We start from the raw sequence: 56,083 nt of genomic DNA on the forward strand, positions 1-56,083 counted from the left end.
GGCTCGTCCGCCAGCTCAACCGGTATTTGGTCCCATAGAGCCATGGCCCAAGGATGGCAAGCAGGGCGAGCGCCCCCATATAGGCCACGAGGCGCGCGAATGTGCCGCGACATTCGTCGGCAAAACTGGTCAGCGCCGGATGAATTTTGGCCGGATCACAGGGGAGGGCAGCGGGGCCCCAAAACGACCGCATCCAACGCCCAAAGTACAGCTCTCAACATTGTATTAAGGGCGTTTCTCGCATAGAAGCGCTGCTCCTTTCCTTATCCGCCTACGGCGGGGGAACGGCATTTTTCTTCGGAGAGTGAACGATGGGTTACAAGATCGCGGTGGTCGGAGCGACCGGCAATGTCGGGCGGGAAATGCTCAACATCCTGGACGAGCGCAAATTCCCGGCGGACGAGGTGGTGGCGCTGGCGTCACGCCGCAGCATGGGCGTCGAAGTGTCCTATGGCGATCGCACCCTGAAGGTCAAAGCGCTCGAGCATTACGATTTCTCCGACGTCGATATCTGCCTGATGTCGGCGGGCGGCGCGGTGTCGAAGGAATGGTCGCCGAAAATCGGCGCCGCCGGCGCGATCGTGATCGACAACTCCTCCGCCTGGCGGATGGATCCCGACGTGCCGCTGATCGTGCCCGAGGTCAACGCCGATGCCGTTTCGGGCTTCAGCAAGAAGAACATCATCGCCAACCCGAACTGCTCGACCGCGCAACTCGTGGTGGCTTTGAAGCCGCTGCACGACAAGGCGGTGATCAAGCGCGTCGTGGTTGCGACCTATCAATCGGTCTCCGGCGCCGGCAAGGACGCCATGGACGAATTGTTTACCCAGACCAAGGCGGTCTACACCAACAGCGAACTCGTCAACAAGAAATTCCCCAAGCGGATCGCCTTCAACGTCATTCCCGAGATCGACGTGTTCATGGAGGACGGCTACACCAAGGAAGAGTGGAAGATGATGATGGAGACCAAGAAGATTCTTGATCCCAAAATCAGGCTTACTGCTACGTGCGTACGCGTGCCGGTGTTCGTCGGCCATTCCGAAGCCGTCAACATCGAGTTCGAAAATCCGATTTCAGCCGATGAAGCGCGCGACATCCTGCGCAACGCGCCAGGCTGCCTCGTGATCGACAAGCACGAGCCCGGCGGCTATGTCACGCCCTACGAAGCGGCGGGCGAGGACGCCACCTATATCAGCCGCATCCGCGAGGATGCGACGGTTGAGAACGGCTTGGTGCTGTGGTGCGTCTCGGATAATCTACGCAAAGGCGCGGCGCTGAACGCGATCCAGATCGCCGAATGCCTGATCAACCGCAAATTGATCAGCGCTAAGAAGAAGGCGGCCTGATCAGGAATAGCGGAGCCGGGGAATTGCGATGAGCGAGCCGCCGGCCCCCTATCGGCCCAACCCTGTGTTGAAACCGGTCGAGCGCGTCATCGAGGCAATATTGTTCAACAGCCGCTGGCTGATGGCGCCGTTTTATATCGGCCTCGTCGTCAGCCTTTTTGTGCTGCTGCTGAAATTCCTGATGATCCTGTGGGAGTTCATCCTGCATGCGCCCGGCGCCAAGGAGACCGACATCATCCTCGGCGTGTTGTCGTTGATCGACGTCTCGCTGGTCGGCAATCTGATCGTGATCGTGGTGTTTTCGGGTTACGAGAATTTCGTCTCGCGGATCGATGCCGGCGGCCATCCGGACTGGCCGGACTGGATGACCAAGGTCGATTTCGCCGGGCTGAAGCAAAAGCTGCTGGCGTCCATCGTGGCGATATCGGCGATCCAGGTCTTGAAGGCGTTCATGAACATCGACGCCGCCTTCGACGCCACCAAGATGATCTGGCTGGTCGGCGTGCATCTGGTGTTCGTGATCTCGGCGCTATTGCTGGCGCTGTCGGATCGTTGGGGTGCCGAGAAAAGCGGCGGTGACAGCGCGGTGCCGTAGGGTAACCCTCATGGTGAGGAGCGCGGCTTCGCGCGTCTCGAACCATGAGGCCCGGACTCGTGCCGGTGGCCATCCTTCGAGACGCGGCCAAGTGGCCGCTCCTCAGGATGAGGTCTGTGCCTCCGTAACGCTCTTGAATTCCTTCGCCGCCGGATCGAGCACGAACAGCGAGCCTTCGGCGACGCCGAAATAGGCGCCGTGCAGCTCGAGCTCGCCGCGCTCGACCAGGGTGCGGACGAAGGGAAACGTCATCAGGTTTTCCAGCGAGCGGAACACCGCGGCCTTCTCGATCCGGACCGTGAAATCGGCCATCGTCTCATGCCCGCGCTGGGAGACGGTCTCGCCCGGCTTGATGAACATCGACATCCACCGGCCGATGAAGTCGCCGGGCGACAGCGGCTCGATATTGTCGATGAAGGCGCGGATGCCGCCGCATTGCGCATGGCCGAGCACCACGATGTGTTTGACCCGCAGCGCCCGCACCGCATATTCCAGCGCCGCCGAGACACCGTGCGCGCCGCCGTCCGGCTGATAGACCGGCACCAGATTCGCGACATTGCGGACCACGAACAATTCTCCGGGGCCGGCATCGAAGATCACCTCCGGCGACACCCGGGAATCGCAGCAGCCGATCACCATCACCGCGGGCGCCTGTCCGCGCTCGGCGAGTTCGCGATAGCGGGTCTGCTCGGTCGGCAGCCGCTGCGAGGTGAACGTCCGATAGCCGTCGAGCAGATGTTGCGGGAATACTGACATGCGTCTTGCTAACCATAGGCCGATTGCGGGAACAAGACTTTCGGGCCTTGGGCAGAAATGATAGAGCATGATGGGGAAAAATGGGCCCGCTTTTCCGAGAAAGATCATGCTCAAACAATGAGCTGGCGATAAATCCAATTCGACCACGCCGGACCGGATTTATCGCGTGGGTGCGCAAATTCCAGGGAACAAAACCATGATCCGTCCGCGCCGCAGCCTGTTGTTCATGCCCGGGTCGAATGCGCGGGCGCTGGAAAAGGCCCGTATTCTCCCCGCCGACGGCATCATCCTCGACCTCGAGGATTCGGTCGCCCCCGATGCCAAAGCCACCGCGCGCGACCAGATCGCGCAGGCGCTGGCTGCCGGCGGTTTCGGCAAGCGCGAGGTGTTGGTACGCGTCAACAGCCTGGACTCGCCGTGGTGGAAGGATGACATCGCGATGGCCGGCAAGGCGCGGCCGGACGGCATTCTGGTGCCAAAGATCTTCGGCGTGGAGGATTTTGTCACGGTCGGCCGTTCCTTGCGGGATGTCGGCGCTGATCCGTCGATCAAGGTCTGGGCGATGATCGAGACCGCGCGCTCGGTGCTGCATGCCGACGAACTCGCGGCCGCCTCGCCCGATCTCGACATGCGGCTCGCCGGATTCGTGTTCGGGCCCAACGACATTTCGCGGGAGACCCGGATCCGCATGCTGCCGGGCCGTGCGGCGATGATCCCGATGATCACGCATTGCATTCTCGCGACCCGCGCGCACGGGCTCGAAATCCTCGACGGGCCCTATAGCGATTTTAGCAATGTCGATGGCTTTGCGCTGGAATGCGCGCAGGCGCGCGATCTCGGTTTTGACGGCAAGACGCTGATCCATCCCGGCCAGATCGTGGCTTGCAACGCGATCTTCACCCCGCGCGAGGAAGAGGTTGCGCGAGCCCGCAAGATCATCGCGGCGTTCGAGCGGCCCGAAAACGCCGCGCGCGGCGCGATCCAGCTCGATGGCCAGATGGTGGAGCGCCTGCACGCCGAAATGGCCGCCCGCACCATCGCCATCGCCACCGCGATCGCCGCGATGGGGAGTTAGTTCACGTCGTCCCGGCCTTGAGCCGGGACCCATAACCACAACCGTCAGTAATTGCGCCAAAGCCGTCGTACAGCCTTTTTTAAAATGAGAAGCCGCGGCGTATGGGTCCCGGCTCAAGGCCGGGACGACAACGGGAACGAGGGTCAGCGGAACTTCTCTGCCGCCCACGCGTACAAACTGCCGGCAACGGGCGGCTGATGGCCACGCCCCTTCGGCGAAATGTGCAGCCCGATGATGTCGGGATCGCTGATTAGTTTCGAAAAATCCGACCGCTCGAAAAAGCGCTTGGGGTCGGCATGCACCGCATAAAACGATTTTTGCGGCAGCGCGCGGTGCAACTCGCCGGTGCGGCGGGCGAGCGCGGTCAGCGAGGCCGGGCCGTAGATCGCGATGCGAATGTCGGACAGGCGGTTCGATCCGCCGCGCAACTGACGCAGCGCGAAGGTCAGGCGATGCCGCAGCGCCAGCCAGTCCGGCGTCAGTTCCTCCTGTTCCATCAGCTCTTCGAACGCCAGCACGATCGGGTGGCCGGCGGGCAGATACAGCACCGAATTGCCGAGCTGACGCGGCCGCTCCCAGGCGAAAAACGGCTTTGCCGGGTCGATCTCGATCGGTTTTAACAACAACACATCGGCGTCGAGCCACAGGCCGGCACGAAGCGCCATCAGCCGCATCCGGAAAAAATCGGAGAATTGCAAAATGGTCCAGTCGCGCCAGGAGCCGTCCGGCTGCGCCGGACGCAATTTTTCCGAGAACGAATGCGGCAAGATCGCTTCGGCCTCGGCGTTGCCGACGCCATCGGGCAATTGTGGAAGCGGCTCGAAGCTGTAGACGGTGACCTTATGGCCGGCCGCCACCTGCGATCGCAGGCAGGTCAGCCGCAGCGGATCGAGCGGTCCGCGCCAGAAGGTGACGACGTCGGGTAGCGGCGCACTCATACTATCCCCGTCATCCTGAGAGTCTGACTGAAAATGCGGCCAAATGGAATCGGTGGTTTAGTGAAACTCGTCATGCCCGGGCTTGTCCCGGGCATCCACGTCTTTCCGGCAGAGAAGCAAGAAAGACGTGGATGGCCGGGACAAGCCCGGCCATGACGTGGTTAGAAAGTGTCCGAATGAGCCGGCCGCATTTTCAGTCGGACTCTGAGGAAGCCGCAGCGCGGCCGTCTCGAAGGACGACGGCCCGGGTGGCTCATCCTTCGAGGCTCGCCCAGCGGTGCAAGTGCACCGCAAGGCTCGCACGTCCAGCGACAACGAAGCCGTTGCGCGGGGATGACGGATTTGCCATGAGTGTGCAGCGTCAGATCAGGCCCAGGCGCGCTCGGTTTTCGCCTTCGCTTCATAGGCGTCGATCGAGGTCTTCTTCTCCATGGTCAGCCCGATGTCGTCCAGCCCGTTGATCAGGCAATGCTTGCGGAACGGGTCGATCTCGAATTTCACCTTGCCGCCGTCGGGGCCGCGGATCTCCTGATTGGCGAGATCGATGGTCAGCGTCGCATTGGCGCCGCGCTCGGCGTCGTCGAACAATTTGTCGAGGTCGTCCTGGCTGACGCGGATCGGCAGGATGCCGTTCTTGAAGCAGTTGTTGTAGAAAATATCGCCGAACGAGGTCGAGATCACGCAGCGGATGCCGAAATCGAGAAGCGCCCATGGCGCGTGCTCGCGGCTGGAACCGCAGCCGAAATTGTCGCCGGCGACCAGCACCCTGGCGTTGCGGTAGGCCGGCTTGTTGAGGATGAAGTCCGCATTCTCGCTGCCGTCATCGTTGTAGCGTTGTTCCGAGAAAAGCCCCTTGCCGAGCCCGGTGCGCTTGATGGTCTTCAGGTACTGCTTCGGGATGATCATGTCGGTGTCGACATTGATGATCTTCAACGGCGCCGCGACGCCTTCCAGCGTGGTGAATTTTTCCATGGGTCGCACTTCTCGGTTCGAGACTGGGAAAAGCGTGCGTGTTTATCGCGAATACGGCCCGTATCAAAGGGCAAATTTGCCTAGCGCGTATTCCGCAAAAGTGACTTCGGTTTTGCGAATAGAATACGCGCCAAAAAGAGACTCTAGCCTTGCGCCTCGATCGCCTCCATGTCGGCATCCGAGAGCCCAAAATGATGGCCTATCTCGTGGATCAGCACATGGCGGACGATACGGCCGAGGGTCTCGTCATGCTCGGCCCAATAATCCAGGATCGGGCGCCGATACAGCCAGATCATGTTGGGCAATCGCGCAATATCGTCATTGCTGCGAAACGGCAGGCCGACGCCATGGAACAGGCCGAGCAGGTCGAATTCGCTCTCGGCATCCATCTCGTCCAGGACTTCTTCGGTCGGAAAATCGTCGACGCGGATGATCAGGCCCTCGCACAGATCGCGAAAACCCTTCGGCAGGCGCTCGAAAATGGCGTGCGCCATGGTCTCCATTTCGGCCAATGAGGGGGCTTTGGCTGAGGTCCACATCTCGCCTGTTTAGCGCGGCTTCGGCCGAACTGCATGCCGGATTTGCGATCGGTTCCTGCCGCGCAGTTGACCTTGGCGCCGCAATCGGGGACGTTGCGGGCGCTGAAACAGGTTTTGGGTGGACGTAATGATACCGATCAGGACAGCGGCAATCTTGGTTGGCCTGGCAGGCGCCATTTCGTTGCCGGCGACAGGAGCCGGCGCGCAATCCGCGCCGCAGGGCCAGCTTGTGGCGCAGGCCTCGCAGCCCGAATTTACGGAGCCGCCCGCCCCGGTCCGTAGACGCCCCCAGCCACGGTTGCGGGTCTATCCGAGTTACGACGGCGTCATTCCCCGGTACAATCCCGGCCCGAACGCCGTGCGCGAATGCAACGCCACCTATGTGCAGGAATACCGGCCCAGCGGCACCGTGATCGTGCCGCGCATGAGCTGTTATTGGCGGCCGGGCTAGGAACCTAGTGCCAGCGCCGGCGCGCCGCGCCGATCAGTCCGGCGCCAACCACCAGCGCGGAGGTTCCATAGACCAGAATCGCCATGGCCAGTTGGGTGAAATTGCTGGCCGAGCCCGGGCCGCCGCCGGGGCCCTGCGAGGCGAAAGCCGCTGAGGTTTCGAGCAAGGCGAGTGTTGATGCAGCGGCGAACGCGAGTTGCGATATTCGATCCCGTATTCGAGACGATGGCATGACAATCTCCTTCCAGTCGTCGTCCCCGCGAACGCGCGCGAACGCGGGGACCCATAACCGCCGGCGTTCGCGATTACTCCCAGATCGCAGCTCCAGCCTTCGTAAAAACAAACGCCTGTGGTTATAGGTCTCGGCTCAAGGCCGGGACGACAGCGACAGATACGGACGACAGCCTATGCCGGTTTTAAAAATATCGCGCGCGCTTGATCAAGTCAGGGTTGCTAATGCACGGAGGAGTGTTGCATGACAAAATGGATCGGCGCGGTCATCCTGGTGCTCCCCCTGATATTCGCGGGCTCGGCGGCGATCCATCCGGCCGCCGCGGAGCCATCGCCGGCCGCGCTGCAAAAGCCGCAAGCGCTGAAAGCAACCGACGTCAGCGCGCGGCGCCGTTATCGGCATCACCTGCTTTTTGTCGATCGCGCATATCCCGGGCCCTATTTTCCTTCTTATTACGACCGGCCCCATTACTACGCACCGGCGCCGTTCGTGCCGTTCAACTTCGGCTATCCGCTATTGCCGCCACCGTGGTGGTAGGGCTGGCTTTACAAAGGCGCTCATATTTCCGTCATGGCCGGGCTTGTCCCGGCCATCCACGTCTTTCTTTTACATTGTAGGCAAAGACGTGGATGCCCGGCACAAGGCCGGGCATGACGAACTCAAAATCTCCTCGTCAGCAGCACGACGCCCTGCGTCGCAGGCTTCGCAGTCTCTAGCCAGCTGCCTCCGTCCATCATTGCCACGGGCGCATTCACGGCGCGTTCACCTCGCTATCTCCAATTTAATGTAGGGAGCGAATCGCAAATGAAGGTCCGAAGTCAGGCCATTTCCTGCCCCGCTCTTCGTCGTCCATAAAAAGGGGAGGGTGTTGCGCATGACGAAGATACGGGATTCCGGGCGCGCCGTTGTCCGTCGCGTCGTCAGTTGCTTTGGCCTGATGACTGCCGTGATGCTGGCGCTCCCGGCGGTGAGCCAGCGCGCGGAGGCGCTGTCGCTGATCAATCCGACCGCGGTGCCATCAGCGAAACATGCCGACGACGGGCTCGTGACCGAGGTACACGGTGGACATGGTGGCGGCCATGGCGGCGGCGGTTTCCACGGCGGCGGCGGTGGTGGCTTCCATGGCGGGGGCTTCCACGGCGGTGGCGGCTTCCATGGTGGCGCCGCCGTGTTTCACGGAGGCGGCGGCGCCGCCGTATTCCATGGCGGTGGCTATCGCGCCGCAGGCCCGGTCTTCCACGGCGGCGGCTATCGCTACGGCGGATATCATTACGGTGGCATGCGTTACGGCGGCGTTCGGTTCGCGCACCATCACCACTTCCATCGGCACTTCTTTTACGGCTACGGGCCGTCCTATTATTATGATGATTACCCGTATTACGACTATCCGCATTACTATCATCCGCACCGCCGCTGCCCGGTGGTCTGGACCCATTACGGCCCGCGCCGCGTCTGTCACCTCCACCGGTGGCATCACCACTGGCGCCATCACCACCGGCATCACTGGTATTGATGAACTGACGAACGGTTGAGATGGGTGATTGAAATGGATCAGGCGCCGCTTGGGCGCCTGATCTTGATCTGCAGGAAAATTTCTGCCGTCCTCAATCCCAGTTCTTGAATTTCCAGGATCTGATCTTCCACGGCGTCAGCGTTTCCATCCGCCACTGCTGCCAGCGATCCGGCGGCCAGTTGCTGAGCCTGGACCGCTCCTTCTCCTCAGCCTCGACGACGCGCGGCATGACCCGGCGCCTTGCCTGGCGCGTGGCCTCGCTGATCATATCGACGAATTCAGACTTATCGGCCACGGCTCGCGCTCCCAAGCTTGAGAGCCAGTCTGCTCCCAACTGCTTAACGAGTTACTTCGAGGATGGCTCGAGGTTGAGCGAGGTTAGCGCCACTCCCTGATATCGACAAAATGCCCGGCAATCGCCGCCGCCGCCGCCATCGCCGGCGACACCAGATGGGTGCGGCCTTTAAAGCCCTGGCGACCCTCAAAGTTGCGGTTCGAGGTCGAGGCGCAACGCTCCTCGGGCTTGAGCTTGTCGGGGTTCATGGCGAGGCACATCGAGCAGCCCGGCTCGCGCCATTCGAAGCCGGCCTTGATGAAGATCTTGTCGAGCCCTTCAGCTTCGGCCTGCTCTTTCACCATGCCCGAGCCCGGCACGATCATCGCGTTGACATTGGCGTTGACGGTCTTGCCCTCGGCGACCTTCGCCGCCGCGCGCAGATCCTCGATCCGGCCATTGGTGCAGGAGCCGATGAAGACGCGGTCAAGCTTGATGTCGGTGATTTTGATGCCCGGCTTCAAGCCCATATAATTCAGCGCGCGATGTTTTGAGAGCCGCTTGGCCTCGTCCGCGATCTTGTCCGGATCAGGCACCATGCCGGTGATCGAGACGACGTCCTCAGGCGAGGTGCCCCAGGTCACGATCGGCGGCAGCTTTGCCGCGTCCAGCCTGATCTCATGATCGAAATGCGCACCCTCGTCGCTGCGCAGCGTTTCCCAGTAGCGCATCGCAGCGTCCCAGGCCTCGCCCTTCGGCGATTTCGGACGTCCTTTCAGGAACGCAAACGCTTTTTCGTCCGGAGCGACCAGACCGGCGCGGGCGCCGCCCTCGATCGACATGTTGCAGACGGTCATGCGGCCTTCCATCGATAGCGCACGGATCGCCTCGCCGGCATATTCCAGCACGTAGCCGGTGCCGCCGGCGGTGCCGATCTCGCCGATGATCGCCAGGATGATGTCCTTGCCGGTGACGCCGTCGGGCAATTTGCCGTCGACGACCGCCCGCATGTTCTTTGCTTTTTTCTGGATCAGGGTTTGGGTCGCCAGCACATGCTCGACTTCAGAGGTCCCGATGCCATGCGCGAGCGCCCCGAACGCGCCGTGCGTCGAGGTGTGGCTGTCACCGCAGACGATGGTGGTGCCGGGCAAGGTAAAACCCTGCTCGGGGCCGATGACGTGGACGATGCCCTGGCGCTTGTCGAATTCGTTGAAATATTCGATGCCGAATTCCTTGGCGTTCTCCGCCATTACGCGAATCTGCTCGGCGGATTCCGGGTCCGGATTGGGTTTTGAGCGGTCGGTGGTCGGAACATTGTGGTCCACCACGGCCAGCGTCTTCTCCGGCGCGCGAACTTTGCGCCCCGTCGTGCGCAGGCCCTCAAAAGCCTGCGGCGAGGTCACCTCGTGGACCAGATGGCGATCGATATAGAGCAGGCAGGTGCCATCCTCGGCTTCGTGAACCAGATGGTCGTTCCAGATTTTGTCGTACAGCGTGGTCGGTTTGGACATGGTGTCAGGCCTTGAATCGGAATTGAAATTGGAAGAAGCAACTGCGCGCGGCGAATGCGGCGCGGGGCGCGTCAAGCCGCAAGCGCCGCCGTCGTCAACCGACCGAAGAAGCGCCAGGGCAAACGGCTACGATCGTCGAGAACGACGCGAGACGCGATGGTTTGGCGATCTCTGAACATGCTGGCCTTATAGCACACGAGGTATGAAGCGCGATATGCGATTGCAACCACCGTCATTGCGAGGCGCACTTGCGACGAAGCAATCCAGCTTGTTGCAGCAGCTAAGGCATGGATTGCTTCGTCGCAAGTGCTCCTCGCGATGACGACAAAGACAACAAAAAAGCGCGGGGACGCCCGCGCTTTTTCCTCAAATCCGATGCGGGCCGCGATTTACTCGCCGACGGCGGTGGCCTGCGTGCGCTCGGTCTTCTCAACGATGCGGGCCGACTTGCCGCGCAGGTTGCGCAGGTAATAAAGCTTGGCCCGGCGCACCTTGCCGCGGCGCACCACCTTGATCGAGTCGATCATCGGCGACATCACCGGGAAGACGCGCTCCACGCCTTCGCCGTAGGAGATCTTGCGAACCGTGAAGCTCTCGTTGAGGCCCGAACCGGAGCGGCCGATGCAGACACCTTCATAGGCCTGCACGCGCGAGCGGTCGCCCTCGACCACCTTGACGTTGACGATCACGGTATCGCCGGGTCCGAAATCCGGAATCGCCTTGCCGGCCGATAATTTGTCGAATTGCTCTTTTTCGAGCTGTTGAATGAGGTTCATTGGAAAATCTCCATCGGCGGCGCGCCCAGCGCGGGCGGCGCGAGTGTTTCGTTATCCTGCAGCGCGTATTCCGCAAAAGTGGGCACCGGTTTTGCGGAAAGAATACGCGCCCTTCAATTAAATCGAGCATTTTCTCGCGGCAAACCGGAATGCCACTTTGCCGGAAAATGCTCGGTGCGCGGATTTGGCGCTCATATACGGCAAAGCCCGGCGCTTGTCACCCATCCGTCGTGTTTTTTGGGCGTTTTTGGCTGGCCTTCCTCGCCGCCCAAAGATCAGGCCGCCGCGCCCGGGTCAGGGCCTCCGCCTCGGCCTGCCGCCAGGCTGCGATCTTGGCGTGGTCACCGGACAACAGGATTTCCGGGATCGGCCGGCCCTCGAACGCCTGCGGGCGGGTATATTGCGGGTATTCCAGTAGCCCGTCGGAAAAGCTCTCATCGAGCCCGGAATCGGGCTTTCCCATCACGCCGGGCAACAGCCGCACGCAGGCGTCAATTAGCGCCATGGCGGCTATTTCGCCCCCTGAGAGCACATAATCCCCCAAAGACACTTCCTCGAGCCCGCGCGCCTCGATCACCCGCTGGTCGATGCCCTCAAACCGGCCACAGACGATCAGGGGGCCGGATCCCCCGGCCAGTTCCACAACCCGGGACTGGGTCAATGGCCGACCCCGCGGGCTCATCAACAGGCGCGGGCGCCCGGGAGCGATTTCCGCCCCATCGATCGCTGCCGCCAGCACATCGGCCCGCAGCACCATGCCCGGGCCGCCGCCGGCCGGGGTATCATCGACGCTGCGGTGGCGGTCGGTGGCGGAGTCGCGGATATCCTGCGCCTCCAACTCCCATAGGCCGGTCGCCAGCGCCTTGCCCGCGAGGCTGGCGCCGAGCGGACCCGGGAACATCTCGGGAAACAGGGTGAGCACGGTCGCGCGCCATATGGTCGCTGTCACGGTCATGGCGCTACGGCACCACCGCGGTGAGATCGAGGCCCTGCATCAAGGCCGCCGCGTCGACCGCCTGCTTGAAGTCGGCGAGCTTGAATGTCGTCACGATGATCTTGCGGAGGTCGAGCAGGCCTTCGGCGGCGAGCGCCGCGAGCTGGCCGGGCGCGGTACGGTCATACATGAACTGGCCAACCACCTCCCAGTCATTCGCCAGCATTTCGCGGAATGAAAGCTCCAGCGGCACCTCGGCGCTGCCCATCAGCACCAGCCGCCCGCCGCGCTTCAGGCTACGCAAACTCGAAAGCGTGGTCGAGGTGGTTTTGGCGTTGCCGAGCAGATCCAGCCCGACATCGGCGCCCCCGCCGGCGGCGTGGCGGATGATGGCGACATCTTTGGCCGCATCGCCGCTCACTACAGCCGGAATGACGCGCGGACCAAACGCGTCGCGCAGCGCTTCAAGCGCCGCCTGCTTTCGTCCGACCGCAACCACGCGCGCCGCGCCCATTGCCACCGCCAGCATGACGGCGCCGGAACCGAAATAGCCGGTCGCGCCGTTGATGAGGATGGTGTCGCCGCCGCGGAGGCCCGAGCGCTGCAGCCCGCCGAACGGCACGATCAGTTTTGTAAGTCCGATCAGCTCCGTCGCTGGTCTGTCGTCGAGGCCAACGAGCGGCGTCACACAGGCGGCCGGCCAATGGGCGATTTCGGCGAACACGCCGTCGCGCCAGCGCGCTTGCAGCGCCAGCGCAGCCGGCGTCGTCGCCATCGCGGTGAGCCCGATCAGGATTTGCGGCGGCTCGGAGTCCGGCACATCGCCGCGCAAATGCGGGCTCAGGAACACCCGGTCGCCGCCACGGACATGGCTGACATTGTCGCCGGCCGCGATCACCCGCGCGATCGCATTGGTGCCGGGCACGAACGGCATCGGCGGCAGGCTGTAGGGCACCGAGCCCGACAGCACCTTGCCCGTGTAGGACAACACCATGCCGGCCTCGATCCTGACGACGACACCGTCGGGCGCGGGCTTCGGCGTCTCGACCTCGTCAAACCGCAGATCGTTATGCGCATGCAGCCGCCAGGCTTTGTGGGTGTTTGCCATTGCCGTCATTCCCTAATTCGCAACCGTTTGCTTAGGCGGCAGTTGGATCGTCGCCCTCGATCTCCGCGGGCAGTTCGATCACCACGCGTCCGCCCGCAAGATCGACGGATGGTACCACGGCGTTTGTAAACGGCAGCAGCATGGTTGCACCCTGCGGCGGGGCTATCTCGATGATGTCGCCGGCGCCGAAATTATGGATCGCAACGACGCGGCCGAGCGGCTCGTTCGCCGTAGTCACTGCTGCAAGCCCGATCAGATCGGCGTGGTAATACTCGTCCTCGTCGGTCTCGGGGAGCTTTTCGCGCGCGATGTAGAGCTCGAGGCCGTTCAGCCGTTCGGCCTCCTCGCGCGTGGCGATGCCTTTCAGCGTCGCCACCAGATGTCCCTTGGCTTCGCGCGCGGTCGCAACTTCGAACTGCCGCGCGCCGTCTTTTGTCAGCAGCGGCCCATAGCGCTTCACCGCCAGCGGGTCTTCGGTAAACGTCCAAAGCTTTACCGCGCCGCGCACACCATGCGCGGCGCCGATCCGGGCGACGCAGATCTGGGCCGACATCAGCGGGCCTCGTCCTTCGAGACGCCGCTTCGCGGCTCCTCAGGATGAGGGGATAGTTCCTCATGCTGAGGAGCACGGCGAAAGCCGTGCGTCTCGAAGCACGAGGCCACGGTCATCGAAAACTCACGCCGTCTTGGCGGCGGCTTCGGCCTGTGCCTTGCGCTCCTTGCGCGGCACGGCTTTTTCCGGATTGCTGCGCGCGGCGCGCTTGACGACGCCGGCGGCATCGAGGAAGCGCGTCACGCGGTCCGAGGGCTGCGCGCCCTTGGCGAGCCAGGCCTTCACCTTGTCCATGTCGAGTTTTAGGCGCGCCTCATTGTCCTTCGGCAGCAGCGGATTGAAATGGCCGAGCCGCTCGATGAAGCGGCCGTCGCGGGGAAACCGCGAGTCGGCGACGACGACGTGATAGACCGGACGCTTCTTGGTGCCTGCGCGCGCGAGGCGGATAACGACTGACATTTGGTTCTCCTGATAAGTGTCTGTTCGAATGTTGGTGGGATTGATCGCGATTATTTCTTTTTGCCGAGGCCAGGAAAGCCGCCGAGGCCCGGCAAGGTCGGCTTGCCGCTCAAGCCCGTAAGCCCCGGCAGATTCGGCAAGCCCTGCCGCAAGCCCGCGGGAATATCCTTCGGCAGCGCGGGCATGCCGTCCGGCGCGGCGCCGCCCGGCATCTTTTCCGCCAGGGCCTTCATCTGGTCGGGCGAGGGCATGCCGCCGCCAAAACCCATCGCCTGCGCGATGCCGGCCATCGGGCCGCGCTTGCCGGAACCCATGGCCTTCATCATGTCGGCCATGTTCCGGTGCATTTTGAGGAGCTTGTTGAGCTCCTCGACCTTGCTGCCGGCGCCCGCGGCGATGCGCTTTTTGCGGCTGGCTTTGAGGATATCGGGGTTTTTGCGCTCCTGCCGCGTCATCGAATCGATCAGGGCTACCTGACGCTTCAGGATTTTGTCGTCGAGCCCGGCATTGGCGATCTGGTTTTTCATCTTCGCAATGCCGGGCATCATGCCCATCAATCCCGAGAGGCCGCCCATATTCGCCATCTGCAACAATTGCTCGCGCATGTCGGCAAGGTCGAACTGGCCCTTGCGCATCTTCTCGGCGACGCGCGCGGCCTTTTCCGCATCGATATTGGCGGCGGCCTTTTCCACCAGCGACACCACGTCGCCCATGCCGAGAATGCGCCCCGCAATCCGGCTCGGATGGAAATCCTCCAGCGCGTCGGTCTTCTCCCCGGTGCCGATCAGTTTTATCGGTTTCCCCGTGACCGCGCGCATCGACAGCGCCGCGCCGCCGCGGCCATCGCCGTCCACGCGCGTCAGCACGATGCCGGTGAGGCCGACGCGCTCATCGAAGGCGCGCGCCAGATTGACCGCGTCCTGGCCGGTCAGCGAATCCGCGACCAGCAACACTTCATGCGGATTAGCGGTAGCTTTGATCTCGGCCGCTTCCGTCATCATCTCTTCGTCGAGCGTGGTACGGCCGGCGGTGTCGAGCAGCACCACGTCGTAGCCGCCGAGCTTTCCCGCCTCCAGCGCGCGTTTTGCGATCTGCGCCGGCTTCTGGCCGGCGACGATCGGCAAGGTCGGGATATCGAGGTCGCGCCCGAGCACGGCGAGCTGCTCCATCGCCGCCGGGCGATAGATATCGAGCGACGCCATCAAGACCTTGCGCTTGTCGCGCTGGGTCAGGCGGCGGGCGAGTTTTGCCGTGGTCGTGGTTTTGCCTGAGCCTTGCAAGCCGACCATCATGATCGCGACCGGCGGCACGGCGTTGAGGTCGATGGCCTGGCCCTCGGAACCAAGGGTCGCGATCAGCTCGTCATGGACGATCTTCACCACCATCTGGCCGGGGGTGACCGACTTGACCACGGTGGCGCCGACCGCCTGCTCGCGGACCTTTTCGGTAAAACTCCGGACCACGTCGAGCGAGACGTCGGCTTCCAATAGCGCGCGGCGCACCTCGCGCATCGCCGCATCGACGTCGGCCTCCGTCAGCGACCCGCGCCGCGTCAGCCGATCGAGAATGCCGCCAAGCTTTTCCGACAGATTGTCGAACACTTTTGTCTTCCTGCTTCCTCACCCTGAGGAGCAGGCGCTAGCCTGCGTCTCGAAGGGTGGTTGCTCTGCCGTAGCCCATCCTTCGAGACGCCGCTTCGCGGCTCCTCAGGATGAGGTCTTTTCGTGACTGCCGTCATCACCCGCCTTCGCGGGTGATGACGACCTATGTGCCTCGACGCAAAACGCCAAGACGATCGTCCAAACACTTTCGCGCCCGAGGGCGCATCGCGCTGTCGGGCGTTGACCTCCGGCCTCAAGGGCCGGGCGGCGGGTCGAAAAGAAGCTCTTTCCGAGAATGGCGCGGATTTACAGGGGATAGGGGATGTAAGTCAAGCAAAGTTCTCGTCAGCGCGGCCGCCTGATTTCCAGCTAACTCACTAAAAAACCATCAGAATTTCTCATCGCCCCGGTGCCTGATGGAATCGGGAAAGTCCCGGTACAGCGCGAATTGCACGTTCGCGACCAGTGAATTGACCCCGAAATGCACGCCCTCGATCGGCTCGCGGCGGCTGCCGACCCGGTTGAACGCGGAATCGAGCTGGGCGAGGTCCGAAAATTCCATCATCAGGTGAAATTCGCCGACCGGTGCTGCGCTTAAGCCCAGCTTGCGCCGCATCAGCCGCCAGCCCTGCATCAACCCGTCGTTTTTCAGATGGTCCATGTAAGTTTTGAGCCGGTCAGCGAATTCGACGTCGGATACGCCCGCTTTCAGATCGAACCACGCGTTGTAAATATCCATGACCGGTCTCGTGTTATGGCTGAACACATCCATATACGACGGAGGCGTCCGCTCTCCCACCCGATTTGCGATCTCCCCAATTGTCCCTCACCCGCCGCCGGCTTTTTACCGCTCTCGCTAGCCTCGTAGCGGTGTCGGGACTGTCGGCCATCTGGGCTTCCCGCATGCGCACCTATAACGGTCCTGTCTCCGATCATTTCGACGGATTGCATTTCTTCGATCCCGACGGCTCGCCGCCGAAATCGCTCGGCGAAGTCCTGCGCTGGCAGTTCGGCTCGGGGCGGGAGCGCGCGGCATGGCCGGACTGGGCGCCCAGCCCGCATGCCGACACGCCGCCGGCGCGGGTGACGGGCGAGAAGGTGCGGCTGTCGTTCGTCGGTCACGCCAGCTGGCTGATCCAAACAGCGGGCTTGAACATCCTGATCGATCCGGTCTGGTCGGAGCGCGTCTCACCGATCGCCTGGGCCGGCCCGAAACGTCATAACGATCCTGGTATTGCCTTCGATGCGCTGCCGCCGGTCGATACCGTGCTGGTCTCGCACGGCCATTACGATCACCTCGACATCCCGACGCTGTCAAAACTCGCCGCAAAATTCTCTCCGCGCGTGATCACCCCGCTCGGCAACGACACCACCATGCGCGGCGCCGACGCGGCGATCCGCGCGGAGGCGTTCGACTGGCGCGACCGTGTCGAGCTCGGCAACAATGTCGCGGTGACGCTGGTGCCGACAAGGCATTGGTCGGCGCGCGGATTGTTCGATCGCAACAAGGCACTATGGGCGAGCTTTGTGCTGGAGACTGCCGTGGGCAAGATCTACATCGTCTGCGATTCCGGCTATGGCGAGGGCACGCATTTCCGCAGCGTGGCAAAGGCCCACGGTCCGTTGCGGCTCGCGATCCTGCCGATCGGTGCCTACGAGCCGCGCTGGTTCATGAAGGACCAGCATATGAATCCGTCCGATGCGGTAAAGGCGCTGGCCGATTGCGGCGCGGCGCAGGCGCTGGCGCATCACCACGGCACGTTTCAATTGACCGATGAGGCGATCGACGCGCCTGTGACGGCGTTGCAGGCAGCACTCGATGACGCCAAGATTCCGCGCGAGAAATTTGTCGCGCTCAAGCCGGGGCAGGTGTTCGAGATTTAACCTCGCCCCGCTTGCGGGGAGAGGTCGGCGCGCAGCGCCGGGTGAGGGGGACTATCCGCGCATTCGGTATTCGTGGAGGCAGCCCCTCACCCCAACCCTCTCCCCGCGAAGAGCGGGGCGAGGGAGAAGGATTACTGCCCGGCCTGCTTGATTGCCCAGGATACGCTCACCGTCACCTGCAGCGTCTCTTCGCCTTGCGCGACCGGCGCTGTCGTGGCCATGCCCATCGGCATCTTCGCGCGAAACAACGGGCCGGGTGAACTTGCCTCGGAAATGCTGATCGGTGCGCCGAGCGTGACGCCTGCGGCTTTTGCATAGATCTCGGCCTTGCGGCGGCCATCGGCGATCGCCTGTTCGCGGGCGTCATCGAGCAGTTTTGAGGCGTTGGACACGGCAAAATTGATGCCGCCGATGTCGTTAGCGCCGGCGGCGACCATCGTATCGATCACATTGGCAACCTTGCCGACGTCGTGCAGCCGAACCGTGACATGGTTGCTGGCGCGGTAGCCGACGATTGTCGGGGCCCCGGGCCCGGTGCGGTTCGGCGCGCTCTCCGGCTGCAGCGACAGTCGCGACGTTTGCAGATCCTTCTCATCGATGCCGGCGCCCTTCAGTGCCAACAGCAACTTGCCCATCGCCGTGTTGTTGGCGTCGGATGCCTCGCGCGCGGTCTTGGCCTCCGAGGTGACGCCGCCGTCGATCTGCGCCAGATCGGGCGGCACTGAGACGGTGGCCTCGCCGGAGACGGTAATCATCGCCGGCAGCGCGGTCTGTGCCCATGCCGGCGCGGCAAGCAGTGTCCCCGCCGCGATCGCGGCGGCAAGTGCGATCCGATGTTTCATGGACGTTACTTCAGCGGCACGTAGACGTTGATCACCAGCTTGTCCTCCGCCGTCTTCAGGGGATCGGTGATGTATTCCTCGATAAAAGTGTCTTTGGCTTCCAGCTTCTTGTCGTCGAGGTGATTGGTGATCGCCTCATAGGTGTTGTCCATATTGTCGTAGGAACCGCGATGGACGAATTTCAACGCCTTGCCGTCGGGCGATTTGCCCATGCTCATGGCCTTGGTCAGGTTCTTCGGGTCCTGCTCGACCGGGATTTCGGCGAGGTAGGTGAAGCCGGTGTCGTCGGTGGAGGTATAGACGATCATCCCATTGCCTGACGGCTTGATGCCCTGCTTCTCCAGCAGCGCCGACAGTGACTTGAAGGAATCGATCAGGGTATCGAACGCCGAATCCCAGTTGGCATTGCCTTTGGCGATGACGACCGTCTTCGGTTCCAGGGTGATCTGCTCGCCGAACGGGTCGGCGGTCTGCACCGGTGCCGGGGGCGGTGTCGCCGGAGCCTGCGCGGCTGAGGGAACATCGGCCGGCGATTTGGTCTCGGCCGGCGGCGGGGCAGGGGTCGCGGATGGCGCAGGCGCCGGGCTCGCCGGCGTGCTCGCCGCCGGAGGCGTTGAGGCCGGTGGAGATTGTGCCAGCGCGTTGCCAAAGCTCAGCGAAATCGCGGCTATCGGAACCAGCGCGACCACGGCAAGGCGGAAAGGGCTGACAGATTTCATCCGGTATTCTCCTTGGGACCCCGGTCCGGGCGCCCTGCCTGCATGTCCCGGCTTGCATCGGCGGCGCGCGGCGAACCTTACGGATGCTAACACGCAAGGCCGGCTTTCGTCCCATGACAGATATTTCATGGGCCTCCCCGCTTCGGCCAGGCCCGGCCGACACAGATTTGCCGCACTGGCCAATCCGCCATCATTGGCCATATAAAGCGTGCCGAGAGGCGGGATATCCATGGGCGCGCTGGCCAACCAAAGCTTTGCCAAGATGAACGGCATCGGCAACGAGATTGTCGTGGTCGACCTGCGCGCGTCCTCCATCCCGGTTACCCCCGAGGAAGCGCGCGCGGTGGCCTCGCCGGCGGGCGTGCATTTCGACCAGCTGATGGTGCTGCAGAAGCCGCGCTTGAAGGGCACCGAGGCCTTTATCCGCATCTACAACAATGACGGCTCGGAGGCGGCCGCCTGCGGCAATGGCATGCGCTGCGTGGTGCGGCAGTTGTTCGAGGCGACCGGACAGACGGCGGTCACCTTCGAGACCAAGGCCGGACTATTGAATTGCTGGCAGGGTCCCGCCAGCGATCTCTACACCGTCGACATGGGAGCGCCAAAGTTCGGCTGGCAGGATATTCCGCTCGCCGAGGAATTTCGCGACACCCGCTCCATCGAATTGCAGATCGGCCCGATCGACGCGCCGGTGCTGCATACGCCCTCCGCTGTCTCGATGGGCAATCCGCACGCGATCTTCTGGGTCGACGACGTCAACGCCTACGATCTCGGCCGCTTCGGGCCGCTCCTGGAAAATCACCCGATTTTTCCCGAGCGCGCCAATATCACGCTCGCCCATATCGTCGATCGCGACCACATCACCATCCGCACCTGGGAGCGCGGCGCCGGACTGACAAAAGCCTGCGGCTCGGCGGCCTGCGCCACGGCGGTCGCCGCGGCGCGGCTGAAGCGCGCCAATCGCATCGTCAACATCACACTGCCCGGCGGCGAGCTCGCGATCGAATGGCGCGAGGGTGACGACCATGTGCTGATGACGGGGACGGCGACATTCGAATATGAAGGCCGCTTCGATCCCGCGCTGTTTTCCTCCGTCGCCTGACCGATGAGCGTCGAAATCATCACGTTCGGCTGCCGCCTCAACGCCTTCGAATCCGAGGTGATCGCGCGAGAGGCGGAGGATGCGGGCCTTTCGGACACCATTGTCATCAATAGCTGCGCGGTCACCAATGAAGCGGTGGCGCAGGCGCGGCAGTCGATCCGGCGGCTGAAGCGCGAGCGGCCGGGGCTGCGCATCGTCGTCACCGGCTGCGCGGCGCAAACCCAGCCCGAGATGTTCGCCGGCATGGCCGAAGTCGACCGTGTCGTCGGCAATGACGACAAGATGCGCGCTGACACCTGGCGCGACGCGCGCGCGGCGTTCGATGCGGCGCCGGGATTCAGCATTGCTGAAAGCGAAAAGATCGCGGTCGCCGACATCATGGCGGTCAAGGAGATGGCGCCACATCTGCTCGAAGGATTTCAGCGCGGCCTGCCGCGGGCGTTCGTGCAGGTGCAAAACGGCTGCGATCACCGCTGCACCTTCTGCATCATCCCTTATGGCCGCGGCAATTCGCGCTCGGTGCCGATGGGAGGGGTCGTCGAGCAGGTCCGCGCCCTGATCGAGCGCGGCCACGCCGAAATCGTGCTGACCGGCGTCGATCTGACGAGCTACGGTGCCGACCTGCCGGGCACGCCAAAGCTGGGGATGTTGACGAAACAGATTCTGCGCCATGTGCCGGAGCTAAAACGCTTGCGGATCTCGTCCGTCGATCAAATCGAGGTCGATCGCGATCTGCTCGACGTGATCGCCGATGATGAACGGTTGATGCCGCATCTGCATCTGTCGCTGCAGTCCGGCGACGATCTGATTCTGAAGCGGATGAAGCGGCGGCATGCGCGTCAAGACGCGATCGATTTCTGCGCGCAGGTGCGCTCGCTTCGGCCTGACATCGCGCTCGGCGCCGACATCATCGCGGGCTTTCCAACCGAAACTGACGAGATGTTCGAGCGCTCAATGGATTTGGTGGAGGAATGCGGACTAACATTTCTCCATGTATTTCCCTATTCGCCCCGCCCAGGCACGCCGGCGGCGCGGATGCCGCAGGTGAAGGGCGGTGCGATCAGGGAACGCGCGAAGCGATTGCGCGCGACAGGCGAGGCGGCATTGCAGAAGCGGCTGGCGTCGGAGTTGGGTCACACCCGACATGTGCTGATCGAGAGCGCGACGCAGGGCCGCACGGAGCATTTTTTGCCGGTGGCGATCAGTGGCGAGACGCCGGGCGCGGTGCGGGCGCTTGTGATCACCGGGAATGATGGCGCGCGGCTAATCTCAGACTGTCATCGCCCGGCTTGACCGGGCGACCCAGTACGCCGCGGCGCTAGTGATTTGTCACGAACTGCTCTGGAATACTGGATCGCCCGGTCAAGCCGGGCGACGACAGTGGTGATTGTTGCGAAAGCCCCGCGCTCTCGCGACCCTACTCCCTATTCCACCCGCACGCCCGGAGCCGCTCCTGCAAATGTGCCGGCGCCGGCGCCACCACGCGCACCGGGTCCTTGTTCCTCGAAATCGGGATCACGATCTCGCGGGAATGCAGATGCAGCCGCGGCTCGCCGAAACGGGGACCGTTGCCATAAATATTATCGCCGACAATGGGCCAGCCCATCGCGGCAGCGTGCACGCGCAACTGATGGGTCCGCCCGGTGACCGGTTCGAGCGCGAGCCAGGAAAAACCGTCACCGCGGCCCAGCACTTTCCAGTTGGTGACCGCCGATTGCCCTTCGGGATCGGGCTTCTGCCACCAGCCGCGCTCGGCGTTGAGGCGGCCGATCGGCATGTCGATGGTGCCTTCGTCCTCAGTAGGTCCGCCTTCGACCACCGCCCAATAGGTTTTTGAAATCCTGCCATGCTTGAACAAAAGTCCGAGCGACGCCGTTGCCTTGCGATGGCGTCCGAGCACCAGGCAGCCGGAGGAGTCGCGGTCGAGCCGGTGGGCCAGCACCGGCGGCCGCGGCAGACCGTACCTTAGCGCGTCGAAGGAAGATTCCAGATTGGCGCCGCCCTTGGGGCCGCGATGCACCGGCAGGCCCGCCGGCTTGTCGATCACCAGCATCAGCCCGTCACGATGGAGCACGCGGGCCTGGATTTGCTCCGCGGTCAATTCGGGAACTTCGATCCCTCGGTCAAGGCTTTCACTCATGGCGCGAAACCGCTAACACACCCCCGGCATGAACGACACTCCGGAAAAGACAAAACTGAGCTGGTGGCGGCGGCTGTCCTCTGGGCTGAAGCGCACCTCGAGTTCGCTCGGGACGGCGGTGGCCGATCTTGTCACCAAGCGCAAGCTCGACCGTGCGATGCTCGAGGATATCGAGGACGTGCTGCTGCGCGCCGATTTGGGGACCGAGGTCGCGGCGCGGATTTCGGCCGCGGTAGGCCACGGCCGTTACGACAAGGCGATATCAGCGGATGACGTGAAGTCGGTGGTTGCGACCGAAGTCGAAACGGTGCTTGCCCCGGTGGCAAAGCCGCTCGAGATCGATGGAGCGCAAAAGCCGTTCGTCATTCTCGTGGTCGGCGTCAATGGAAGCGGCAAGACCACCACCATCGGCAAGCTCGCCGCCAAATTTTCCGGCGAAGGCCGCAAGGTGATGCTGGCCGCCGGCGATACGTTCCGCGCCGCCGCGATCGAGCAATTGAAGATCTGGGGCGAGCGCACCAAATCGCCTGTCATCGCGGGCGCGCAAGGCTCGGATTCGGCAAGCCTTGCCTTCAACGCGATCACGGCCGCGCGCGAGCAAAAGCTCGATGTGCTGCTGATCGACACCGCCGGCCGTCTGCAGAACAAGGCCGAACTGATGAACGAGCTTGAAAAGGTCGTCCGCGTCATCAAGAAGGTCGACGCCTCGGCGCCGCATGCGGTGCTGTTGGTGCTGGATGCGACCGTCGGGCAAAATGCACTGTCGCAGGTCGAGGCCTTTCATCGCACCGCGGGCGTCACGGGCTTGGTCATGACAAAACTCGACGGCACCGCGCGCGGCGGCATCCTGGTGGCGCTGGCCGAGAAGCACAAATTACCGGTGCATTTTATCGGCGTCGGCGAAGGTATCGACGATCTCGCGCCGTTTACGGCGCTGGATTTTGCAAAAGCGATCGCAGGGATTGAGTAATGGACAAGACCACGCCGCATCCGTTGTTCAAGCTTGCGACCGAGCTCGGGCCGCTGGTGGTCTTCTTTGTCGCCAACGCCAAATTCCATCTGTTCGTGGCGACCGGCGCCTTCATGGTGGCGATCGTGGCGGCAATGATCGCGTCTTATATGGTGACGCGGCACGTGCCGATCATGACCATCGTCACCGGCGCGATCGTCATCGTGTTCGGCACGTTGACGTTGGTGCTGCACGATGAGACCTTTATCAAGGTCAAGCCGACCATCATCTACGGCCTTTTCGCCGCCACCCTTGGCGGCGGATTGTTGTTCGGCCGCTCCTTCATCGCCATCATGTTCGACCAGATGTTCAATCTGACGCCGCAGGGCTGGCGCATCCTCACCTTTCGCTGGGCGCTGTTTTTCTTCGCGATGGCGATCTTGAACGAGATTGTCTGGCGTACGCAATCGACCGACTTCTGGGTCGCCTTCAAGGCCTTCGGCGTGATCCCGCTGACCATGGTCTTTGCGATCGCGCAGATGCCGCTGACAAAACGCTATCATCTGGAGCCGGTCTCGCTGGAAGCCAGCGATGCGGCCGAGGGCGATGTGAGCAAGAGGTGAGCAGTGCCTCTTCTCCCTCTCCCGCTTGCGGGGGAGGGTCGGGGTGGGGGTGTCTCCGCATAACGCGCTCGTCGAGTGGAGAGACCTTCCCCCGCCCGCCGCGCTTGCGCGCGTCGACCTCCCCCGCAAGCGCGGGAGAGGTGAAGCTCAACTTCCCGCCTTCAGCGCCTTGTCGATCTCGGGTTTGAGCACGCTATCGATATTGTCCGCCGTCACCGGGCCGACCATCTTGTAGACGATGGTGCCTTCGCGGCCGACCACGAACGTCTCCGGCACGCCATAGACGCCCCATTCGATCGCGGCGCGGCCGTTGCCGTCGACGCCGACAATGCCGAACGGATTGCCGTAGCGGCCGAGGAAGCGCCGCGCGTTGTCGGGCGTGTCCTTGTAGTTGATGCCGATCATCTGCAGGCGCTTGTCCTTGCCGAGCTCAGTGAACAGCGGCGCCTCGTCGTGGCAGGGCACGCACCACGAGGCCCAGACATTGACGACGCTGACCTTGCCCTTGAAGGTCGCGGGATCGAGCCCGGGCACCTGGGCGCCGCCTTTGACAAGGTCTTGGAGCGGCGGCAGCGCGGTTTGCGGCGCCGGATGGCCAATCAGCGCGGAGGGGATGCGCGACGGATCGCCACCGCCCAGCCGAAACCAGAAGATCGCGGCTAGGCACGCGAAGGCGACCAGCGGCAGTGCCATCAGCCAATTGCGGCGCTGCGACGGCGCGCCTGACGATGTCGAGGGTTCGCTCATCCGATGTCCACCGCGCTTCGACCGGAACGCCGGCTGACACCGGACGCGTCGAGCTCATGCAATCGTTGCTTCTGGCGCCAATAGTCGATCTCGATCCAGGCAATCAAAATCAGCACCACCACCGTTACCAGTAGATAGGATGTCACAATAAACGACGCGTAGGGGCCAAGCGACATCGCGTTCACGCCGAACGCCGGCCGGCTTGCGCCACCTGCATCATCTGCAAGGCGCGCACCCGGCGGCGCAGGATCTCGTTGCGCATCGCAGCCAACAGCAGCGTGACGAACAATAGCGTAAACGCCACCGCCATCACCAGCAGCGGAATCAGGAAGGCGCGGTCGAGCGTCGGCCCGCCCATCCGGAATACCGAGGCCGGCTGATGCAGCGTATTCCACCAGTCCACCGAGAATTTGATGATCGGCAAATTGATGGCGCCGACCAGGGTGAGGACCGCGGCGGCGCGCGCCGCGCGCGAGGGATCCTCGACCGCCCGCCACAGCGCCATCAGGCCGAGATACATCAGGAACAAAATCAACACCGAGGTCAGCCGCGCATCCCATTCCCAATAGGTGCCCCACATCGGCCGTCCCCACAGCGAGCCCGTCACCAGCGCCAGAAACGTAAAGGCAGCCCCGATCGGGGCGGCGGCCTTGGCGGCGACGTCGGCCAGCGGATGCCGCCACACCAGCGTGCCCAGCGCGGCCACGCTCATCACGCCCCAGACCAGCATCGATAGCCACGCATTCGGCACGTGAATGAACATGATTTTTACAGTCGCGCCCTGCTGGTAGTCGTCAGGCGCGACGGCCGATTGATAGAGCCCGATCGCGAGCAGGATCGCGGTTGCACCCGCAAGCCAGGGCAGGATGCGCGCGGTCAGCGTGAGGAATCTTGTGGGGTTGGCGAGATCGATCAGCGTCATGGCGTCCCTGTTAATGGTCGCGACCGTAGCAGGCAATCTTCATAAAATGCTCTCCGCGAGAGTTGATCGGGGTCAATCCAGCCCGTGCCGCAGGCTTGCGGCTGCGGCAAACGGACCAATGACAAAACTGACCAGCGACAGCGCGCACAGGATCGAAAACGGGGTTCCGAACGGCAGCGGCCCTGATATTGCGGCCTCCGAGGCGGCGACGCCGAATATCAGGACCGGGATCGACAGCGGCAGTACCAGCACCGCCAGCAAGAGGCCGCCGCGATGCAGGGTCACGGCAAGCGCTGCGCCGATCATGCCGGTAAATGTCAGTGCCGGCGTGCCCGCCAGCAGCGTCAACGCGACCGCCGAGGTCGAGGTCGCATCGAGATTCAACAACAGTCCCAATACCGGCGTGGCAATGATCAGCGGCAGCCCGGCGGCGAGCCAATGCGCCAGCGCCTTGGCGGCGCAGGCGAGTTCCAGCGGCGTGCGGCCCATCACGATCAGGTCGAGCGAGCCGTCCTCATGGTCGGCCATGAACAGCCGGTCGAGCGTCAACAGGCTCGCCAAGAGCGCGCCGAGCCAGAGGATGGCAGGCCCAAGCCGGGTCAATAGTTTTAGATCGGGCCCAACCGCGAACGGCATCAACACCACCACAGTGAGGAAGAACAAGACGCCGATCAGCGCCCCGCCGCCGACGCGGAGTGCGATTTTGATGTCTCTCTGAATCAATGCGGCGAGGGCGCTCATGCGGCGCGTCTCCACATCCTAAAGCGTGTGGTGCGATGACCCGACCGCAAGTCCGCATCGCTCCCTCCCCCCTTGCGGGGGAGGGTGGGGGAGAGGGGTGGCCCAGCAAAAGGTGTTCGACGGGATCGCTCTCTCGATAGAAAAGAGTCCATCTTGTTGCCAAACAATAACCAGCACGCCGTGTGGCACCCCTCTCCCTGACCCTCCCCCGCAAGGGGGGAGGGAACGGATGGCGCAGTCGCAAACGGCTTGTCATCGCGCAAAGTCATGACCGTCTCCGATCCGCAATTCCCTGGCTTGCACGCCAAGTGGCGCATGAGTGGCGGCAACGATCAGGCCGCCCCGCGCGAGATGATCGCTCATAAATCCCGCAAACAGGCTTTGCCCGGCGGCATCGAGCGCGTTGGCCGGTTCGTCCAGCAGCCAGATCGGCCGCCGCACGGCGAGCAGCCGGGCGATCGAGAGGCGCCGCCGCTGGCCGGCCGACAGATACGCCGCCGGCAGCTGCGCGGCATGATCGAGCCCCACTTTGGCGAGGTCTTGCATCGCGTCGGACGCTTCGCCGCCGAGATAATTCCGCCAGAAAGAGAGATTTTCCAAGACGCTCAGCGCGGGTTTCAGCGCGTCGCGGTGGCCGAGATAATGGGCCTGTTCCGGAAGCGTCAGTTCGGCCTCGCCGCCCTCGAGCTTGATCGATCCGGCGGCCGGCATCAAAAGTCCCGCGATCAGCCGCAGCAGCGAGGTCTTGCCCGATCCATTCGGGCCGGTGACGGCCAGCGCCTCGCCCGAGGCGATCTCGAAATCGAGCCCGGAAAACACCTCCCGGCCGCCCCGCACACATCCGACACCGCGTCCCGAGAGCCGCATTTTGCCCCTTCACAGCCCTCTAGAAATGTATGGCTACCGCAGCAGAATTTTTGGCTGCCGCAATGCTGCGGCACGATTGTCGGTGTGGCGGTGCCATTGGAAAGATTCTATAAGCCGAAACTTGATGCAGCACACAATCCGCCGCTGCAAGTCATCTGGCCAAGCCTCTCTGATGGATTTGGACGGTGTTCTGATACCCTTGCCGGGTATAACGATAAAAATTGGGATTTCCTCACATGACCTCGCTCGACAGCTTCAAAAGCCAGAAGACCCTCAAGGTCGGCGGCAAGACCTATGTCTATTACAGCCTGCCCGCCGCGGAGAAAAACGGTCTGAAGGGAATCTCCAAGCTGCCTTATTCGATGAAGGTGCTGCTGGAAAACCTGTTGCGCAATGAAGACGGCCGCACCGTGAAGAAGGATGACATCGTAGCCGTCTCCAAATGGTTGAAGAAACGCATGCTCGAACATGAGATCGCGTTTCGCCCGGCGCGCGTGCTGATGCAGGATTTCACCGGCGTGCCGGCGGTGGTCGATCTCGCCGCGATGCGCAATGCGATGCAGAAGCTCGGCGGCGACGCGGAGAAGATCAACCCGCTGGTGCCGGTCGATCTCGTGATCGATCATTCGGTGATCGTGAACTTCTTCGGCGACAACAAGGCCTTCGCCAAGAACGTGGTCGAGGAATACAAGCAAAATCAGGAGCGCTACGAGTTCCTGAAATGGGGCCAGAAGGCGTTCTCGAATTTCTCGGTGGTGCCGCCCGGCACCGGCATCTGCCACCAGGTCAATCTCGAATATCTCGCGCAGACGGTGTGGACCCGCAAGGAGAAGATGACCGTCGGCAAGAAGACCGGCACGTTTGAGGTCGCCTATCCGGATACGCTTGTAGGCACCGACTCTCACACCACCATGGTCAACGGCCTCTCCGTGCTCGGCTGGGGCGTCGGCGGCATCGAGGCGGAAGCCTGCATGCTCGGCCAGCCATTGTCGATGCTGCTGCCCGAAGTGATCGGCTTCAAGCTCAAGGGAGCGCTCAAGGAAGGCGTTACCGCGACCGACCTGGTGCTGACGGTGACCCAGATGCTGCGCAAGCTGGGCGTGGTCGGAAAATTCGTCGAATTCTTCGGCCCCGGGCTCGATTATCTCTCGGTCGCCGACAAGGCGACCATCGGCAACATGGCGCCGGAATATGGCGCCACCTGCGGCTTCTTCCCGGTTGATTCCGAGACCATCGATTATCTGAAAACCTCGGGCCGCAAGTCCGACCGCGTCGCGCTGGTGACCGCCTATGCCAAGGCGCAAGGCCTGTTCCGTACCGCCAAGTCGCCCGATCCGGTGTTCACGGAGACGCTAACGCTCGATCTCGGCGACGTCGTGCCGTCGATGGCCGGACCGAAGCGCCCCGAGGGCCGCGTCGCACTGCCCGCGGTCGCCGATGGTTTTGCCGCGGCGATGGCGACCGAATACAAGAAGGCCGTCGACGCGTCGAAGCGCTATTCGGTCGAGAACCGCAATTTCGATCTGGGCCATGGCGACGTCGTGATCGCGGCGATCACCTCCTGCACCAACACCTCCAATCCCAGCGTCCTGATCGGCGCGGGACTGTTGGCGCGCAACGCCGCCGCCAAGGGCCTGACCGCAAAGCCCTGGGTAAAAACCTCGCTGGCGCCGGGCAGCCAGGTGGTCGCGGAATATCTCTCCAATTCCGGGCTGCAGCTCGATCTGGATAAAGTCGGCTTCAACCTGGTCGGCTTCGGCTGCACCACCTGCATCGGCAATTCCGGCCCCTTGCCGGAGGAGATTTCGAAGTCGATCAACGACAACGGCATCATCGCCGCCGCGGTGCTGTCGGGTAACCGCAATTTCGAAGGCCGCGTCAGCCCGGACGTGCAGGCCAATTATCTGGCCTCGCCGCCGCTGGTCGTGTCCTATGCGCTGGCGGGAACGGTGACGAAGAATCTCGCGGTCGAGCCGCTCGGCACCGGCAAGGACGGCAAGCCGGTCTATTTGAAGGACATCTGGCCGACGACGAAGGAGATCAATTCCTTCATGAAGAAGTACGTGACGTCCTCGATCTTCAAGAAGCGTTACGCCGACGTGTTCAAGGGCGACACCAACTGGCGCAAGATCAAGACCGTGGAGAGCGAAACCTATCGCTGGAACATGAGCTCGACCTACGTGCAGAACCCGCCTTATTTCGAAGGCATGAAGAAAGAGCCGGAACCGATCGTCGATGTCGTCGACGCGCGTATCCTCGCGATGTTCGGCGACAAGATCACCACCGATCACATCTCGCCGGCCGGCGCGATCAAACTGACCTCGCCTGCCGGAAAATATCTGTCCGAGCACCAGGTGCGCCCCGCGGACTTCAATCAATACGGCACGCGGCGCGGCAACCACGAAGTCATGATGCGCGGCACGTTTGCCAACATCCGCATCAAGAATTTCATGCTGAAGGGCGCCGACGGCAATATTCCGGAGGGTGGCCTGACCAAACACTGGCCCGACGGCGAGCAGATGTCGATCTACGATGCCGCGATGAAGTATCAGGCCGAGCACGTGCCGCTGGTGGTGTTCGCCGGCGCCGAATACGGCAACGGCTCGTCGCGCGACTGGGCCGCGAAGGGAACCCGGCTGCTCGGCGTCCGCGCCGTGATCTGCCAGAGCTTTGAGCGCATCCATCGCTCCAATCTCGTCGGCATGGGCGTACTGCCGCTGACTTTCGAGGATGGCCAATCCTGGCAGTCGATCGGGCTGAAGGGCGACGAGACCGTAACCATACGGGGATTGCAGGGCGACTTGAAACCGCGGCAAAAGCTGACGGCGGAGATCGTGTCCGGCGATGGCATGGTGCAGCGCATCTCGCTGTTGTGCCGGATCGATACGCTGGACGAACTCGATTATTATCGGAACGGCGGCATCCTGCACTACGTGCTGCGCAAGCTCGCGGCGTGATGCGAATTGTGAACGGTGGCTCACTGCGAAGTGAGTAGCGAGCAAGGGGGAGGCGGCCTAAGAAGGGCCGCCTTCTTGGCGTTCGGAGGCCGGCGCGATTCAAGCGCCGCAAAGTTAACGACGATGCGGGTGGTCTTGTGAGGTGTTTTTCGATGGGCGTTTCCCGGTTCTCAGTATGACAGCGATGATGGCCTATCATTCGATTTCGCGGTGGTCGGGTGCGCTTGGCGTCTGCGCGATTGTCGCGATCATCCGTCCGGCCCATGCCGATCCGCGCGCGGTGGTGGAGCTGTTCACGTCGCAGGGATGCTCTTCCTGTCCGCCCGCCGACAAGATCCTGGGCGAGCTCGCCAAGGATCCGTCGATCATCGCGCTGAGTATGCCGATCGATTACTGGGACTATCTCGGCTGGAAGGATACGCTGGCGGATTCGCGCTTCAGTGCGCGGCAGAAAGCCTATTCCCAGATGCGTGGCGATCGCGAGGTCTACACCCCGCAAGTCGTCATCAATGGATCCGCGCATGTGGTCGGCAGCGACCGCGCCGGGATCGAAAGCGCGATCGGCGCTACCCGAAAGGCCGACGGCGTGATGTCGGTGCCGGTGTCGATGACGCAATTGGGCAAGCAGATCACCGTATCGGTCGCAGCTTCCGCCAAGGGTCCCGCCGCGATGCACGGCGAGGTCTGGATCTGCTCGATCTCGAAGTCGATACCGATTTCAATCGGCCGTGGCGAGAATAGCGGTCACGAAGTCACCTACCACAATGTGGTGCGCAACCTGCTCAAGCTGGGCGACTGGACCGGCAGTCCCGGCAGTTGGACCGTGCCGCTGGAAAACATCTCGCGTGACGGCGTCGACGGCGCGGTGGTCTATGTCCAGGACGGCAGTCACGACAGACCGGGCCCGATGCTCGGCGCGGCCTACACGACACTGCACTGAAATAATTCTGTTCCCTCTCACTCGTCATTCCGGGGCGCGCGTTAGCGCGAGCCCGGAATCTCGCACCGACAATTTCTAGATTCCGGGTTCGCGCTTCGCGCGCCCCGGAATGACGATTTCAAAAGAAAAAGCACCCCCCAAAAAGAAAAAGGACCAACTCTCGTTGGCCCAGTGCGGGGATAGACTATCCTGCGGAACAGGCCCGATCCCCACGGCCCCGGGGGGCTGGGGGCTGAGGAATCCGGAACCGAAAGGACCGGGCCAACGCAGGATTATCTTTTCGCAGCGCAGGAGGGCAGGCGCTTGGCGGAAGTGGGGCGGTATTATGATTCCGCTAACGTTCCCGTGACGGCCCAAATCATGATCCGAAATTGGATCGCGATCTCATCTCCTTGTTTGAGCGTGATGTTTTGGAAAAACCGGTCCCGTGCTTCGGATCATGGTTCCAAATCGTGCAAATGCACATCAGGGCTTTTGGCTCGATCGGGCGCAACAAGTACGTCAAGTACGTCGCGGGTTGATTCGGTCGCAGCCGCCCTCTTGCAGCCGCGTGCAGTTGGCGCAATCATGTAGGTTCGATGACCAGGAGTTGCGCCATGAGTTTGATCTCGGAGGAAGCCGATCCAAGCGAGAACCGCGCAGCGGCGCGCACGGCCGCTGCGGGTACCTTGCCAAATCGGGTGACGTTTAATCGTTTCGAACTCAATCGCATTTTGAATCTGTACGGCCGCATGGTGGCCGATGGCGAATGGCGCGACTATGCTATCGATTTCCTCCGGGATCGCGCGGTGTTCTCGGTGTTCCGCCGCGCCTCCGAAGTTCCGATCTACCGGATCGAGAAAGACCCGCGGCTGGCGCGCAAGCAGGGCATCTACAGCGTGATCTCAGCAACCGGCCTGATCCTGCGCCGCGGCCACGAACTCGATCGTGTGCTCTTGGTGATCGACCGCAAATTGGCGGTGGTGTAGCGCGAACTAGCTCCGTCATTCCGGACCAGCGCGCAGCGCTGGATCCGGAATCCCGGGATTGGTGAGCAATTTGCGGCGCGAGATTCCGGGTTCGCGCCAAGGCGCGCCCCGGAATGACGGCAAACAACTAGCGCTGCGCCTGTGCTGAATCGTCCGCCGGCAATGTCGCCGCACCTTCTCCCAGCGCGCGCTGCATCATCACGGTGTCGAGCCAGCGGCCGAATTTGAAGCCGACATCGGGATGGGTCCCGATCATCTGAAATCCGCATTTCGTATGCACGCCGATCGATCCGGCATTGGCGGAATCGCCGATGACGGCGATCATCTGCCGATAGCCGCGCGCCTCTGACTCCGTGATCAGCCGTCGCATCAGTTGCAGCCCGATGCCTCGCCTGTGGATCGCGGGCTCGAGATAGACCGAATTCTCCACCGTGAAGCGATAGGCCGGTCGCGGCCGGTAAGCGCCCGCGTAGGCATATCCGACCACGCGGCCTTCGAGGGCTGCGACGAAATAGGGAAAGCCTCCGTCCATCAGTGTGGCGAAACGCCTTGTCATCTCGGCAAGATCCGGCGGGATCAGTTCGAATGTCGCCGTGCCGTAAAGCACCGCGTGCTCGTAGATCGCGGTAATGGCGGGAAGGTCGGCCGCGAGCGTCGGCCTGATTTCAAGCGGGGACATGGCCAGAGATTATTTTTGCCCGCGGCAAAAGAAAAGCCCCGGCGCTAAGGCCGGGGCTTCAATTCGTCCGTTTTTGGCTTAAGCGATCAGTCGCGCTGGCCGAGCAGCTGCAAGAGCAGCGTGAACAGGTTGATGAAGTTCAAGTAGAGCGACAGCGCGCCGGTGATCGCCGCCCGCTCCGCAATGTCACCGCCCTGCGAGGCATAGCCGTAGATGTAGTCGTTCTTCAGCCGCTGGGTGTCGTAGGCGGTGAGGCCCGCGAACACCAGCACGCCAACCACCGAGACGATGAACTGCAGCATCGAGCTCGCCAGGAACAGATTGACCAGGCTCGCGATGATGATGCCGATCAGGCCCATGAAGAGGAACGACCCCATCGCGGTCATGTCACGCTTGGTGGTGTAGCCGTAGAGGCTGAGCGCACCGAAGGTCGCCGCGGTGATGAAGAACACCCGCACGATCGAGGTATGGGTATACACCAGGAAGATCGACGACAGCGAAATGCCCATCAGCGCCGAGAACACCCAGAACAGCATCTGGGCGGTCGCCGGCTTGAGCCGGTTGATGCCGGCCGAAATCGCGAACACCATGGCGAGCGGCGCCAGGATGAACAGCCATTTCAGCGGGCTCACGAACATCGCGTAGCCGAACGGCGTCAGGAAGGCGTTGCCAATCTTGGCGGCGGCGCCCGACGGATCGCTGGTCACCGCCGCCATGTAAACGCCGAGCGCGGCAAGGCCGGTGATGGCAAGGCCGATGCTCATGTAATTGTAGATGCGCAGCATGTAGGCGCGCAGACCGGCGTCGACGGTCGCGGCGTCAATGCGCCCGGCGGCCCGGCCGAAAGGAGAAGCGTAGTTGCGGTCTAGGTCCGACATGGTCGAATTCCCATTTGTTGGTCCGGCGGAGCGCAAGGGGGTTTGCGACGCCGGTTAGTCAAGAAATCTACCCCAGATAGCGCCGTTTGCTGACATTAATTTTGCGTTATGCAATTTGTGTCGGGCAAGCGGCATCTGAGCCTGGAATGGTATGTGGGAAACTAGCACAGTCACGGCAAGCTTCCATGCGCGGCTGAATGTCGCTCCGTGCCGTTATAGGGCGATAAGGGCGCCGGTCGGTGTCACAAAAACGGGCATTCCTGACGCCCAGCGGTATGCCATTTCCCCGACATAAGCCCGGTGCTTCAATTTGTCATAAATTCCGCAACACCGTGGCGGGTTTCTGGTTGAGGGCCAATAGCGTGCCTGCGAGCCCGAGCCCGACCGTGACGACCAGCGCCGCCGCGACCACGCCGGCGGCGCTGCCGGCCTGCCAGACGAAGCTCAGCGTCATCAGCCGGGTCACGATCAGCCAGGCCGCGACCGACCCCGCGATCACGCCGAAAACCGCGGTCGCAAAGCCGATCATCAGATATTCCAGCGCATAGGCGCCGAGCAGCCGTGCCCTTGTGGCGCCGAGCGTCTTCAGGATCACCGCGTCATAGACCCGGTGGCGATGCCCGGCGGCGAGCGCCCCGCCCAGCACCAGGATGGCCGAGATCAAGGTCACCGCGCTGGCGCCGCGGATCGCCAGCACCAGATTGGCGACGACGCTTCCGATGGTCTCCAGCGCCTCGCGGACCCGCACGCTCGTCACCATCGGGAACGCATCGGCGACCGATTTGATGATCTTGGCGTCGCCGGCCGAATCCGGATGGGTTTCGGTCAGCGTCGCGATATGGGTATGCGGCGCGCCCTTGAACGCATTGGGAGAGAACACCAGGACAAAATTGATGCCGAGGCTCTGCCAGTCGACGTTGCGCATATTGCCGATCGTGGCGTGGATGTCGCGGCCGAGCACGTTGACGACGATCTCGTCGCCGATTTTCAAGGAAAGTCCGTCGGCGATTTTCTTCTCGATCGAGATCAGTGGCGGCCCGTTATAGTCAGGGCCCCACCATTCGCCTTCGACGATCTTGGAGCCCTTCGGGATTTCGCCGGTATAGGTCAGGCCGCGGTCGCTTTGCAGCACCCATTCGGAATCGGTCGAAGCTTTCAGGTCCTCCGCCTTGACGCCGCGGGCGGAGACGATGCGCCCGCGCAGCATCGGCACGTCCTCCACCGTCGATCCCGGCGCGGTGGTTTTGAGGAATTCGCCGAAGCGGCCGGCTTCCGTGGTCGGAATATCGATGAAGTAGAACGACGGCGCGCGATCCGGCAGCGCCGCCAAGAATTGCCGCCGCAGATTGCCGTCGATCTGCGTGATGGTGACCAGCACGGCAAGCCCCAGGCCGAGCGACATCACGACCGACGGGGTGAGCGCGCCCGGCCGGTAGATATTGGAGATCGCCAGCCGCAGCATCGGGGAGCGGGTCCGCGGCAGCCGGCGCGCCAGCGCCATCAATCCGGCCGCAATACCGCGCAACAGCGCGAACACCACGACCGAGGAGACAACGAACACCGCCGCGACCCGCTTGTCGTAGGCTAGCCCGATCACGACCGCGACCAACAGCGCGATCACGAGCGCCATCAGCGCGAGGTAGCGCCAGCGCGGGCGATGCCATTCGCTCGATACCGCTTCGCGAAACAAAGCCGCCACCGGTACGTCATGTACCCGGCCGAGCGGCCACAGTCCAAAGGCCAGCGCAGTCAGAAGGCCATAGACGAACGACAGCGCCAGCTCGTCCGGATGCAGCGCCGGCACCACCGGCAGCGGTAGCAATTTGCCGAACACGCCGACGATGATGAAGGGCAGCGCCGCACCGAGCGCCAGCCCAATCACCGAGCCGATGCCCGCGAGCACGATCACTTGCGTCAGGTAAATCGTAAAGACGTCGCGGCCGGTGGCGCCGAGCGCCTTGAACGCCGCGATGACGTCGCGTCGGCGATCGATATGGCTCTTCACGGCGTTGGCGACGCCGACGCCGCCGACCAAAAGCGCCGCGAGGCCGACCAGCGTCAGGAATTGCGTAAAACGGCTGATGGTGCGCTCGAGCTGCGGCGAGGCGTTGCTGCGGCTTCTGATCTCCCAGCCGGCCTCCGGCTGCGCCTTTCGCGTATCGTCGATCAGCGCAGTCGCGGCGCGATCGGAGGCCGCGTCATCAGGCAGTTTTACCCGATAGATCCAGCGCACCAGGCTGCCCGGTTGCAGCAATTCGGTGGCGCGCAAGCCCGCTTCGCCGACCAGGAAGCGCGGACCGAGACCGACGCCGCCGGCGAGCTTGTCCGGTTCGGTCTCGACCACGCTGCGGATCTGGAAATTCGCGCTGCCGATCGAGACGCGGTCGCCGAGTTTGAGATCGAGCCGCGCCAGCAAGGTCGAATCGACCGCCGCGCCGAACGCGCCGTCGCGCTCACTCAAAAGATCGGCCAGCGGCATTTTGGGTTTCAGCGCCACCTCGCCCAGCATCGGATAATTACCGTCGACCGCCTTGAGCTCGACCAAAGCGAGCCGGCCGTCGCCCGTGCGCGCCATCGCCCGCAAGGTCGCCGCGACCGAGACTTCGCCGCGCGACCGGAGAAAGGCGACTTCGTCCGGCTTGGCTTCGCGCTGGATCAGGGAAAACGCGACGTCGCCGCCGAGCAGCGTGCGCCCCTCGCGCGCCAGTCCCTCGCCAAGGCTCGCCGCGACCGATCCGACACCTGAGATCGCCATCACGCCGAGCGCGATGCAGGCGATGAAAACATAAAAGCCGCGCAAGCCGCCGCGCAATTCGCGCAGCGCATAGCGCAGCGCAAGCGATGACGCGCGATCGCCCGAGTTCGGTTCGGAATCAGATGCAATCCGTTCGGTGAGGGTGGTCATGAAGCGGCTTTGCGCTCGGCCGTCTGCCCATCGATCCGGCCCGAGCGCAGCCGCACCACGCGATCGCAGCGCTGCGCCAGCGCGGTGTCGTGGGTGACGAGCACCAGCGTCATGCCGCGCTCGGCGTGTTTGGTGAACAGGAGGTCGACGATCTGTTTTCCCGTCGCTTCGTCGAGATTACCGGTGGGTTCATCCGCCACCAGGATCGCGGGATCGGGCGCCAGCGCCCGGGCGAGCGCGACGCGCTGCTGCTCACCGCCGGACAATTGCGTGGGATAGTGATGCAGCCGGTCGCCGAGACCGACCGAGCTGAGTTCCTGCGCCGCGCGCTCCGCCGCATCGGGATTGCCGGCGAGCTCCAGCGGCACCGCGACGTTTTCCAGCGCCGTCATGGTCGGGATCAGATGAAACGACTGGAACACGATGCCGACCTGGCGGCCGCGGAAGCGCGCGAGCGCGTCCTCGTCGAGGGCATTGAAAGGGGTGCCGTTGACCACCACCTCTCCGCTGTCAGGCCGTTCCAATCCCGCCATCACCATCAGCAGAGTGGATTTCCCAGAACCTGAAGGCCCGATCAAGCCGAGCGCCTCACCCGAGGCCACGCGCAGGCTGATATCTTTCAGGATGTGAACCCGCGCGGCGCCGGTGCCGAGCGAGAGATTGACGTTTGAGATGGCAATGGTGTCCGGCTCGAGGCCAGATAGCGATGAGGGTTCGATGAGACTGTCCATGGCTCGGTCATATGGCAATTTGGCTAGCGCGGTCGAGAGGCAGCTCGGTCTGTTCATGCAAATGCTCGTGTTGGCCGTGTTTCTGATAGCCGCGGGCACGGCATTTGCTCAAACGCCGGCCTCCAATATGGCAAAACCGATCAAGATGGTCGTATTGGGGGATTCGCTGAGCGCCGGGCTCGGCCTTCCGGCCCAATCGGCGTTCCCGGAGCGCCTGCAAAAAGCCCTAAAGGCCAAGGGGATAGAGGTCGATATGATCAATGCCGGGGTGTCCGGCGATACTTCCTCCGGCGGCCGCGACCGGCTCGACTGGTCGGTGCCGGAGGGGACCGACGCCGTGATCCTCGAACTCGGCGCCAACGACGCTCTTCGCGGCATCGATCCGGCCGTGACCCGCGCCGCGCTGTCGGACATCCTGACCCGGTTGAAGGCGCGCAAGATCAAGGTTCTGCTGTGTGGGATGGTGGCGCCGCCGAATTACGGCAGCGACTATTCGGCGCGCTTCAACGCGATCTATCCGGATCTGGCGAAGTCGTTCGCCGTGACGCTTTACCCGTTCTTCCTGGACGGCGTCGCCGCCAACCCGAAGCTCAATCAGGCGGATGGGATGCATCCGACCGCCGACGGCGTCGATGTCGTCGTCCAAAATATTTTGCCCACGGTGCAGGCATTTGTTGGAGCGATATCCGGGCAACCCAGTTGAAAAACAGGCAGTGCTAACCCTAACGCGATGTTTTGCCGAAAGCTTTCCAATCTGCTAACGCCGGATGCTTCGCAGAGTCACATAACTACGATACAAAATATCGATCGGTGATTCGTTACCGGGTTTCAGCATCGGGAGTCATGCGATGCCGCGTTTGTTTACTGGACTGGAAATTCCGGCCGAGATCGGCCAGACCCTTTCCAATTTGCGGGGTGGCCTCCCAGGCGCCCGCTGGATCGACCCCGAAAATTATCACGTCACCTTGCGCTTCATCGGCGATATCGACGGCATTGCGGCCAACGAAATCGCCTCGATGCTGTTTCGGGTCAACCGCAAGCCGTTCGACGTCACCCTGCAGGGCCTGGCGAGCTTTGGCGGGCGCAAGCCGCGCGCGGTGGTGGCCTCGGTGGTGCCGAGCCGGCCGCTGATCGAGCTGCAGGCCGAGCTGGAACGCCTGATGCAGCGCATCGGGCTTGACCCGGAAGGGCGAAAGTTCACTCCGCACGTGACCCTGGCGCGATTGCGCGACGCCTCCAACCAGGATGTCGCGGATTATCTGTCGGTACGCGGATATTTCCCGACCACGGTGTTTAAGGCCTCGCGCTTCGTGCTGTTTTCCTCCCGAGCCTCGACCGGCGGCGGGCCCTATGTGGTCGAGGATTCCTACGCGCTGAGCGCGTAGAGCCAAGCCCGCAACTGTCATCGCCCGGCTTGATGTACGGCCCGGGGACATGGGTAACACCGTTCGGAGACATGGGTAACACAGGTTCATTGAACATCATTTCGCAGATCGATGCATGCGATTTGGTGAGCTCCGAAGAAGACACCGAACTTGCCTTCCGTGGCGAGGGGCCTGATGGCCAGAAGCTCGCCACGGAAGGCTTCCGGAGCGCGCCAGCGCCGTTTACCGAAGCGGAAGTTGGCCTTTTGCGCGCTGGCCCTGCGCACGATCGCCCCTTCCTCATATTCTGGCTCGCGCAGCTTGCCTGGCAATGAACGGGAACTTGGCCGATACCGGTTTGATGGCACGTCATAGTTCAAGGATTGGTGCGGACGCTCGGTATTATAGACGTGCCGCCAACGGTCGAATGCCTTCTGCAGCTCGCGCGCGGTTCTGAATGTCGTCATGGACAGTACTTCGGCCTTCAGTGTGCGATGGAAGCGCTCGTTCTTACCTTTGGTCTGTGGATGATGCGGGCGCGCGTAGATAACGTCGACGCCGAGCTTGAGCAACCAGACACGGAGTTTGGTCCATCGGACCTCAGAGCAAGTGCCCCAAGGCACGCCGTTGTCGACCAGGAACGCGTTCGGCAGGCCATAGCGGCGGAACGTCTGTTCGAGGTGCTGCTGGACCGTCTCACTCTGCTCATTGGTGCAGGCCTGTAGGCACAGGGCATAGCGAGAGTGGTCGTCGACCATGGTGAGCGGGTGACACATCTGTCGATCGCCCAGAGCGAAGCGTCCCTTGAAGTCCATCTGCCAGACGTCGTTGGGAGCCGGATGCTCGAAGCGGGTGTATTGCGGTGGCTGCGCAGGTGGCGGGATGCGGTCATGCCGGCTCAAAATGGCGTGGACCGTCGATGCCACCGGTACGCTCTCGAGTTCGTCCTCCAGACGGCGGCGGATCTTGCGCGCGCCCCACGCCGGATGCGCATCCCGGATCTCCAAAACTGCCGCTTCGATCCCCTGGGGGCTTCGCTTTGGAGACACGTACGGACGCCGGGAGCGATCCCGCGCCCATTCCTTCTCGTCGGCAATCGCCCTAGCCAACCATTTGTAGCCAGTCTTCGGACTGATCCCGAACCGACGGCACAGCTCCCGCCGGTTTACGTCCGGCTGCCGGAACAGCCGAACGAACTCTTTCCTCTGATCCATGAATGACACCTCGCGCCACGGCATGTCGGCCTCCTGAGCCTGTCCATGCCGCCGATGTGTTACCCATGTCTCCGAACGGTGTTACCCCTGTCCCCGGGCCGTATACTTGATCGGGCGACCCAGTACGCCGCGGCTTCTCGATTCAATCACCGGCGCCTCTGGAATACTGGATCGCCCGGTCAAGCCGGGCGACGACAGCCTGCCGTAAAGCGGCATCGTGCTCCTCAAGTTTATCCGCATACCCCCTGCACCAATTCTCGGCTTGCAATTTCGGCCGTGTTGGGGCCGTAAAGGGGGCCATGCTGTCTCCACCATCTGCCACGTTCCGCGCCCAGTATCAGGCCCTCGTCTCCTCCGGCGCGATCGAGGCCGATGCGGCGCAGGCGGAGGCCGCCGAGGCGTTGTCCAATCTCGAGCAGCGGCTTGCGAACTACAAGCCGGCGCGCAAGCAGGGCCTGTTGGGCCGGCTGTTTACCGACAAGAATGGCGGACCGCCGCGCGGTCTCTATGTCTACGGCGAGGTTGGCCGCGGCAAGACCATGCTGATGGATCTGTTTTTCCAGCACAGTCCGGTCGAGCACAAGCGCCGCGCCCATTTCCACGAATTCATGGCCGAGGTGCATGAGCGGATTTATGCCTTTCGCCAGAATATCGCGCGCGGCGAGATCGCCGACGGCGATGTGATCGCGCTCACGGCCGGCGCGATCTTCGATGAGGCCTGGCTTTTGTGCTTTGACGAATTTCACGTCACCGACATCGCGGACGCGATGATCCTCGGACGGCTGTTCGCAAAATTGTTCGAACTCGGCACCGTGGTGGTGGCGACCTCCAACGTCGCGCCCGAGGATCTCTACAAAGGCGGGTTGAACCGGGCGTTGTTTCTGCCGTTCATCGCGGAGATCGCCGAGCATATGGACGTGCTGCAGCTCAATGCCCGCACCGATTTCCGGCTGGAAAAACTCGCCGGCGTAAAGATGTGGCTGGTGCCGGCCGATCGCGCAGCCGATGCCGCGCTCGACAAAGCCTGGGCGAAAATGACCGGCAATGCGCCCTGCAAGCCGCGCGATATTTCGGTCAAGGGCCGCATTCTGCGCGTGCCGTGTTCGGCCAACGGCGTGGCGCGCTATTCTTTTGCCGAAATCTGCGAAGTACCGCTCGCCGCCTCGGACTATTTGCGGCTTGCGCACGACTATCACACCATTCTGATCGACCACATTCCGGTGATGGACTACGACGAGCGCAACGCCGCCAAACGGTTCATCGCGCTGATCGACACCCTCTATGACAACGCCGTGAAGCTGATGGCCTCCGCCGCGGCCGATCCGATGTCGTTGTATGTCGCGACCGACGGCAGCGAGGCCAACGAATTCAAGCGGACCTCGTCGCGGCTGATCGAGATGAGTTCGGAATCCTATTTGGCACTGCCCCACGGCCACAAGGATTCCGCAGCGAGCGGGTCCAGCACGGGGCTGGTGGAGACGTGACGGCGCCAGCGGCCGTCATTGCGAGATTTCCCGCCGTCATTGCGAGCGGAGCGAAGCAATCCATCGAGCCGAGCAAGCGGTATGGATTGCTTCGCGCAGCCTGTCATCGGGCGGCGCTTCGCACCGAGCCGTTGGCTCGCAATGACGGGGGAACGGGCGCGCCCTGGTCGAAATCAAGGCAAGGCCGACAATTGGGCACGCCGCGACTTGAACGTATCAGGCGAAAGGGATAACCAGCTTTTAAGCTTCTTCTCCACCCTCACTCCTTGACCTTCAAAGGACAGATTTCCCATGGCGCGCAACAAGATTGGATTGATTGGCTCCGGCCAGATCGGCGGAACGCTGGCTCATCTCATCGGTCTGAAGGAACTCGGCGACGTCGTGCTGTTCGACATCGCCGAGGGCGTGCCGCAGGGCAAGGCGCTCGATATCGCGCAATCCTCACCCGTGGACGGGTTCGACGCGCATTTTACCGGCGCCAATTCCTATGAGGCGCTCGACAACGCCAATGTCTGCATCGTCACCGCCGGCGTGCCGCGCAAACCCGGCATGAGCCGCGACGACCTCTTGAGCATCAATCTGAAGGTGATGGAGCAGGTCGGCGCCGGCATCAAGAAATACGCCCCCGACGCCTTCGTCATCTGCATCACCAATCCGCTCGACGCCATGGTATGGGCGCTGCAGAAGGCCTCCGGCATGCCGCACAAGAAGGTGGTGGGCATGGCGGGCGTGCTGGATTCTTCGCGCTTCCGCTATTTCCTGGCCGATGAGTTCAACGTCTCGGTCGAGGACGTCACCGCCTTCGTGCTGGGCGGCCATGGCGATACCATGGTGCCGCTGGTGCGGTATTCCACGGTGGCCGGCATTCCCTTGCCTGATCTGGTCAAGATGGGCTGGACCTCGCAGGCGCGGATCGACGAGATCGTCGACCGCACCCGCAACGGCGGCGCCGAAATCGTCAACCTCTTGAAGACCGGATCGGCGTTCTATGCGCCGGCGGCATCCGCTGTGGCGATGGCCGAGAGCTACCTCAAGGACAAGAAGCGCGTGATGCCGTGTGCGGCCTATCTCAACGGCGAATATGGCGTGAAGGACATGTATGTCGGCGTACCCGTCGTGATCGGATCGAAGGGCGTCGAGCGCATTGTCGAGATTGAGCTCGCCGGCAAGGAGCGCGAGGCCTTCGACAAGTCGGTCGGCGCGGTGCAGGGTCTGGTCGATGCCTGCAAGAAGATCGCGCCGGATCTGCTCGGCCGTTGATCGCGTTCCAAATCCAGCCGCGCTGATTTTTTCGGCTTTCAGGGGCAGTTTGATGAATATCCACGAATACCAGGCCAAGGCGCTGCTGCATGAATTCGGCGTGCCGATCTCGAAGGGCGTGCCGGTGCTGCGGGCGGCCGATTCCGACGCCGCCGCCAAAACGCTTCCCGGCCCGATCTGGGTGGTGAAGAGCCAGATCCACGCCGGCGGCCGCGGCAAGGGCAAGTTCAAGGAGGCGAGCGCCGGCGGCAAAGGCGGCGTGCGCATCGCCAAGTCGGTCGCCGAGGTCAACCAATTCGCCAAGGAGATGCTGGGCGCAACGCTCGAGACGGTACAGACCGGGCCGCACGGCAAGCAGGTCAACCGGCTCTATATCGAGGAAGGCTCCGACATCGACAAGGAGTTTTACCTCTCGATCCTGGTCAACCGGGAAACCAGCGAAGTCTCCTTCGTGGTCTCGACCGAAGGCGGCGTCAATATCGAGGACGTCGCCCACAACACGCCTGAGAAGATCGTGACCTTCTCGGTCGATCCGGCGACCGGCATCATGGCGCACCACGGCCGCACCGTTGCCAAGGCGTTGGGCCTGTCAGGCGATCTGGCAAAACAGGCGGAAAAACTGGCGACGCAGCTCTATACGGCGTTCGTCGCCAAGGACATGGCGATGCTGGAGATCAACCCGCTGGTGGTGACCAAACAGGGCGATCTGCGCGTGCTCGACGCCAAGGTGTCGTTCGACGACAACGCGCTGTTTCGCCATCCCGAAGTGGCGGCGCTGCGCGACGAAACCGAGGAAGACGCCAAGGAAATCGAGGCCTCGAAATACGATCTCAATTACGTCACCCTCGAAGGCAATATCGGCTGCATGGTCAACGGAGCTGGTTTGGCCATGGCGACGATGGACATCATCAAACTCTACGGCCTGGCGCCGGCGAACTTCCTCGATGTCGGCGGCGGCGCCGACAGGACCAAGGTTACCGCCGCCTTCAAGATCATCACCGCCGATCCCAATGTGAAGGGTATCCTGGTCAACATCTTCGGCGGCATCATGAAATGCGATATCATCGCCGAGGGCGTGGTCGCCGCGGTCAAGGAAGTCGGCCTCAAAGTGCCGCTGGTGGTGCGGCTCGAGGGCACCAATGTCGATGCCGGCAAGAAGATTCTTCGGGAGAGCGGCCTCAACGTGGTGCCGGCCGATAATCTCGACGACGCCGCGCAGAAGATCGTCAAGGCCGTGAACGGAGGGTAAGCCAATGCCCGAAGACCATCTCGTCGCACCGTCGGCGCTGGAGGCGCATCGCAAGCTCGCGGCCTTCGCGGGCGAATGGAATGGCGAAGAGGTGGTATTTCCGTCGCGCTGGAACGCCGGCGGGCCCGCCACCTCGCATGTTGTGGCGCGCATCGACCTCAACGGCTTTTATCTGATCCAGGACACCCGCCAGATGCGCGACGGCAAGGAGACCTTCGCCACCCATGGCGTGTTCACCTATGACCGCGAGGATCGGCTCTACAAATTGTACTGGCACGATTCGCTCGGCTACTTCCCGCCGTCGCCGGCCTCCGGCGGCTGGAGCGGCAAGACGCTGACGCTCGTCCGCGGCTCGCTGCGCGGCAACGCGCGCCACGTCTATGAAGTCATCGACGACAACAGCTACGCCATGAAAATCCAGTTCTCGCCCGACGCCGAAGGATGGTCCGACGTGCTCACCGGCGTTTACCGGCGGATCAACTGACCCTTATCGACCGTCTCGCGAAAGCAATCCCAACCATGTCCATCCTGATCGGCAAGAACACAAAAGTCATCTGCCAGGGTTTTACCGGCAAGAACGGCACCTTTCATTCGGAAGCGGCGATCGCTTACGGCACAAAAATGGTCGGCGGGACGTCGCCGGGCAAAGGCGGCTCGACGCATCTTGGCCTGCCCGTGTTCGACACCGTTCAGGAGGCAAAGGAAAAGACAGGCGCCGATGCATCCGTGATCTATGTGCCGCCGCCCGGCGCGGCGGACGCGATCTGCGAAGCCATCGATGCCGAAATTCCTTTGATCGTCTGCATCACCGAAGGCATTCCGGTGCTCGACATGGTGCGCGTAAAACGTTCGCTGTCGGGGTCGAAATCGCGGCTGATCGGGCCCAACTGCCCGGGCGTAATGACGGCCGGCGAATGCAAGATAGGCATCATGCCAGCGAATATCTTCAAGCCCGGCAATGTCGGCATCGTCTCGCGGTCGGGCACGCTGACCTATGAGGCGGTGTTCCAGACCACCCAGGAGGGCCTCGGCCAGACCACCGCGGTCGGCATCGGCGGCGACCCGGTCAAGGGCACCGAATTCATCGACGTGCTGGAGATGTTTTTGGCCGACCCAAAAACCACCTCGATCGTCATGATCGGCGAGATCGGCGGCTCGGCGGAGGAGGATGCCGCCCAGTTCCTCAAAGACGAGGCCAAACGCGGCCGCAAGAAGCCGATGGTCGGCTTCATCGCCGGTGTCACCGCTCCTCCCGGCCGCCGCATGGGCCATGCCGGCGCGATCATCTCCGGCGGCAAGGGCGATGCCGGCTCCAAGACCGCGGCTATGGAATCGGCCGGAATCACGGTCTCCCCGTCGCCCGCGCGGCTCGGACATACCCTTGCCGAAAAATTGAAGTCATAATTCATTCTTTGGTTCTTTTACGGGCGAACATTCACCCTAAATAGGGTAAAAGCCTCTAATGACGCCGTTCCGGTGCTCGGATCGGCTGTTGCGCCGTCTTCCACGCGCAAACTGACATCACCAGGACGTCAATCATGTCTCGCCAGGACGCGAACGCCGCTTTTGCTCTCTCCTCGTTTCTCCAGGGCGCCAACGCCACCTACATCGACGAAATCTACGCCCGCTACGAGCAGGACCCTGCTTCCGTCGACCCCGAATGGCAGGAGTTCTTCAAAAGCCTGAAAGACCCCCCGGCCGACGTCCGCAAGAACGCCGAGGGACCGTCCTGGGGCCGGGACAACTGGCCGCTGGCCCCGCGCGATGAGCTGACCTCCGCCCTCGACGGCAACTGGCCCGGGGTCGAAAAGGCTGTCAGCACCAAGATCGCGGCCAAGGCGCAGGCCAAGGGCGTCGAGTTGACCGCGGCCGACGTCCACCAGGCGACCCGCGATTCGGTGCGCGCCCTGATGCTGATCCGCGCCTACCGCATGCGCGGGCATTTCCACGCCAAGCTCGACCCGCTCGGGATCGAGCCGCCGCGCGACCGCGAGGAGCTCGATCCGCGCTCCTATGGCTTCACTGAGGCCGATTTCGATCGCAAGATCTTCCTCGATCACGTGCTCGGCATGGAATATGCGAGCCTGCGCGAGATCGTCGCGATCTGCGAGCGCACCTACTGCCAGACGCTCGGCGTCGAGTTCATGCACATCTCCAATGCCGCGCAAAAAGCCTGGATTCAGGAGCGCATCGAGGGCCCGGACAAGGAAATCAGTTTTACGCGTGAGGGCCGGCGCGCGATCCTGACGAAGCTGATCGAAGCGGAAGGCTTTGAGAAATTTTGCGATCTGAAATTCACCGGCACCAAGCGGTTCGGTCTCGACGGCGCTGAATCGCTGATTCCGGCGCTGGAGCAGATCATCAAGCGTGGCGGCAATCTCGGGGTCAAGGAAATCGTGTTGGGCATGCCGCATCGCGGCCGCCTCAACGTGCTGACGCAGGTGATGGGCAAGCCGCACCGCGCGCTGTTTCACGAATTCAAGGGCGGCTCGGCCAATCCCGACGCGGTCGAGGGCTCGGGCGACGTCAAATATCATCTCGGCGCCTCGTCGGACCGCGAGTTCGACAACAACCGGATCCACCTGTCGCTGACCGCCAATCCGTCGCATCTGGAGATCGTCGATCCCGTGGTGCTCGGCAAAGTCCGCGCCAAGCAGGATCAGCACGGCGATCCGCCGGACCAGCGCATCTCGGTATTGCCGCTGTTGATGCACGGCGATGCCGCGTTCGCAGGCCAGGGCGTAGTGGCGGAATGCTTCAGCCTGTCTGACTTGAAGGGCTATCGCACCGGCGGTTCGCTGCATTTCATCGTCAACAACCAGATCGGTTTTACGACGTATCCGCGCTATTCGCGCTCGTCGCCCTATCCGTCGGACGTGGCGAAGATGATCGACGCGCCGATCTTCCATGTGAACGGCGACGATCCGGAAGCGGTGGTGTTCGCGGCCAAGGTCGCGATCGAATTCCGGCAGAAATTCCACAAGCCCGTCGTCATCGACATGTTCTGCTACCGCAGGCATGGCCATAACGAGGGCGACGAGCCGGCGTTCACCCAGCCGGTGATGTACAAGAAGATCGCCTCGCATCCCTCGACGCTGGAGCTCTATTCCAGGCGCCTGATCGCTGAGGGCGTGATGACCGAAGGCGAAGTCGAAAAGGCCAAAGCCGACTGGCGCGTGCGGCTCGATGCCGAACTCGAGGCCGGCTCGGGCTATAAGCCTAACAAGGCGGACTGGCTCGACGGCAAATGGGCCGGCTTCAAGTCGGCGGACCAGGAAGAGGACCCTCGGCGCGGCGTCACCGGCGTCGATGTCGCGGTACTCAGGGATATCGGCCGCAAGATTACAAAAGTGCCCGATGGTTTCCGGATTCACCGCACCGTGCAGCGGTTTCTGGAAAATCGCGCCAAGGCGATCGACGGCGGCGCCGGCATCGATTGGGCGACCGGCGAGGCCTTGGCGTTCTGTACACTGCTGCAGGAAGGCCATCATGTTCGCCTTTCGGGACAGGACTCCGAGCGCGGCACCTTCTCGCAGCGCCACTCGGTCCTGATCGACCAGGAAGACGAGAGCCGCTACACGCCGTTCAACCATCTCGGCGGCGACCAGGGCCATTACGAGGTCATCAATTCGCTGCTCTCGGAAGAAGCCGTGCTCGGCTTCGAATACGGCTACTCCCTCGCCGAGCCGAATGCGCTGGCGGTCTGGGAAGCGCAGTTCGGCGACTTCGCCAACGGCGCGCAGGTCGTGTTCGACCAGTTCATCTCCTCCGGCGAACGTAAATGGCTGCGCATGTCCGGCCTCGTCTGCTTCCTGCCGCATGGCTACGAAGGGCAGGGGCCGGAGCATTCCTCGGCACGGCTCGAGCGCTTCCTGCAGATGTGCGCCGAAGACAACATGCAGGTCGTCAATATTACGACGCCCGCCAACTACTTCCACGCGCTGCGGCGCCAATTGCACCGCGAGATCCGCAAGCCCCTGATCATGATGACGCCGAAGTCGCTGTTGCGCCACAAGCGCGCGGTGTCGCGGCTCGACGAGTTGGGCAAGGACACCACGTTCCACCGTATCCTCTACGATGACGCCCAGATGCTGCCCGACGAAAAGATAAAACTCGTGCCGGACGACAAGATCCGCCGCGTCGTGCTGTGCTCGGGCAAGGTCTATTACGATCTCTATGAGGAGCGCGAAAAGCGCGGCATCGATGACGTCTACATCATGCGCGTCGAGCAGCTCTATCCGGTGCCGCTGAAGGCGCTGGTGCAGGAACTCGGACGCTTCAAGAGCGCCGAGCTGGTGTGGTGCCAGGAAGAGCCGCGCAACATGGGCTCGTGGCATTTCATCGAGCCCTATCTCGAATGGGTGCTGAACCAGATCCACGCGCCGAACAAGCGTCCGCGTTACGCCGGACGCGCCGCGGCAGCAGCAACCGCCACCGGTTTGATGTCGAAGCATTTGGCGCAGCTCAAGGCGCTGTTGGATGAGGCGCTGAACTAGGAATTCTTAACTCCGTCATGCCCCGCGCAAGCGGGGCATCCAGTAACCCGCGCCGCTTATTTTAAATCACGACGGTCACGGCGTACTGGATCGCCCGCATTTCGCGGGCGATGACCGCACCGAAATATTGGGGAAGCAGACCATGACTGAAATTCGCGTTCCGACGCTCGGCGAGTCCGTGACCGAGGCCACTATCGGCCGCTGGTTCAAGAAGGCCGGCGATGCCGTCGCGGTCGATGAGCCGCTGGTTGAACTCGAGACCGACAAGGTCACCATCGAAGTCCCGGCGCCTTCGGCCGGCACGCTTGGCGACATCGTCGCCAAGGATGGCGAGACCGTCGCCGTCGGCGCGCTGCTCGGGCAGATCAATGACGGCGCGGCCGCCGCCGCCAAGCCGGCCGCAGCCCCCGCGAAGGCCGCGCCACCGCCTCCGCCGCCGCCCGCTCCAGCCGCAGCCGCGCCAAAGGCGCCGCCGGCTGATGCGCCGCTGGCGCCGTCGGTGCGCAAGCTGTCGGCCGAAACCGGCATCAATGCCTCGACCGTTCCGGGCTCCGGCAAGGACGGGCGGGTGACCAAAGGCGACATGCTGGCGGCGATCGAGAAGGCGGCCTCGGCCCCTGTGCCGGTCAATCAGCCCGCCGCCTCCGTGCAGGTGCGCGCGCCCTCGCCGACGGACGATGCCGCGCGCGAGGAGCGCGTGAAAATGACCCGGCTGCGCCAGACCATCGCGCGCCGCCTGAAGGAAGTGCAAAACACCGCCGCGATGCTGACGACCTTCAACGAGGTCGACATGACCCACATCATGGCGATGCGCTCGCAGTACAAGGACGTGTTCGAGAAGAAGCACGGCATCAAGCTCGGATTCATGGGCTTCTTCACCAAGGCCGTCGTGCAGGCGCTGAAGGACATCCCGGCCGTCAACGCCGAGATCGACGGTACTGATCTGATCTACAAGAATTATTATCACATCGGCGTTGCCGTCGGCACCGACAAGGGCCTGGTGGTGCCTGTGGTGCGCGACGCCGACCAGAAGTCGATCGCCGAGATCGAAAAATCGATCGCCGATTACGGCCGCCGCGCCCGCGACGGCCAGCTCAAGATCGACGAGATGCAGGGCGGCACCTTCACCATCACCAATGGCGGCATCTATGGTTCGCTGATGTCGACGCCGATCCTGAACGCGCCGCAATCAGGCATTCTGGGCATGCACAAGATCCAGGAGCGCCCGATGGCGATCGGCGGCAAGATCGAGGTCCGTCCGATGATGTATCTGGCGCTGTCCTACGACCACCGCGTCATCGACGGCAAGGAAGCGGTGACGTATCTGGTGCGGGTCAAGGAGAGCCTGGAAGATCCGGTGCGATTGGTGCTCGATTTGTGATCGTCTCGCTTTGTGTCCGAAACTCCACCAGACTCTTCATCATGGAAACCGTCCGAAGGCTCGGACGATCCGCCAGCATGGGATCAAGATGAAGCCGATGGTCTGGTCGGGTTATATGTCTTGGTTGGGATCACTCATCTCAATGTCGGCGGTGAGACCGTAATATCGCAAACTCAATATCACGGGCGCATCGTCAGCGCCGACCCCAAGGCCGGATTTAAGGTGGAGTGCGAAGGCAAGTGGAAAGGCCAGCTCATGGGACTACCTCCGGATATCAATGTCTTTACCGCTGCCAGACCGGGACAATATAGGCTCCGTTCAACGGAGGAGATTGTAGAAAACCCGGATCTCCTCGCTACGTGGTCAGTAAAAGGGCGCGTAACGTCTTGATGAAAGAATTTGGGTTGCCGTTATTGATTACGTTGATGGGGGACTGATGGACAAAGTCGTTGTCATCACCGGCGGCAGCCGCGGCATCGGCCGCGCCACCGCGATTGCTGCTGCTTCCCGCGGCTTTCGGGTTTGCGTCGGCTATGCTTCCAATGAAGCCGCGGCCCGCCAGGTCGTCACCAGCATCGAAGCCAGGAACGGCAAGGCGATCGCGGTGAAATGCGATGTCGGCAGCGAGAGCGACATTCTGGCGCTGTTCAAGGCCGCCGATGCGTTCGGCACCTTGGGTGCGTTGGTCAACAACGCCGGCATCGTCGGGCCGAGCCTGCGCGTCGACGAGATGTCGGCCGGGCGCATCGAACGCATGATGGCGGTCAATGTCGCCGGCAGCATCTTGTGCGCGCGCGAGGCGGTGAAGCGGATGTCGACGCGGCACGGCGGCCAGGGCGGCGTCATCGTCAATCTTTCTTCGGTCGCAGCAAAACTCGGCGCGCCCAATACCTATGTCGATTACGCGGCCTCCAAGGGCGCGATCGATTCCTTCACCATCGGACTTGGATACGAAGTCGCCGGCGAAGGCATCCGCGTCGCCGCGATCCGGCCCGGCCTGATCGATACCGAAATTCATGCCTCCGGCGGCGAGCCCGACCGCGCGCATCGGCTCAGCCACATGGTGCCGATGAAGCGCGTCGGCACGGCGGAAGAAATCGCCAACGCCATCGTCTGGCTGATGTCGGACGATGCCTCCTACGTGACCAGCGCCATTCTTGATGTTTCGGGCGGGCGCTAATACCTGTCACCATCTTCAGCTACAGGACTTCAATCATGGCCACTTACGATCTCGTCATCATCGGCACCGGTCCGGGCGGATATGTCTGCGCCATCCGTGCCGCGCAACTCGGCATGAAGGTTGCCGTGATCGAGAAGAACGAAACGCTCGGCGGCACCTGCCTCAATATCGGCTGCATGCCGTCGAAGGCTTTGTTGCACGCATCCGAAATGTTCGAGGAAGCGGAGCACTCGTTCGCCAAGATGGGCGTCAGCGTGCCGCCACCGAAGCTCGATCTGCCCTCGATGATGAATTTCAAGCAGCAGGGCATCGACGGCAACGTCAAGGGCGTCGAGTTCCTGATGAAGAAGAACAAGATCGACGTCATCCACGGCACCGGAAAAATCCTCGGCACCGGCAAGCTCGAGGTGTCAAACAGTGACGGCAAGACGCAGCCGGTGGAGACAAAAAATATCGTCATCGCCACCGGCTCCGACGTCGCGCAACTGAAAGGCGTCGAGATCGACGAAAAGCGCATCGTGTCCTCGACCGGCGCGCTGTCGCTCGACCGTGTGCCGGAGAGATTGTTGGTCGTCGGCGCCGGCGTGATTGGGCTTGAGCTTGGCTCAGTCTGGCACCGGCTCGGCGCGAAGGTCACGGTGGTCGAATTTCTCGACCGTATTTTGCCGGGCATGGACGGCGAGGTCGCAAAGCAGTTTCAGCGTATGCTGGAAAAGCAGGGTTTTGCGTTCAAGCTCTCGACCAAGGTCACCGCGATCGACACCTCGGGCAACACGCTCGTCGCCAAGGTCGAGCCGGCCGCGGGTAGCGCATCGGAGGCGGTGGAAGCCGACGTGGTGCTGGTCTGCATCGGGCGGGTGCCCTACACCGAGGGCCTCGGGCTGAAGGAAGCCGGCGTCGCGCTGGATAATCGTGGCCGTGTCCAGATCGACCCGCATTTTGCCACCAGCCTGAAGGGCGTCTACGCGATCGGCGATGTGGTCGCAGGTCCCATGCTCGCGCACAAGGCCGAGGACGAAGGTGTTGCGGTAGCGGAAATTCTCGCCGGCCAGGCCGGCCATGTGAACTACGACGTTATTCCAGGTGTTGTGTATACCACGCCGGAAGTGTCGGCGGTCGGCAAGACCGAGGAAGAGCTGAAGCAGGCCGGCGTCGCCTATACGTCAGGCAAATTCCCCTTCACCGCCAACGGCCGCTCCAAGGTCAACCAGACCACTGACGGTTTCGTGAAGGTTCTCGCGGACGCGAAGACCGATCGGGTGCTCGGCGTGCACATTGTCGGCCGCGAGGCCGGTGAAATGATCCACGAAGCGGCCGTTTTGATGGAGTTTGGCGGCTCGGCCGAAGATCTGGCGCGCACCTGTCACGCGCATCCGACCCGTTCGGAGGCCATCAAGGAAGCGGCGCTTGCAGTCGGCAAGCGAGCGATCCATATGTGATCGACGCCCGGCGCAGGCCGGGCGAGGATATGGATGATGCGCCGCCTCCTTCAGCCGTTTTGGATTCTGCTTGCGGTCATCTTCCTGATCGAGGCCTGGCTTTGGGATCACCTCGAGCCGATTGTGGCCTGGTTCGTGGCGCTGATCCCGCTGCGCGCCTTCAAGCAATGGCTGACTGAGCGTATCGACGCGCTGTCGCCGGCGATGACGCTGATCGTTTTCGTCGTCCCGGTGATTCCGCTGTTTCCGCTAAAACTGGTCGGGCTCTATCTACTGACCCATGAATATTGGTTCAGCGCCATCCTCACCATCCTCTTTGCAAAGTTCCTGGGCGTCGGCGTCATGGCTTTCGTGTTTGATGTAACGAAGGATAAATTGCTGGAGATGGATTGGTTCGAGAGGCTCTATGAGTTTGTCATGGGGTTGCGGACCAAGGCGACCGCGATAGTCGATCCCGTCAAAGCCCGCATCCTGGACTTGCTGCGCGGCGACGGCGACCGCTGGTCGTCGCGTATGCTGCGCCTGATCCAGCGCTTCCGCAAAGGCGTGCACGAAGCGCGCTAGGACATTTTTGCGCATTCATGGCCTCGTGGTTCGAGACGCGCGGCGTTGCCGCGCTCCTCACCATGAGGGTCTAAGACCTCATCCTGAGGAGCGGCCGCTTGGCCGCGTCTCGAAGGATGAAGCCCCAGTGTCTCACGGCAGATGCAACAGATGCGGCACGAACACGCCGAGTGCGGTGAAGGCGATGCCCACCAGCGTCAATAGGCCGGAGATCCAGGCCAATGCGATCATGCCGGTGATGATGCTCGCGGAAGCCAGCACGATGCCGATCTGAAAGGCGGCGGAGGCGAGTTCGAAATGATGGTATTTCGCAGTCGCAAGGTCGCGCTCTTCCTCGGCATGTTTGGCGCGCTCGGACAATTGCTCCTGCCCTTCACCGCTCTTGGGATCGGAGCGGTAGCGCTCGGCGGTCTTCTGCCAGTCGTCGATCTGCTTTTGCGTCGCCGCCCTGGCGGCATCGTCGCCTGCGGCGCCGAGGCCTAATTTGGTCTGCTCGGCGGCGGTCTGAACGGTGGTGTGGCGAACGCTCTTGGCCTGGAAGAACGCCCACAGGTTCGAGGCCTCGACATTCTTGCTGATCGATTCGGTCTGGGCGCCCTTGCCGAGCGTCTCCGACAGCGCCAGGCATAACGCGATCACGGCGATCAATAACGCGATCCTCCGGTTCTCGCCGGCGGCTTCCTTGGCGCTGTCCGCCTGCTCCATGCTCTCGTGCGCGCTCATGATTCCCTCCCGCTTTGATGACCCACGATTGACCGAACGGGACGGTCTGCGCAAGAGGCAAGCCGCTGCGATGGCAGTGTGTCGCGGATGAAAGCTCGGGCGATCTCAGGCGCGAGGATGCGCGGTCTTGTAGACTTCCAGGAGCCGCTCGCTGTCGATGCCGGTATAGATCTGCGTGGTCGAGAGCGAGGCGTGCCCGAGCAGTTCCTGGATCGCGCGCAAATCGCCGCCGCGGCTCAACAAATGGGTGGCGAAGGAATGCCGCAGCGCGTGCGGCGTCGCGCTATCGGGTAGCCCCAGCGCGCTGCGCAGCCGTTCCATGGTGAGCTGAATGATGCGCGGGCCGAGCGGGCCGCCGCGGGCGCCGACAAAGACCGGCCCCTCGGGTTTCAGCGCATAGGGGCATATCGCCGCATATTCCTGGATCAGCGCCAGCACGTTCTGCAGCACCGGCACCATGCGGGTCTTGTTGCCCTTGCCTGTCACCACCAGCACGTCGCCCGCGCCCGGCAACGGCACGTCGCGGCGTTTTAGCCCGAGCGCCTCGGAGATGCGCAGGCCCGAGCCGTACAACAGTGCCATCACGGCGGCGTCGCGCGCCAAAATCCAGGGATCGCGGGTCTCGCCGGCGCGCTCGTTGGCGTCGGCAAAACGTTTTGCGGCGACAATCGGCACCGGCTTCGGCAGGCTCTTGCCGATCTTGGGGGCGCGGATCGCCGACAGCGCGCCGATCTTGCCCTTGCCTTCGCGCTCGAGGAAGCGGCCGAACGAGCGCAGGCCCGCCAGCGCGCGCATCAGCGAGCGCCCGCCGATGTCGTCGGCGCGGCGCATCGCCATGAACGCCCTGATGTCGGAGGCCTCAAGCGCCGCAAAACGTCGAAGCGTCACCGATGCGCCCCAGTGTTCGCAGAGGAATTGAAGACATTGGCGAACGTCGCGGGCATAGGCTTCCAGCGTCTTCGGCGACAGCCGCCGCTCGGCGCGCAGATGCGACAGCCAGCGCGTCATCTCGAGCGCAAGACTATCGTCGGCGCAGTCGAGTTCGATGGATTGAACCGCGGAAGCTGGTTTTGTCATACCCTGAGTTCTGGGGCTGGCGCCTCTTGCGGCGCACGCGATGATTCCGAGCGATTATATCGCACCTCTTTCGTTTAACCTTCGCTAACTTGTCATCGTGGCAGCGGGGGAACACTGGCCCCGGCCGCCTCGCGGTCCTAAGTTAGGCCGTTCCTCCGCCTCCAAAACCTGATTCTCCGATGGACCATCTTGCGCGCGCCACCACCTCATCCGCCTCGTCGACGCGTGTCGTCGATGTGCTGGTGCCGGTCGCGCTCAATCAGACCTATTCCTATCGCGTGCCCCGCGGCATGGAGCTGAAGCCGGGCGACGTGGTCGCCGTGCCGCTGGGGCCGCGCGAGGTGGTCGCGGTGGTCTGGGCGGAAAACGCCAATCCCGATCCGCGGCTGCATAATCGCCTAAAAGACGTCGGCGAAAAGCTCGACGTGCCGCCCCTGAAAGAGGAACTGCGCTCCCTCGTCGACTGGGTCGCCAACTACACCCTGTCGGCGCGCGGCATGGTGCTGCGGATGACCTTGCGGATGGGCGAACATCTCGGCCCGGAGCGGGTGCGGATGGGCGTGCGCCTGGCCGGCAAGCCGCCCCAGCGCATGACGCCGGCGCGGCGGCGATTGATCGATGTGCTGTCGGATGGCCTGCTGCACGGCAAATCCGAGGCGGCAAAGGAAGCCGGCGTCTCTACCGGGGTGGTAGATGGTCTCGTCGATGAAGGCACGCTTGCAACCGAGCCGATGCCGCGCGCGGTGGCGCCGCCGGCGCCCGATCCTTCCTACGCGCAGCCCGAATTTTCCCGGCAGCAGCGCACCGCCGTGGACGCGATGCGGGCGCTCGCAGCCAATGGCAGTTTCCATGTCGCCCTCCTCGATGGCGTCACGGGTTCGGGAAAGACCGAAGTTTACTTCGAGGCGATCGCGGAGGTCATCCGGCGCGGCAAGCAGACGCTGATCCTGATGCCGGAGATCGCGCTGACCGGACAGTTCCTGGATCGTTTTTCGCGGCGCTTTGGGGTGCGTCCGCTGGAATGGCATTCCGAACTGACGCCACGCACGCGGCAACGCAATTGGGCCGCGATCGCGGAGGGCGAAGCGCCGGTCGTGGTCGGCGCGCGCTCGGCGCTGTTTTTGCCCTACGCAAATTTGGGCCTGATCGTGGTCGATGAAGAGCACGACCAGGCCTACAAGCAGGACGAGGGCGCGCATTATCACGCCCGCGACATGGCGGTGGTGCGGGCGCATATCGCGAAAATTCCAATCGTGCTGGCTTCCGCGACGCCGTCGGTCGAGACGGAAGTGAACGCGCGCAAGGGCCGCTACCAGCGCGTGGTGTTGCCGTCACGGTTCGGCGGCCAGCACATGCCGCATATCGAGGCGATCGATCTGCGCCGCGAAGCCCCCGCGCGCGGCCGTTTTATTTCGCCGCGGTTGG

Annotated in this window: 56 protein-coding genes (1 of these 56 running past the window's edge); 27 read left to right on the top strand and 29 right to left on the bottom strand. The window is 63.0% G+C overall.

All coding sequences use genetic code 11. The features are described 5' to 3' along the window. The first annotated feature begins 311 nt into the window (after window positions 1–311). Both B5526_RS19730 and B5526_RS19735 read left to right on the top strand, forming a co-directional pair. A complete protein-coding gene (locus B5526_RS19730) occupies window positions 312–1,346 on the top strand; it encodes an aspartate-semialdehyde dehydrogenase (RefSeq protein ID WP_079540731.1) in 1,035 nt (344 codons plus the stop codon). A 28-nt stretch (window positions 1,347–1,374) separates the two neighbouring features. After that, window positions 1,375–1,941: a TIGR00645 family protein gene (locus tag B5526_RS19735; protein WP_079540733.1), complete on the top strand. Its 567-nt coding sequence runs from the start codon at window positions 1,375–1,377 to the stop codon at window positions 1,939–1,941. A 102-nt stretch (window positions 1,942–2,043) separates the two neighbouring features. On the opposite strand, the gene B5526_RS19740 is transcribed toward B5526_RS19735, so the two are convergent. After that, window positions 2,044–2,697, bottom strand: coding sequence for a carbonic anhydrase (locus tag B5526_RS19740; RefSeq protein ID WP_079545126.1), 654 nt, complete (start codon window positions 2,695–2,697; stop codon window positions 2,044–2,046). A 196-nt stretch (window positions 2,698–2,893) separates the two neighbouring features. Between B5526_RS19740 and B5526_RS19745 the strand changes: the two genes are divergently transcribed. Beyond that, window positions 2,894–3,772 (top strand): HpcH/HpaI aldolase/citrate lyase family protein, encoded by an 879-nt coding sequence (locus B5526_RS19745; RefSeq protein ID WP_079540735.1) that lies wholly within the window; start codon window positions 2,894–2,896, stop codon window positions 3,770–3,772. A gap of 143 nt (window positions 3,773–3,915) precedes the next feature. Here B5526_RS19745 and B5526_RS19750 read toward each other — a convergent pair whose 3' ends face one another. From B5526_RS19750 to B5526_RS19760, 3 genes are all read right to left on the bottom strand, one after another. Further along, window positions 3,916–4,710 (bottom strand): hypothetical protein, encoded by a 795-nt coding sequence (locus B5526_RS19750; RefSeq protein WP_079540738.1) that lies wholly within the window; start codon window positions 4,708–4,710, stop codon window positions 3,916–3,918. A 366-nt stretch (window positions 4,711–5,076) separates the two neighbouring features. After that, entirely contained in the window at window positions 5,077–5,682 is a 606-nt protein-coding gene (leuD, locus tag B5526_RS19755) for a 3-isopropylmalate dehydratase small subunit (RefSeq protein ID WP_079540740.1), read from the bottom strand. 143 nt (window positions 5,683–5,825) lie between these two features. Continuing rightward, window positions 5,826–6,221, bottom strand: coding sequence for a metallopeptidase family protein (locus B5526_RS19760; RefSeq protein ID WP_079540743.1), 396 nt, complete (start codon window positions 6,219–6,221; stop codon window positions 5,826–5,828). Between the two features lie 127 nt (window positions 6,222–6,348). On the opposite strand from B5526_RS19760, the gene B5526_RS19765 reads away from it, so the two are divergent. Continuing rightward, entirely contained in the window at window positions 6,349–6,672 is a 324-nt protein-coding gene (locus B5526_RS19765) for a hypothetical protein (protein WP_433994587.1), read from the top strand. 4 nt (window positions 6,673–6,676) lie between these two features. On the opposite strand, the gene B5526_RS37785 is transcribed toward B5526_RS19765, so the two are convergent. Then, complete coding sequence (locus tag B5526_RS37785; RefSeq protein WP_154071361.1) at window positions 6,677–6,904, bottom strand: hypothetical protein; 228 nt, start codon at window positions 6,902–6,904, stop codon at window positions 6,677–6,679. A 243-nt stretch (window positions 6,905–7,147) separates the two neighbouring features. On the opposite strand from B5526_RS37785, the gene B5526_RS19770 reads away from it, so the two are divergent. Further along, window positions 7,148–7,441, top strand: a complete 294-nt coding sequence (locus B5526_RS19770) for a hypothetical protein (protein ID WP_079540745.1) — start codon at window positions 7,148–7,150, stop codon at window positions 7,439–7,441. A gap of 337 nt (window positions 7,442–7,778) precedes the next feature. Further along, a complete protein-coding gene (locus B5526_RS19775) occupies window positions 7,779–8,417 on the top strand; it encodes a hypothetical protein (RefSeq protein ID WP_079540747.1) in 639 nt (212 codons plus the stop codon). 91 nt (window positions 8,418–8,508) lie between these two features. Here B5526_RS19775 and B5526_RS19780 read toward each other — a convergent pair whose 3' ends face one another. From B5526_RS19780 to B5526_RS19820, 9 genes are all read right to left on the bottom strand, one after another. After that, the gene (locus B5526_RS19780) at window positions 8,509–8,712 is read right to left on the bottom strand and encodes a hypothetical protein (RefSeq protein ID WP_079540750.1); all 204 of its coding nucleotides are present in this window, start codon (window positions 8,710–8,712) and stop codon (window positions 8,509–8,511) included. 83 nt (window positions 8,713–8,795) lie between these two features. Continuing rightward, window positions 8,796–10,202: a 3-isopropylmalate dehydratase large subunit gene (leuC, locus tag B5526_RS19785; RefSeq protein ID WP_079540752.1), complete on the bottom strand. Its 1,407-nt coding sequence runs from the start codon at window positions 10,200–10,202 to the stop codon at window positions 8,796–8,798. 389 nt (window positions 10,203–10,591) lie between these two features. Beyond that, window positions 10,592–10,978 carry a 50S ribosomal protein L19 gene (rplS, locus tag B5526_RS19790; protein ID WP_079540754.1) on the bottom strand — a complete coding sequence of 129 codons (387 nt, stop codon included), beginning with the start codon at window positions 10,976–10,978 and terminating at the stop codon, window positions 10,592–10,594. Between the two features lie 217 nt (window positions 10,979–11,195). After that, entirely contained in the window at window positions 11,196–11,933 is a 738-nt protein-coding gene (gene trmD / locus B5526_RS19795; RefSeq protein WP_079540756.1) for a tRNA (guanosine(37)-N1)-methyltransferase TrmD, read from the bottom strand. Window positions 11,934–11,937: 4 nt separating this feature from the next. Then, window positions 11,938–13,020 carry a zinc-binding dehydrogenase gene (locus tag B5526_RS19800; RefSeq protein ID WP_079540758.1) on the bottom strand — a complete coding sequence of 361 codons (1,083 nt, stop codon included), beginning with the start codon at window positions 13,018–13,020 and terminating at the stop codon, window positions 11,938–11,940. Between the two features lie 31 nt (window positions 13,021–13,051). Then, complete coding sequence (rimM, locus tag B5526_RS19805) at window positions 13,052–13,573, bottom strand: ribosome maturation factor RimM (protein ID WP_079540760.1); 522 nt, start codon at window positions 13,571–13,573, stop codon at window positions 13,052–13,054. A gap of 123 nt (window positions 13,574–13,696) precedes the next feature. Further along, window positions 13,697–14,032, bottom strand: a complete 336-nt coding sequence (gene rpsP, locus B5526_RS19810) for a 30S ribosomal protein S16 (protein WP_079540762.1) — start codon at window positions 14,030–14,032, stop codon at window positions 13,697–13,699. 50 nt (window positions 14,033–14,082) lie between these two features. Further along, complete coding sequence (ffh, locus tag B5526_RS19815; RefSeq protein ID WP_079540765.1) at window positions 14,083–15,633, bottom strand: signal recognition particle protein; 1,551 nt, start codon at window positions 15,631–15,633, stop codon at window positions 14,083–14,085. A gap of 388 nt (window positions 15,634–16,021) precedes the next feature. Beyond that, window positions 16,022–16,372 carry a DUF6614 family protein gene (locus tag B5526_RS19820; RefSeq protein ID WP_079545128.1) on the bottom strand — a complete coding sequence of 117 codons (351 nt, stop codon included), beginning with the start codon at window positions 16,370–16,372 and terminating at the stop codon, window positions 16,022–16,024. 80 nt (window positions 16,373–16,452) lie between these two features. On the opposite strand from B5526_RS19820, the gene B5526_RS19825 reads away from it, so the two are divergent. Next, window positions 16,453–17,517, top strand: coding sequence for an MBL fold metallo-hydrolase (locus tag B5526_RS19825; RefSeq protein ID WP_079540767.1), 1,065 nt, complete (start codon window positions 16,453–16,455; stop codon window positions 17,515–17,517). A 131-nt stretch (window positions 17,518–17,648) separates the two neighbouring features. On the opposite strand, the gene B5526_RS19830 is transcribed toward B5526_RS19825, so the two are convergent. Beyond that, window positions 17,649–18,359 carry an SIMPL domain-containing protein gene (locus tag B5526_RS19830; protein ID WP_079540769.1) on the bottom strand — a complete coding sequence of 237 codons (711 nt, stop codon included), beginning with the start codon at window positions 18,357–18,359 and terminating at the stop codon, window positions 17,649–17,651. A 5-nt stretch (window positions 18,360–18,364) separates the two neighbouring features. Then, window positions 18,365–19,078 carry a GyrI-like domain-containing protein gene (locus B5526_RS19835; protein ID WP_079540772.1) on the bottom strand — a complete coding sequence of 238 codons (714 nt, stop codon included), beginning with the start codon at window positions 19,076–19,078 and terminating at the stop codon, window positions 18,365–18,367. A gap of 229 nt (window positions 19,079–19,307) precedes the next feature. On the opposite strand from B5526_RS19835, the gene dapF reads away from it, so the two are divergent. Together dapF and mtaB are read left to right on the top strand one after the other, a co-directional pair. Then, a complete protein-coding gene (dapF, locus tag B5526_RS19840; protein WP_079540774.1) occupies window positions 19,308–20,180 on the top strand; it encodes a diaminopimelate epimerase in 873 nt (290 codons plus the stop codon). Window positions 20,181–20,183: 3 nt separating this feature from the next. Beyond that, on the top strand, window positions 20,184–21,473 hold the full coding sequence (gene mtaB, locus B5526_RS19845; RefSeq protein WP_079540776.1) for a tRNA (N(6)-L-threonylcarbamoyladenosine(37)-C(2))-methylthiotransferase MtaB: 1,290 nt from the start codon (window positions 20,184–20,186) through the stop codon (window positions 21,471–21,473). A 124-nt stretch (window positions 21,474–21,597) separates the two neighbouring features. Here the strand turns inward: mtaB and B5526_RS19850 are convergent, their stop codons facing one another. Further along, on the bottom strand, window positions 21,598–22,320 hold the full coding sequence (locus B5526_RS19850; RefSeq protein WP_079540779.1) for an RluA family pseudouridine synthase: 723 nt from the start codon (window positions 22,318–22,320) through the stop codon (window positions 21,598–21,600). Between the two features lie 28 nt (window positions 22,321–22,348). Here B5526_RS19850 and ftsY point away from each other — a divergent pair, with 28 nt between their 5' ends. Both ftsY and B5526_RS19860 read left to right on the top strand, forming a co-directional pair. Continuing rightward, a complete protein-coding gene (ftsY, locus tag B5526_RS19855; protein ID WP_079540781.1) occupies window positions 22,349–23,290 on the top strand; it encodes a signal recognition particle-docking protein FtsY in 942 nt (313 codons plus the stop codon). Next, entirely contained in the window at window positions 23,290–23,892 is a 603-nt protein-coding gene (locus B5526_RS19860; protein WP_079540783.1) for a septation protein A, read from the top strand. Before ftsY ends, B5526_RS19860 begins: the two co-directional genes overlap by 1 nt. A gap of 147 nt (window positions 23,893–24,039) precedes the next feature. Here the strand turns inward: B5526_RS19860 and B5526_RS19865 are convergent, their stop codons facing one another. The 5 genes from B5526_RS19865 to ccmA form a co-directional block, all read right to left on the bottom strand. After that, complete coding sequence (locus B5526_RS19865; RefSeq protein ID WP_079540786.1) at window positions 24,040–24,639, bottom strand: DsbE family thiol:disulfide interchange protein; 600 nt, start codon at window positions 24,637–24,639, stop codon at window positions 24,040–24,042. Then, the gene (gene ccmD, locus B5526_RS19870) at window positions 24,636–24,815 is read right to left on the bottom strand and encodes a heme exporter protein CcmD (protein WP_079540788.1); all 180 of its coding nucleotides are present in this window, start codon (window positions 24,813–24,815) and stop codon (window positions 24,636–24,638) included. The genes B5526_RS19865 and ccmD overlap by 4 nt, the downstream gene beginning before the upstream one ends. A gap of 5 nt (window positions 24,816–24,820) precedes the next feature. Beyond that, a complete protein-coding gene (locus tag B5526_RS19875; protein WP_079540790.1) occupies window positions 24,821–25,561 on the bottom strand; it encodes a heme ABC transporter permease in 741 nt (246 codons plus the stop codon). Between the two features lie 72 nt (window positions 25,562–25,633). Further along, a complete protein-coding gene (ccmB, locus tag B5526_RS19880) occupies window positions 25,634–26,302 on the bottom strand; it encodes a heme exporter protein CcmB (RefSeq protein ID WP_079540793.1) in 669 nt (222 codons plus the stop codon). Window positions 26,303–26,554: 252 nt separating this feature from the next. Continuing rightward, window positions 26,555–27,169 carry a heme ABC exporter ATP-binding protein CcmA gene (gene ccmA / locus B5526_RS19885; RefSeq protein WP_079540795.1) on the bottom strand — a complete coding sequence of 205 codons (615 nt, stop codon included), beginning with the start codon at window positions 27,167–27,169 and terminating at the stop codon, window positions 26,555–26,557. A gap of 236 nt (window positions 27,170–27,405) precedes the next feature. Here ccmA and acnA point away from each other — a divergent pair, with 236 nt between their 5' ends. The 3 genes from acnA (at window position 27,406) to B5526_RS19900 (ending at window position 32,034) form a co-directional block, all read left to right on the top strand. Beyond that, the gene (gene acnA, locus B5526_RS19890) at window positions 27,406–30,126 is read left to right on the top strand and encodes an aconitate hydratase AcnA (RefSeq protein WP_079540797.1); all 2,721 of its coding nucleotides are present in this window, start codon (window positions 27,406–27,408) and stop codon (window positions 30,124–30,126) included. Window positions 30,127–30,301: 175 nt separating this feature from the next. Then, on the top strand, window positions 30,302–31,066 hold the full coding sequence (locus B5526_RS19895) for a DUF1223 domain-containing protein (protein WP_079540799.1): 765 nt from the start codon (window positions 30,302–30,304) through the stop codon (window positions 31,064–31,066). A gap of 596 nt (window positions 31,067–31,662) precedes the next feature. After that, window positions 31,663–32,034 (top strand): DUF2794 domain-containing protein, encoded by a 372-nt coding sequence (locus B5526_RS19900; RefSeq protein ID WP_079540801.1) that lies wholly within the window; start codon window positions 31,663–31,665, stop codon window positions 32,032–32,034. Between the two features lie 127 nt (window positions 32,035–32,161). On the opposite strand, the gene B5526_RS19905 is transcribed toward B5526_RS19900, so the two are convergent. From B5526_RS19905 to B5526_RS19920, 4 genes are all read right to left on the bottom strand, one after another. Beyond that, window positions 32,162–32,713: a GNAT family N-acetyltransferase gene (locus B5526_RS19905; protein WP_079540804.1), complete on the bottom strand. Its 552-nt coding sequence runs from the start codon at window positions 32,711–32,713 to the stop codon at window positions 32,162–32,164. Between the two features lie 86 nt (window positions 32,714–32,799). Then, complete coding sequence (locus B5526_RS19910) at window positions 32,800–33,591, bottom strand: Bax inhibitor-1/YccA family protein (RefSeq protein ID WP_079540806.1); 792 nt, start codon at window positions 33,589–33,591, stop codon at window positions 32,800–32,802. A 313-nt stretch (window positions 33,592–33,904) separates the two neighbouring features. Beyond that, a complete protein-coding gene (locus B5526_RS19915) occupies window positions 33,905–36,475 on the bottom strand; it encodes an ABC transporter permease (protein WP_079545129.1) in 2,571 nt (856 codons plus the stop codon). A 17-nt stretch (window positions 36,476–36,492) separates the two neighbouring features. Then, on the bottom strand, window positions 36,493–37,227 hold the full coding sequence (locus B5526_RS19920; protein ID WP_079540808.1) for an ABC transporter ATP-binding protein: 735 nt from the start codon (window positions 37,225–37,227) through the stop codon (window positions 36,493–36,495). Window positions 37,228–37,282: 55 nt separating this feature from the next. Between B5526_RS19920 and B5526_RS19925 the strand changes: the two genes are divergently transcribed. Next, window positions 37,283–37,930 carry an arylesterase gene (locus B5526_RS19925; RefSeq protein ID WP_079540811.1) on the top strand — a complete coding sequence of 216 codons (648 nt, stop codon included), beginning with the start codon at window positions 37,283–37,285 and terminating at the stop codon, window positions 37,928–37,930. A gap of 145 nt (window positions 37,931–38,075) precedes the next feature. Further along, complete coding sequence (gene thpR, locus B5526_RS19930) at window positions 38,076–38,612, top strand: RNA 2',3'-cyclic phosphodiesterase (RefSeq protein WP_079540813.1); 537 nt, start codon at window positions 38,076–38,078, stop codon at window positions 38,610–38,612. 86 nt (window positions 38,613–38,698) lie between these two features. Here thpR and B5526_RS19935 read toward each other — a convergent pair whose 3' ends face one another. Then, a complete protein-coding gene (locus B5526_RS19935; RefSeq protein ID WP_079540593.1) occupies window positions 38,699–39,829 on the bottom strand; it encodes an IS481 family transposase in 1,131 nt (376 codons plus the stop codon). 275 nt (window positions 39,830–40,104) lie between these two features. Here B5526_RS19935 and zapE point away from each other — a divergent pair, with 275 nt between their 5' ends. The 10 genes from zapE to B5526_RS19985 all read left to right on the top strand — a co-directional run bounded on the left by zapE (window position 40,105) and on the right by B5526_RS19985 (window position 52,858). Further along, a complete protein-coding gene (zapE, locus tag B5526_RS19940) occupies window positions 40,105–41,289 on the top strand; it encodes a cell division protein ZapE (RefSeq protein WP_079540815.1) in 1,185 nt (394 codons plus the stop codon). Window positions 41,290–41,580: 291 nt separating this feature from the next. Then, a complete protein-coding gene (mdh, locus tag B5526_RS19945; protein WP_079540817.1) occupies window positions 41,581–42,549 on the top strand; it encodes a malate dehydrogenase in 969 nt (322 codons plus the stop codon). Window positions 42,550–42,601: 52 nt separating this feature from the next. Further along, window positions 42,602–43,798, top strand: a complete 1,197-nt coding sequence (sucC, locus tag B5526_RS19950; RefSeq protein WP_079540819.1) for an ADP-forming succinate--CoA ligase subunit beta — start codon at window positions 42,602–42,604, stop codon at window positions 43,796–43,798. A 4-nt stretch (window positions 43,799–43,802) separates the two neighbouring features. Further along, window positions 43,803–44,282, top strand: coding sequence for a DUF1579 family protein (locus B5526_RS19955; protein ID WP_079540821.1), 480 nt, complete (start codon window positions 43,803–43,805; stop codon window positions 44,280–44,282). 35 nt (window positions 44,283–44,317) lie between these two features. After that, on the top strand, window positions 44,318–45,202 hold the full coding sequence (gene sucD, locus B5526_RS19960; RefSeq protein ID WP_079540823.1) for a succinate--CoA ligase subunit alpha: 885 nt from the start codon (window positions 44,318–44,320) through the stop codon (window positions 45,200–45,202). A gap of 134 nt (window positions 45,203–45,336) precedes the next feature. Next, window positions 45,337–48,294 (top strand): 2-oxoglutarate dehydrogenase E1 component, encoded by a 2,958-nt coding sequence (locus tag B5526_RS19965; RefSeq protein WP_079540825.1) that lies wholly within the window; start codon window positions 45,337–45,339, stop codon window positions 48,292–48,294. 142 nt (window positions 48,295–48,436) lie between these two features. After that, window positions 48,437–49,675: a 2-oxoglutarate dehydrogenase complex dihydrolipoyllysine-residue succinyltransferase gene (gene odhB, locus B5526_RS19970; RefSeq protein ID WP_079545130.1), complete on the top strand. Its 1,239-nt coding sequence runs from the start codon at window positions 48,437–48,439 to the stop codon at window positions 49,673–49,675. Window positions 49,676–50,108: 433 nt separating this feature from the next. Beyond that, window positions 50,109–50,855, top strand: coding sequence for an SDR family oxidoreductase (locus B5526_RS19975; RefSeq protein WP_079540827.1), 747 nt, complete (start codon window positions 50,109–50,111; stop codon window positions 50,853–50,855). 35 nt (window positions 50,856–50,890) lie between these two features. Next, window positions 50,891–52,294: a dihydrolipoyl dehydrogenase gene (lpdA, locus tag B5526_RS19980; protein WP_079540829.1), complete on the top strand. Its 1,404-nt coding sequence runs from the start codon at window positions 50,891–50,893 to the stop codon at window positions 52,292–52,294. 33 nt (window positions 52,295–52,327) lie between these two features. Further along, window positions 52,328–52,858 (top strand): hypothetical protein, encoded by a 531-nt coding sequence (locus tag B5526_RS19985; RefSeq protein ID WP_079540831.1) that lies wholly within the window; start codon window positions 52,328–52,330, stop codon window positions 52,856–52,858. Between the two features lie 132 nt (window positions 52,859–52,990). On the opposite strand, the gene B5526_RS19990 is transcribed toward B5526_RS19985, so the two are convergent. Further along, on the bottom strand, window positions 52,991–53,581 hold the full coding sequence (locus tag B5526_RS19990; RefSeq protein ID WP_079540833.1) for a DUF4337 domain-containing protein: 591 nt from the start codon (window positions 53,579–53,581) through the stop codon (window positions 52,991–52,993). Between the two features lie 105 nt (window positions 53,582–53,686). Further along, window positions 53,687–54,658 carry a tyrosine recombinase XerC gene (locus B5526_RS19995; RefSeq protein ID WP_079540834.1) on the bottom strand — a complete coding sequence of 324 codons (972 nt, stop codon included), beginning with the start codon at window positions 54,656–54,658 and terminating at the stop codon, window positions 53,687–53,689. A gap of 179 nt (window positions 54,659–54,837) precedes the next feature. On the opposite strand from B5526_RS19995, the gene B5526_RS20000 reads away from it, so the two are divergent. Then, on the top strand, window positions 54,838–56,083 hold the 5' portion of the coding sequence (locus B5526_RS20000) for a primosomal protein N' (protein ID WP_079540836.1). 965 nt of this gene lie beyond the right edge of the window; the window shows 1,246 of its 2,211 coding nt (coding positions 1–1,246); it begins with the start codon at window positions 54,838–54,840; the stop codon falls past the right edge of the window.

The organism is Bradyrhizobium lablabi, from assembly GCF_900141755.1.
Lineage (GTDB): Bacteria > Pseudomonadota > Alphaproteobacteria > Rhizobiales > Xanthobacteraceae > Bradyrhizobium > Bradyrhizobium lablabi_A.

Coding starts and splice junctions, on each gene's coding strand:
- B5526_RS19730 (WP_079540731.1), top strand. CDS start 312: ATGGGTTACAAGATCGCGGTGGTCGGAGCGACCGGCAATGTCGGGCGG.
- B5526_RS19735 (WP_079540733.1), top strand. CDS start 1,375: ATGAGCGAGCCGCCGGCCCCCTATCGGCCCAACCCTGTGTTGAAACCG.
- B5526_RS19740 (WP_079545126.1), bottom strand. CDS start 2,697: ATGTCAGTATTCCCGCAACATCTGCTCGACGGCTATCGGACGTTCACC.
- B5526_RS19745 (WP_079540735.1), top strand. CDS start 2,894: ATGATCCGTCCGCGCCGCAGCCTGTTGTTCATGCCCGGGTCGAATGCG.
- B5526_RS19750 (WP_079540738.1), bottom strand. CDS start 4,710: ATGAGTGCGCCGCTACCCGACGTCGTCACCTTCTGGCGCGGACCGCTC.
- leuD (WP_079540740.1), bottom strand. CDS start 5,682: ATGGAAAAATTCACCACGCTGGAAGGCGTCGCGGCGCCGTTGAAGATC.
- B5526_RS19760 (WP_079540743.1), bottom strand. CDS start 6,221: ATGTGGACCTCAGCCAAAGCCCCCTCATTGGCCGAAATGGAGACCATG.
- B5526_RS19765 (WP_433994587.1), top strand. CDS start 6,349: ATGATACCGATCAGGACAGCGGCAATCTTGGTTGGCCTGGCAGGCGCC.
- B5526_RS37785 (WP_154071361.1), bottom strand. CDS start 6,904: ATGCCATCGTCTCGAATACGGGATCGAATATCGCAACTCGCGTTCGCC.
- B5526_RS19770 (WP_079540745.1), top strand. CDS start 7,148: ATGACAAAATGGATCGGCGCGGTCATCCTGGTGCTCCCCCTGATATTC.
- B5526_RS19775 (WP_079540747.1), top strand. CDS start 7,779: ATGACGAAGATACGGGATTCCGGGCGCGCCGTTGTCCGTCGCGTCGTC.
- leuC (WP_079540752.1), bottom strand. CDS start 10,202: ATGTCCAAACCGACCACGCTGTACGACAAAATCTGGAACGACCATCTG.
- rplS (WP_079540754.1), bottom strand. CDS start 10,978: ATGAACCTCATTCAACAGCTCGAAAAAGAGCAATTCGACAAATTATCG.
- trmD (WP_079540756.1), bottom strand. CDS start 11,933: ATGACCGTGACAGCGACCATATGGCGCGCGACCGTGCTCACCCTGTTT.
- B5526_RS19800 (WP_079540758.1), bottom strand. CDS start 13,020: ATGGCAAACACCCACAAAGCCTGGCGGCTGCATGCGCATAACGATCTG.
- rimM (WP_079540760.1), bottom strand. CDS start 13,573: ATGTCGGCCCAGATCTGCGTCGCCCGGATCGGCGCCGCGCATGGTGTG.
- rpsP (WP_079540762.1), bottom strand. CDS start 14,032: ATGTCAGTCGTTATCCGCCTCGCGCGCGCAGGCACCAAGAAGCGTCCG.
- B5526_RS19820 (WP_079545128.1), bottom strand. CDS start 16,372: ATGGATATTTACAACGCGTGGTTCGATCTGAAAGCGGGCGTATCCGAC.
- B5526_RS19830 (WP_079540769.1), bottom strand. CDS start 18,359: ATGAAACATCGGATCGCACTTGCCGCCGCGATCGCGGCGGGGACACTG.
- B5526_RS19835 (WP_079540772.1), bottom strand. CDS start 19,078: ATGAAATCTGTCAGCCCTTTCCGCCTTGCCGTGGTCGCGCTGGTTCCG.
- dapF (WP_079540774.1), top strand. CDS start 19,308: ATGGGCGCGCTGGCCAACCAAAGCTTTGCCAAGATGAACGGCATCGGC.
- mtaB (WP_079540776.1), top strand. CDS start 20,184: ATGAGCGTCGAAATCATCACGTTCGGCTGCCGCCTCAACGCCTTCGAA.
- B5526_RS19850 (WP_079540779.1), bottom strand. CDS start 22,320: ATGAGTGAAAGCCTTGACCGAGGGATCGAAGTTCCCGAATTGACCGCG.
- ftsY (WP_079540781.1), top strand. CDS start 22,349: ATGAACGACACTCCGGAAAAGACAAAACTGAGCTGGTGGCGGCGGCTG.
- B5526_RS19860 (WP_079540783.1), top strand. CDS start 23,290: ATGGACAAGACCACGCCGCATCCGTTGTTCAAGCTTGCGACCGAGCTC.
- B5526_RS19865 (WP_079540786.1), bottom strand. CDS start 24,639: ATGAGCGAACCCTCGACATCGTCAGGCGCGCCGTCGCAGCGCCGCAAT.
- ccmD (WP_079540788.1), bottom strand. CDS start 24,815: ATGTCGCTTGGCCCCTACGCGTCGTTTATTGTGACATCCTATCTACTG.
- B5526_RS19875 (WP_079540790.1), bottom strand. CDS start 25,561: ATGACGCTGATCGATCTCGCCAACCCCACAAGATTCCTCACGCTGACC.
- ccmB (WP_079540793.1), bottom strand. CDS start 26,302: ATGAGCGCCCTCGCCGCATTGATTCAGAGAGACATCAAAATCGCACTC.
- ccmA (WP_079540795.1), bottom strand. CDS start 27,169: ATGCGGCTCTCGGGACGCGGTGTCGGATGTGTGCGGGGCGGCCGGGAG.
- acnA (WP_079540797.1), top strand. CDS start 27,406: ATGACCTCGCTCGACAGCTTCAAAAGCCAGAAGACCCTCAAGGTCGGC.
- B5526_RS19895 (WP_079540799.1), top strand. CDS start 30,302: ATGACAGCGATGATGGCCTATCATTCGATTTCGCGGTGGTCGGGTGCG.
- B5526_RS19900 (WP_079540801.1), top strand. CDS start 31,663: ATGAGTTTGATCTCGGAGGAAGCCGATCCAAGCGAGAACCGCGCAGCG.
- B5526_RS19905 (WP_079540804.1), bottom strand. CDS start 32,713: ATGTCCCCGCTTGAAATCAGGCCGACGCTCGCGGCCGACCTTCCCGCC.
- B5526_RS19910 (WP_079540806.1), bottom strand. CDS start 33,591: ATGTCGGACCTAGACCGCAACTACGCTTCTCCTTTCGGCCGGGCCGCC.
- B5526_RS19920 (WP_079540808.1), bottom strand. CDS start 37,227: ATGGACAGTCTCATCGAACCCTCATCGCTATCTGGCCTCGAGCCGGAC.
- B5526_RS19925 (WP_079540811.1), top strand. CDS start 37,283: ATGCAAATGCTCGTGTTGGCCGTGTTTCTGATAGCCGCGGGCACGGCA.
- thpR (WP_079540813.1), top strand. CDS start 38,076: ATGCCGCGTTTGTTTACTGGACTGGAAATTCCGGCCGAGATCGGCCAG.
- B5526_RS19935 (WP_079540593.1), bottom strand. CDS start 39,829: ATGCCGTGGCGCGAGGTGTCATTCATGGATCAGAGGAAAGAGTTCGTT.
- zapE (WP_079540815.1), top strand. CDS start 40,105: ATGCTGTCTCCACCATCTGCCACGTTCCGCGCCCAGTATCAGGCCCTC.
- mdh (WP_079540817.1), top strand. CDS start 41,581: ATGGCGCGCAACAAGATTGGATTGATTGGCTCCGGCCAGATCGGCGGA.
- sucC (WP_079540819.1), top strand. CDS start 42,602: ATGAATATCCACGAATACCAGGCCAAGGCGCTGCTGCATGAATTCGGC.
- B5526_RS19955 (WP_079540821.1), top strand. CDS start 43,803: ATGCCCGAAGACCATCTCGTCGCACCGTCGGCGCTGGAGGCGCATCGC.
- sucD (WP_079540823.1), top strand. CDS start 44,318: ATGTCCATCCTGATCGGCAAGAACACAAAAGTCATCTGCCAGGGTTTT.
- B5526_RS19965 (WP_079540825.1), top strand. CDS start 45,337: ATGTCTCGCCAGGACGCGAACGCCGCTTTTGCTCTCTCCTCGTTTCTC.
- odhB (WP_079545130.1), top strand. CDS start 48,437: ATGACTGAAATTCGCGTTCCGACGCTCGGCGAGTCCGTGACCGAGGCC.
- lpdA (WP_079540829.1), top strand. CDS start 50,891: ATGGCCACTTACGATCTCGTCATCATCGGCACCGGTCCGGGCGGATAT.
- B5526_RS19985 (WP_079540831.1), top strand. CDS start 52,328: ATGATGCGCCGCCTCCTTCAGCCGTTTTGGATTCTGCTTGCGGTCATC.
- B5526_RS19990 (WP_079540833.1), bottom strand. CDS start 53,581: ATGAGCGCGCACGAGAGCATGGAGCAGGCGGACAGCGCCAAGGAAGCC.
- B5526_RS19995 (WP_079540834.1), bottom strand. CDS start 54,658: ATGACAAAACCAGCTTCCGCGGTTCAATCCATCGAACTCGACTGCGCC.